Source organism: Belliella filtrata, from assembly GCF_022549775.1.
Taxonomy (GTDB): domain Bacteria; phylum Bacteroidota; class Bacteroidia; order Cytophagales; family Cyclobacteriaceae; genus Belliella; species Belliella filtrata.
This window is the reverse complement of sequence record NZ_JAKZGP010000019.1, coordinates 1-57,671: the sequence shown is the minus strand read 5'-3', so window position 1 is coordinate 57,671 and position 57,671 is coordinate 1. Positions and strand designations below refer to the sequence as shown.

Annotated in this window: 52 protein-coding genes (1 of these 52 running past the window's edge); 29 read left to right on the top strand and 23 right to left on the bottom strand. The window is 38.4% G+C overall.

Features of this window, described 5'->3' with window-relative positions:
* On the bottom strand, nt 1-3,376 hold the 5' portion of the coding sequence (gene ileS, locus MM239_RS09245) for an isoleucine--tRNA ligase (protein ID WP_241347919.1). The gene continues 5 nt to the left of window position 1, outside the view; 3,376 of the gene's 3,381 nt are visible here — the first part of the coding sequence; the start codon lies at nt 3,374-3,376; its stop codon lies beyond the left edge, outside the window.
* Nucleotides 3,377-3,677: 301 nt separating this feature from the next.
* Between ileS and MM239_RS09240 the strand changes: the two genes are divergently transcribed.
* Nucleotides 3,678-4,130 carry a DUF1569 domain-containing protein gene (locus MM239_RS09240; RefSeq protein ID WP_241347918.1) on the top strand — a complete coding sequence of 151 codons (453 nt, stop codon included), beginning with the start codon at nt 3,678-3,680 and terminating at the stop codon, nt 4,128-4,130.
* Between the two features lie 23 nt (nt 4,131-4,153).
* Here MM239_RS09240 and dgt read toward each other — a convergent pair whose 3' ends face one another.
* Nucleotides 4,154-5,431 (bottom strand): dGTP triphosphohydrolase, encoded by a 1,278-nt coding sequence (gene dgt, locus MM239_RS09235; RefSeq protein WP_241347931.1) that lies wholly within the window; start codon nt 5,429-5,431, stop codon nt 4,154-4,156.
* 201 nt (nt 5,432-5,632) lie between these two features.
* On the opposite strand from dgt, the gene MM239_RS09230 reads away from it, so the two are divergent.
* Together MM239_RS09230 and MM239_RS09225 are read left to right on the top strand one after the other, a co-directional pair.
* On the top strand, nt 5,633-6,460 hold the full coding sequence (locus MM239_RS09230; protein WP_241347917.1) for a DUF4382 domain-containing protein: 828 nt from the start codon (nt 5,633-5,635) through the stop codon (nt 6,458-6,460).
* Between the two features lie 225 nt (nt 6,461-6,685).
* Nucleotides 6,686-7,258 carry an LOG family protein gene (locus MM239_RS09225; RefSeq protein WP_241347916.1) on the top strand — a complete coding sequence of 191 codons (573 nt, stop codon included), beginning with the start codon at nt 6,686-6,688 and terminating at the stop codon, nt 7,256-7,258.
* Between the two features lie 124 nt (nt 7,259-7,382).
* Here MM239_RS09225 and MM239_RS09220 read toward each other — a convergent pair whose 3' ends face one another.
* Genes MM239_RS09220 through MM239_RS09210 form a run of 3 tightly spaced genes read right to left on the bottom strand, consistent with a single transcriptional unit; the run spans nt 7,383 to nt 9,698 of the window.
* Nucleotides 7,383-7,865 carry a GAF domain-containing protein gene (locus MM239_RS09220; protein ID WP_241347915.1) on the bottom strand — a complete coding sequence of 161 codons (483 nt, stop codon included), beginning with the start codon at nt 7,863-7,865 and terminating at the stop codon, nt 7,383-7,385.
* Nucleotides 7,866-7,871: 6 nt separating this feature from the next.
* Nucleotides 7,872-8,897 carry a bifunctional diaminohydroxyphosphoribosylaminopyrimidine deaminase/5-amino-6-(5-phosphoribosylamino)uracil reductase RibD gene (ribD, locus tag MM239_RS09215; protein ID WP_241347914.1) on the bottom strand — a complete coding sequence of 342 codons (1,026 nt, stop codon included), beginning with the start codon at nt 8,895-8,897 and terminating at the stop codon, nt 7,872-7,874.
* A gap of 9 nt (nt 8,898-8,906) precedes the next feature.
* Complete coding sequence (locus MM239_RS09210; protein WP_241347913.1) at nt 8,907-9,698, bottom strand: DUF4382 domain-containing protein; 792 nt, start codon at nt 9,696-9,698, stop codon at nt 8,907-8,909.
* Nucleotides 9,699-9,936: 238 nt separating this feature from the next.
* On the opposite strand from MM239_RS09210, the gene MM239_RS09205 reads away from it, so the two are divergent.
* The 3 genes from MM239_RS09205 to MM239_RS09195 all read left to right on the top strand — a co-directional run bounded on the left by MM239_RS09205 (nt 9,937) and on the right by MM239_RS09195 (nt 13,829).
* On the top strand, nt 9,937-10,566 hold the full coding sequence (locus tag MM239_RS09205; protein WP_241347912.1) for a hypothetical protein: 630 nt from the start codon (nt 9,937-9,939) through the stop codon (nt 10,564-10,566).
* A 122-nt stretch (nt 10,567-10,688) separates the two neighbouring features.
* The gene (gene carB, locus MM239_RS09200; RefSeq protein ID WP_241347911.1) at nt 10,689-13,508 is read left to right on the top strand and encodes a carbamoyl-phosphate synthase large subunit; all 2,820 of its coding nucleotides are present in this window, start codon (nt 10,689-10,691) and stop codon (nt 13,506-13,508) included.
* Nucleotides 13,509-13,565: 57 nt separating this feature from the next.
* Nucleotides 13,566-13,829: a DUF4834 family protein gene (locus tag MM239_RS09195; RefSeq protein ID WP_241347910.1), complete on the top strand. Its 264-nt coding sequence runs from the start codon at nt 13,566-13,568 to the stop codon at nt 13,827-13,829.
* Nucleotides 13,830-13,965: 136 nt separating this feature from the next.
* Here the strand turns inward: MM239_RS09195 and MM239_RS09190 are convergent, their stop codons facing one another.
* From MM239_RS09190 to MM239_RS09165, 6 genes are all read right to left on the bottom strand, one after another.
* Nucleotides 13,966-15,354 carry a peptidylprolyl isomerase gene (locus MM239_RS09190; RefSeq protein WP_241347909.1) on the bottom strand — a complete coding sequence of 463 codons (1,389 nt, stop codon included), beginning with the start codon at nt 15,352-15,354 and terminating at the stop codon, nt 13,966-13,968.
* Nucleotides 15,347-16,222: a peptidyl-prolyl cis-trans isomerase gene (locus MM239_RS09185; protein WP_241347908.1), complete on the bottom strand. Its 876-nt coding sequence runs from the start codon at nt 16,220-16,222 to the stop codon at nt 15,347-15,349. Before MM239_RS09185 ends, MM239_RS09190 begins: the two co-directional genes overlap by 8 nt.
* Nucleotides 16,206-18,212: a peptidylprolyl isomerase gene (locus MM239_RS09180; RefSeq protein WP_241347907.1), complete on the bottom strand. Its 2,007-nt coding sequence runs from the start codon at nt 18,210-18,212 to the stop codon at nt 16,206-16,208. The genes MM239_RS09185 and MM239_RS09180 overlap by 17 nt, the downstream gene beginning before the upstream one ends.
* A 91-nt stretch (nt 18,213-18,303) precedes the next feature.
* Nucleotides 18,304-18,720 (bottom strand): ATP-binding protein, encoded by a 417-nt coding sequence (locus MM239_RS09175; RefSeq protein WP_241347930.1) that lies wholly within the window; start codon nt 18,718-18,720, stop codon nt 18,304-18,306.
* Nucleotides 18,721-18,722: 2 nt separating this feature from the next.
* A complete protein-coding gene (locus MM239_RS09170; protein ID WP_241347906.1) occupies nt 18,723-19,055 on the bottom strand; it encodes an STAS domain-containing protein in 333 nt (110 codons plus the stop codon).
* A gap of 22 nt (nt 19,056-19,077) precedes the next feature.
* On the bottom strand, nt 19,078-21,150 hold the full coding sequence (locus MM239_RS09165) for a SpoIIE family protein phosphatase (protein ID WP_241347905.1): 2,073 nt from the start codon (nt 21,148-21,150) through the stop codon (nt 19,078-19,080).
* 100 nt (nt 21,151-21,250) lie between these two features.
* Here MM239_RS09165 and MM239_RS09160 point away from each other — a divergent pair, with 100 nt between their 5' ends.
* Nucleotides 21,251-21,967, top strand: a complete 717-nt coding sequence (locus MM239_RS09160) for a DUF4197 domain-containing protein (RefSeq protein ID WP_241347904.1) — start codon at nt 21,251-21,253, stop codon at nt 21,965-21,967.
* 17 nt (nt 21,968-21,984) lie between these two features.
* Here MM239_RS09160 and MM239_RS09155 read toward each other — a convergent pair whose 3' ends face one another.
* Nucleotides 21,985-22,299, bottom strand: coding sequence for a DUF721 domain-containing protein (locus tag MM239_RS09155; RefSeq protein ID WP_241347903.1), 315 nt, complete (start codon nt 22,297-22,299; stop codon nt 21,985-21,987).
* Nucleotides 22,300-22,324: 25 nt separating this feature from the next.
* Entirely contained in the window at nt 22,325-23,449 is a 1,125-nt protein-coding gene (gene hemW / locus MM239_RS09150; RefSeq protein ID WP_241347902.1) for a radical SAM family heme chaperone HemW, read from the bottom strand.
* A 103-nt stretch (nt 23,450-23,552) separates the two neighbouring features.
* Between hemW and MM239_RS09145 the strand changes: the two genes are divergently transcribed.
* The 8 genes from MM239_RS09145 to porN all read left to right on the top strand — a co-directional run bounded on the left by MM239_RS09145 (nt 23,553) and on the right by porN (nt 32,793).
* Complete coding sequence (locus MM239_RS09145) at nt 23,553-25,274, top strand: BamA/TamA family outer membrane protein (RefSeq protein ID WP_241347901.1); 1,722 nt, start codon at nt 23,553-23,555, stop codon at nt 25,272-25,274.
* A 47-nt stretch (nt 25,275-25,321) separates the two neighbouring features.
* A complete protein-coding gene (locus MM239_RS09140; protein ID WP_241347900.1) occupies nt 25,322-26,395 on the top strand; it encodes a DUF4271 domain-containing protein in 1,074 nt (357 codons plus the stop codon).
* Nucleotides 26,396-26,429: 34 nt separating this feature from the next.
* The gene (locus MM239_RS09135) at nt 26,430-27,203 is read left to right on the top strand and encodes a uroporphyrinogen-III synthase (protein WP_241347899.1); all 774 of its coding nucleotides are present in this window, start codon (nt 26,430-26,432) and stop codon (nt 27,201-27,203) included.
* 76 nt (nt 27,204-27,279) lie between these two features.
* A complete protein-coding gene (locus MM239_RS09130) occupies nt 27,280-28,251 on the top strand; it encodes a PorP/SprF family type IX secretion system membrane protein (RefSeq protein ID WP_241347898.1) in 972 nt (323 codons plus the stop codon).
* A 116-nt stretch (nt 28,252-28,367) separates the two neighbouring features.
* Complete coding sequence (porK, locus tag MM239_RS09125) at nt 28,368-29,462, top strand: T9SS ring complex lipoprotein PorK/GldK (RefSeq protein ID WP_241347897.1); 1,095 nt, start codon at nt 28,368-28,370, stop codon at nt 29,460-29,462.
* 42 nt (nt 29,463-29,504) lie between these two features.
* Nucleotides 29,505-30,308: a type IX secretion system motor protein PorL/GldL gene (gene porL / locus MM239_RS09120; RefSeq protein WP_241347896.1), complete on the top strand. Its 804-nt coding sequence runs from the start codon at nt 29,505-29,507 to the stop codon at nt 30,306-30,308.
* 43 nt (nt 30,309-30,351) lie between these two features.
* Nucleotides 30,352-31,950: a type IX secretion system motor protein PorM/GldM gene (gene porM / locus MM239_RS09115; RefSeq protein WP_241347895.1), complete on the top strand. Its 1,599-nt coding sequence runs from the start codon at nt 30,352-30,354 to the stop codon at nt 31,948-31,950.
* A 63-nt stretch (nt 31,951-32,013) separates the two neighbouring features.
* Complete coding sequence (gene porN, locus MM239_RS09110) at nt 32,014-32,793, top strand: type IX secretion system ring subunit PorN/GldN (RefSeq protein ID WP_394801500.1); 780 nt, start codon at nt 32,014-32,016, stop codon at nt 32,791-32,793.
* A 22-nt stretch (nt 32,794-32,815) separates the two neighbouring features.
* On the opposite strand, the gene uvrC is transcribed toward porN, so the two are convergent.
* From uvrC to porW, 3 genes are all read right to left on the bottom strand, one after another.
* Complete coding sequence (gene uvrC / locus MM239_RS09105; RefSeq protein WP_241347893.1) at nt 32,816-34,621, bottom strand: excinuclease ABC subunit UvrC; 1,806 nt, start codon at nt 34,619-34,621, stop codon at nt 32,816-32,818.
* Nucleotides 34,622-34,889: 268 nt separating this feature from the next.
* Nucleotides 34,890-37,166 (bottom strand): penicillin-binding protein 1A, encoded by a 2,277-nt coding sequence (locus MM239_RS09100; RefSeq protein ID WP_241347892.1) that lies wholly within the window; start codon nt 37,164-37,166, stop codon nt 34,890-34,892.
* 18 nt (nt 37,167-37,184) lie between these two features.
* Nucleotides 37,185-39,809 (bottom strand): type IX secretion system periplasmic lipoprotein PorW/SprE, encoded by a 2,625-nt coding sequence (gene porW / locus MM239_RS09095; protein ID WP_241347891.1) that lies wholly within the window; start codon nt 39,807-39,809, stop codon nt 37,185-37,187.
* A 114-nt stretch (nt 39,810-39,923) separates the two neighbouring features.
* On the opposite strand from porW, the gene MM239_RS09090 reads away from it, so the two are divergent.
* The 10 genes from MM239_RS09090 to atpG all read left to right on the top strand — a co-directional run bounded on the left by MM239_RS09090 (nt 39,924) and on the right by atpG (nt 46,892).
* Nucleotides 39,924-40,793, top strand: a complete 870-nt coding sequence (locus MM239_RS09090; protein WP_241347890.1) for a M23 family metallopeptidase — start codon at nt 39,924-39,926, stop codon at nt 40,791-40,793.
* A gap of 2 nt (nt 40,794-40,795) precedes the next feature.
* Nucleotides 40,796-41,218 (top strand): bactofilin family protein, encoded by a 423-nt coding sequence (locus tag MM239_RS09085; RefSeq protein ID WP_241347889.1) that lies wholly within the window; start codon nt 40,796-40,798, stop codon nt 41,216-41,218.
* Nucleotides 41,181-41,435 (top strand): AtpZ/AtpI family protein, encoded by a 255-nt coding sequence (locus tag MM239_RS09080; RefSeq protein ID WP_241347888.1) that lies wholly within the window; start codon nt 41,181-41,183, stop codon nt 41,433-41,435. The genes MM239_RS09085 and MM239_RS09080 overlap by 38 nt, the downstream gene beginning before the upstream one ends.
* A gap of 24 nt (nt 41,436-41,459) precedes the next feature.
* Nucleotides 41,460-41,846, top strand: coding sequence for a hypothetical protein (locus tag MM239_RS09075; protein WP_241347887.1), 387 nt, complete (start codon nt 41,460-41,462; stop codon nt 41,844-41,846).
* A 19-nt stretch (nt 41,847-41,865) separates the two neighbouring features.
* Nucleotides 41,866-42,885 (top strand): F0F1 ATP synthase subunit A, encoded by a 1,020-nt coding sequence (gene atpB / locus MM239_RS09070; RefSeq protein WP_241347886.1) that lies wholly within the window; start codon nt 41,866-41,868, stop codon nt 42,883-42,885.
* Nucleotides 42,886-42,925: 40 nt separating this feature from the next.
* Nucleotides 42,926-43,186, top strand: coding sequence for an ATP synthase F0 subunit C (atpE, locus tag MM239_RS09065; protein WP_014771320.1), 261 nt, complete (start codon nt 42,926-42,928; stop codon nt 43,184-43,186).
* A gap of 81 nt (nt 43,187-43,267) precedes the next feature.
* Entirely contained in the window at nt 43,268-43,762 is a 495-nt protein-coding gene (locus tag MM239_RS09060) for a F0F1 ATP synthase subunit B (protein WP_241347885.1), read from the top strand.
* Between the two features lies 1 nt (nt 43,763).
* Nucleotides 43,764-44,324: an ATP synthase F1 subunit delta gene (gene atpH / locus MM239_RS09055; protein WP_241295680.1), complete on the top strand. Its 561-nt coding sequence runs from the start codon at nt 43,764-43,766 to the stop codon at nt 44,322-44,324.
* Nucleotides 44,325-44,358: 34 nt separating this feature from the next.
* Nucleotides 44,359-45,936 (top strand): F0F1 ATP synthase subunit alpha, encoded by a 1,578-nt coding sequence (gene atpA / locus MM239_RS09050; protein ID WP_241347884.1) that lies wholly within the window; start codon nt 44,359-44,361, stop codon nt 45,934-45,936.
* 80 nt (nt 45,937-46,016) lie between these two features.
* A complete protein-coding gene (gene atpG, locus MM239_RS09045) occupies nt 46,017-46,892 on the top strand; it encodes an ATP synthase F1 subunit gamma (RefSeq protein WP_241347883.1) in 876 nt (291 codons plus the stop codon).
* Nucleotides 46,893-47,382: 490 nt separating this feature from the next.
* Here the strand turns inward: atpG and MM239_RS09040 are convergent, their stop codons facing one another.
* Nucleotides 47,383-47,973, bottom strand: coding sequence for a YceI family protein (locus tag MM239_RS09040; protein ID WP_241347882.1), 591 nt, complete (start codon nt 47,971-47,973; stop codon nt 47,383-47,385).
* Between the two features lie 121 nt (nt 47,974-48,094).
* On the opposite strand from MM239_RS09040, the gene MM239_RS09035 reads away from it, so the two are divergent.
* Nucleotides 48,095-48,982, top strand: coding sequence for a DUF4886 domain-containing protein (locus MM239_RS09035; RefSeq protein WP_241347881.1), 888 nt, complete (start codon nt 48,095-48,097; stop codon nt 48,980-48,982).
* A gap of 26 nt (nt 48,983-49,008) precedes the next feature.
* Here MM239_RS09035 and mazG read toward each other — a convergent pair whose 3' ends face one another.
* Nucleotides 49,009-49,809: a nucleoside triphosphate pyrophosphohydrolase gene (gene mazG / locus MM239_RS09030; RefSeq protein ID WP_241347880.1), complete on the bottom strand. Its 801-nt coding sequence runs from the start codon at nt 49,807-49,809 to the stop codon at nt 49,009-49,011.
* Nucleotides 49,810-49,879: 70 nt separating this feature from the next.
* Here mazG and MM239_RS09025 point away from each other — a divergent pair, with 70 nt between their 5' ends.
* The 3 genes from MM239_RS09025 (at nt 49,880) to MM239_RS09015 (ending at nt 52,775) form a co-directional block, all read left to right on the top strand.
* A complete protein-coding gene (locus MM239_RS09025) occupies nt 49,880-50,110 on the top strand; it encodes a hypothetical protein (protein WP_076497691.1) in 231 nt (76 codons plus the stop codon).
* 69 nt (nt 50,111-50,179) lie between these two features.
* Nucleotides 50,180-51,568 (top strand): phosphoglucosamine mutase, encoded by a 1,389-nt coding sequence (gene glmM, locus MM239_RS09020; RefSeq protein WP_241347879.1) that lies wholly within the window; start codon nt 50,180-50,182, stop codon nt 51,566-51,568.
* A 64-nt stretch (nt 51,569-51,632) separates the two neighbouring features.
* Entirely contained in the window at nt 51,633-52,775 is a 1,143-nt protein-coding gene (locus MM239_RS09015) for a cysteine desulfurase family protein (RefSeq protein WP_241347878.1), read from the top strand.
* A 129-nt stretch (nt 52,776-52,904) separates the two neighbouring features.
* Here the strand turns inward: MM239_RS09015 and MM239_RS09010 are convergent, their stop codons facing one another.
* The 5 genes from MM239_RS09010 to MM239_RS08990 form a co-directional block, all read right to left on the bottom strand.
* Entirely contained in the window at nt 52,905-53,642 is a 738-nt protein-coding gene (locus MM239_RS09010; protein WP_241347877.1) for an SAM-dependent methyltransferase, read from the bottom strand.
* A gap of 207 nt (nt 53,643-53,849) precedes the next feature.
* Complete coding sequence (locus MM239_RS09005; RefSeq protein WP_241347876.1) at nt 53,850-54,269, bottom strand: outer membrane insertion C- signal; 420 nt, start codon at nt 54,267-54,269, stop codon at nt 53,850-53,852.
* A 67-nt stretch (nt 54,270-54,336) separates the two neighbouring features.
* Nucleotides 54,337-55,365 carry a Gfo/Idh/MocA family oxidoreductase gene (locus MM239_RS09000; protein ID WP_241347875.1) on the bottom strand — a complete coding sequence of 343 codons (1,029 nt, stop codon included), beginning with the start codon at nt 55,363-55,365 and terminating at the stop codon, nt 54,337-54,339.
* A 5-nt stretch (nt 55,366-55,370) separates the two neighbouring features.
* Entirely contained in the window at nt 55,371-55,997 is a 627-nt protein-coding gene (locus tag MM239_RS08995; protein WP_241347874.1) for a response regulator transcription factor, read from the bottom strand.
* A gap of 29 nt (nt 55,998-56,026) precedes the next feature.
* Nucleotides 56,027-56,791: a sensor histidine kinase gene (locus MM239_RS08990; RefSeq protein ID WP_241347873.1), complete on the bottom strand. Its 765-nt coding sequence runs from the start codon at nt 56,789-56,791 to the stop codon at nt 56,027-56,029.
* Nucleotides 56,792-57,671 lie beyond the last annotated feature (880 nt).

Here is a 57,671-nt window from a genome sequence, read left to right as displayed (position 1 = left end):
CCTTGGTCACTTTGACTGATAACTCAAAATCGTCCATGTCTAGCACTGTAGCATCCGCTACTGTTGCCTTCATTATCAACGCTAGTGCTTGTGTTTCTGTTTTGATATAATCTCCAAAATTCTGAAAAGCTGCATTCACAAGGTCTTCCTGCTCGGCTATTTCGATTTGGATTTTATCCTGAACCTCTAGCCCCATATCTTTTCTCAAATTCTGAATCCTATTTACCAAGTCTCTAGCTATCCCCTCTTGCTTCAACTCCTGAGTCAAGGTGACATCTAAAGCTACTGTCAGTCCCTGATCTGTGGCTACTGACCAGCCTGGAATATCTTGTGAACTGATCAACACTTCTTCAAGTAGCAATACCACAGACTCACCTTCCACTGGAACAGTAATCTCACCATTTCGCTCGATTTCTGCAATTTGTTCCTTGCCCCAGGTATTGATAGCGGCTACTACATGCCTCATTTTCGGCCCTAGCTTTTTGCCTAGCAAAGGTAAATTTGGCTTCACACTTTTCACCAATACATCTGATGCATCATCAATATATTCTACCGCTTTGATATTGACCTCTGACTTGATCAACTCTTCGACATGCTCTATTTGAGTCTTCACCTTTTCGTTTAATACAGGTATCAAAATGCGCTGAAGTGGCTGACGCACTTTGATTCCAATCTTTGGATTCTTTCTTAAAGAGTGAACTAGTGAAGAGATACGCTGTGCCATGTCCATACTCGCTTCTAAATCCACATTGATCAAGGCCTGATCAGCCGAAGTCCAATTCGTCAAGTGAACAGACTCAGAGGCGCCATCAACTGATGCTGTTAGGTTCTTGTACATCCAGTCTGCATAGAAAGGTGCAAAAGAAGACATCAACTGCGACAAAGACATCAAGCATTCATAAAGCGTCTCATATGCAGCTTGCTTATCTGCATTCATATCACCTCTCCAGAATCTCTTCCTAGCTAACCTCACATACCAATTGGAAAGCTGATCTACAGTGAAATTCATGATCGCACGAGTAGCCTTAGTCGCATCATAATTATCCATTGCTTGCTCTACTTCGGATATCAAAGTCTGAAGCTTAGATATGATCCACTGGTCTAGTTCAGCCCTTTGAGCTACAGGAACAGCTTTTGATTTATCATAAACGAACGCGTCAAGGTTTGCATATAGCGCAAAGAAATTGTAGGTGTTCTGAAGCGTTCCAAAGAACCTCCTTTGTACTTCTGCAACCCCGTCTAGACTGAATTTAAGGTTATCCCATGGATTGGCATTGCTAAGCATGTACCATCTCAAAGCATCCGGTCCATATTCTTTCAATGTTTTAAATGGATCCACCGCATTGCCTAATCTCTTAGACATCTTATTACCGTTTTTATCCAATACAAGTCCATTGGCAATTACGTTTTTGAAAGAAACCGAATCAAAAAGCATCACTGCAATAGCATGCAAAGTAAAGAACCATCCTCTGGTCTGATCTACTCCTTCTGCAATATAATCTGCTGGATAGTTAGCTTTGAATACAGCTTCATTTTCAAAAGGGAAATGCCACTGTGCATAAGGCATAGCTCCAGAATCAAACCACACATCTATCAAGTCTGGCTCACGATACATCGGAGCACCACTCGCTGACACCAATATTACATCATCCACATATGGTCTATGAAGATCTATGTCTTCCTCATTGATAGGAGAAGATTCCATCAGCCCTGCAGCTATGGCTTTCTTGATCTCTGACTTCAACTCTTCAATTGACCCAATACATATCTCCTCCGAACCATCTTTAGTTCTCCAGATCGGCAAAGGCGTACCCCAGAACCTTGACCTACTCAAATTCCAGTCCACCAGGTTCTCTAGCCAATTGCCAAAACGTCCAGTTCCAGTTGCTTCAGGCTTCCAGTTGATCGTTTTGTTCAATTCTACCATCCTGTCCTTGTAAGCAGTAGTTTTGATAAACCAGCTTTCCAAAGGATAATATAAGATTGGCTTGTCAGTTCTCCAGCAATGAGGATAACTGTGTTCGTATTTCTCTACCTTGAATGCTTTATTTTCATTCTTTAAAATAATGGAAATGATGATATCAGTATTTTTATACTCTTTATCACTTTCATCATCCCCAGTATAGTTCTTCACATAGAAATCATCCACTCCAAATTCTTTATGAGCAGTGATCGCATGTTCTTTCATTTTATTGACCAGGTACGTACCTACGACCGGAAGGAACTTCCCTTGTTTATCTACAACTGGTATCTCATTGCCCTTTTCATCTTGGACAAATACGCCTGGCACATTTTGCTGAACCAAAGTCCTAAAATCATCCGCACCGAAAGCTTTGGCCAAGTGAACCACACCTGTACCATCTTCAGTAGTTACATAATCTCCAGAAATCACAGTGAATGCAGGACTCGGAAGTGCCAGCTCCGCAATTGGAAACAATTGCTCATACTGTAAACCTAAAAGATCGACTCCTTTCATCTCGGCGACAACTTCATATGGGATCAGTTTATCCCCTGGGTTATAGTCAGCAATTGCAATTTCCTTTGCTTTTGGATTAAAATATGCTCCCATCCTAGATTTAGCAAGGATCACATGCTGTGGCTCAAATGTATAGGGATTGAAGGTGTTTACTTTGACATAGTCCAGCTTCTCGCCTATTGCCAAGGCAGAGTTGGAAGGTAATGTCCAAGGCGTAGTGGTCCATGCTAGTATATAAGTATTAGCTTCGCCCTTGAGTTTAAATTGAGCAGTGATAGAAGTATCTTTCACATCTCTGTAGCTACCTGGCTGATTGAGTTCATGAGAGCTCAACCCAGTGCCCGCGGCAGGAGAATATGGCTGAATAGTATAGCCTTTGTAAATTAAATCCTTTTCGTAAAGTTTTTTGAGCAAATACCAAAGTGTCTCTATATACTTGGCATCAAAGGTGATATATGGATCATCCAAATCTACCCAATAGCCAATCTTTTCTGTCAAATCATCCCATTCATTTTTGAATCGCATCACTGTCTCACGACATTTTCTATTATACTCCTCTACAGTTATTTTCTTACCTATATCTTCCTTGGTGATACCAAGCTCCTTCTCTACTTGAAGTTCTACCGGTAGACCGTGCGTGTCCCAACCACCCTTACGCTTTACTTGAAAACCTTGAAGTGTCTTGTATCTACAGAAAATATCCTTCAGCGTACGTGCCATCACGTGGTGAATCCCAGGAGTTCCATTGGCAGAAGGAGGCCCTTCAAAGAATGTGAAAGTTTCAGCACCATCTCTTTGTGACACTGATTTCTCAAAAATCTTATTCTCTTTCCAGTATTGCAATACACTATCCCCTATTCCGGGATAATCTACTTGTTTAAACTCTTGATATTTTTTCACGGTTTTTTAAGGTATTTTTAAGGGAAAAACCCGTATTTTATGGATACATTGTTCGAAGAAGCGACCACTCGTTTCCTATTAAAACAGAAACTTTCCTCAAAAGGAAAGTCTCCACCACTTACAAACAACTTGCTGACAACAAGTGTTAATGAGTAGAATCATTTCAAGGCATATCACTTTTCTTAATGGAATATGTGCACACCTTTCGGAATGAAGTCACAAAGTTAAGATATTTTGCAGGAATAGGGTTAAATTATTATACGATTATATTTAGGAAGATTTTTAACTATGCAATAAGCAAATGGCAAAAACTATCTATACTTCAGGGACTATAGACGCTTTGATTCAAAGGGTAAGTAGGCTATCCAAAGATCAAGAGCCTTATTGGGGCAGCATGAATGCTACAGAAATGCTGCACCATTGTAACCTGGCAAATGATGCTATACTAAATGCGCCAAAAGCTACTTTGAGGCCAACTTTGAAGCAGCGAATGAAGAAGCTGGCATTTTTTCATATCAAAAAAGACTTCCCAAAAGGCGCTAGAGGTGCCAAAAAATTCAACACAAAAGGATTGGTTGATTCAGGAGATTTTGAAAAAGAAAAAGAAAACTTTATAAAAATCCTCAGCAAGTTCAAGACACTTGAGCATGAACTTGGCGGAATTCACCCTGTATTTGGATCACTTGATCATTACTACTGGGGCAGGTTTGTGTGGAAACATATGGATCACCACATGAAGCAATTCGGAGTTTGAGTTTTTTTAATCAAACCCCAAACTCATGCACCTGGAAGGGATATGCCTTTCACCCTTCTGTAAAGATTAAGGGCATATTTGTCCGTCATTCCAGCGATAAAATCCATTAAACAACGCAGCAAAGGATAGGGGTTGATGCTAGAATCCCAACCTTCAAGTGGGAAATCCTCAGGTAATAATCTCAATATGCTTTTATCTTTTCCTGAGTATAGGTCAGTCTGATAGAACTTATGGTTCAGCCCTTTGGAAAAGACTTCCAACAAGCCTTCCAATACTTGATAACCCGCCGCCTCTTTTTCAAGAACTAATTTAGACCTATAAATCTTTCTCACTGACACCTCCGAAATTACATCTAATGCCGTTGAAGAAGGTATTTTGGAGGTCAAAGCTTGATCAAATTCACCGCTTAGCATAGCCTCTTCATTGTCTTCAAAAGCTCGTACAACTTCTTGAATAAGTTGATTGATAGCCATCGCTCTCAAAATTGCAAGTTTCTGTGCTTGCGTAGCGTAGGTTTTCAATTTATCTGAATCAAAGCGCTCTTTCAGTATCGGAGCAATCAACTCAACAACCTCTTCAAGAGAAACTAGCCCCAAAGTGCAACCATCTTCCAAATCGATAATACTATAACAAATATCATCTGCGGCTTCTACCAAAAAAGCTAAAGGATGCCTCAAGTAGCAGCCATTTGGCGCATTTTCTATTCCTAAAACCTGTACCAACTGTCCATAATCTTGTACTTGATCTGAATAGTAACCAAATTTCTTCTGACTTCTTCGATGAGGTTCAGACTCAAAAACATGCGCAAGCCTTGGGTACTTCGTAAACGCCGCCAAAGTTGTATAGGATAGTTTTAGACCATTGTTTTGTGACACAAGCATCCTGAATCCTTGGGCATTTCCTTCAAAGTGAGTTAAATCTTCCCATTGATCAGGGGTAACATACTTTTGCCAGGCTTGGCCATATTCATGAAACCTAAAAAAATCTGATATTGCTGTCTCTCCTGCGTGTCCGAATGGAGGGTTTCCGATATCGTGAGCTAAGGCGGCTGCGGCTACTATCGCACCGATTTCTGCTGCTTGTACATCCTGTTGAGAAAGATCAGGATACTTGCTGAGAAGGTATTCACCTGCTGATTTCCCAAGCGTCCTCCCCACAGAAGAGACCTCTAGACTATGCGTCAATCTGGTATGTACAAAATCATGCTCAGGCAAAGGAAATACCTGCGTCTTGTCTTGAAGATTTCTAAATGGCGCAGAAAAAATGATTCGATCATAATCTCTTTCAGACTCTGTTCGTATCTGAAAACCTGACGATTGATGAGTTTTTTTCGGATCGAATCTTCCAGCTGTGAGTAGTTTTTGTCATTGCATCATGTCCAAAATTACAACCTATTTGACAAAATAAGGTAATTCTTGAAGGCAATTTAGGAAAAATCAGCATACAGCTAATCAATGGCACAATGATTGAAAATTCAAAAATGAATTAAACCAACTATTCATATGAAATATTTACCAAATAAGATTATTTGTGCTTTGTGGGCTGTAGTAGCCACATTCGCTATTTCATGTAGTGTAAATGAAGAAGACTCGAACATTACAGAGGGTATGGCCAAAGTAAATGTTTACCTAATTGATGCCCCAGCTGATTATGATGCCGTATGGGTAGAAGTATTAGGAGTAGAAATCCTGCCTAAAGGTGAGCAAGAAGACAATGGGTCTGCTTGGATCAACCTAGCCAATGAAGCAACTGAGGATCGCATGATTAACCTACTAAACCTGAGTGGTGGAGCTTCTGCAAGATTAGGAGAAGTCGAAGTACCTGCTGGAGAAATTTCCCAAATCAGATTGTTACTTGGTGACAACAATTACCTACTCCAAGATGACAATAGAATCAACCTCACGACACCAAGTGCCCAGCAAAGTGGACTAAAAATCAAAGTCGATAAACCTGTTCAGGCTGGGATCTCCTATGATTTGATCATTGACTTTGATGCTGGTAAATCCATCGTAAGAGCTGGTAACTCTGGTCAATACATCCTCAAGCCAGTATTAAGAGCTGTAGCTGAAGAGTCGGCTACCATTGAAGGGGTAGTTATCCCTCTTGAGGCCTACCCTGTGAATGTAGCAGCAATCATTGGAACTGATACAGCTTCTACATTTGCATCGGAAAATGGAAGGTATGTAATCAGGGGATTAAGAGCTGGAAACTACAGGCTCATCTTCACGCCAAACGAAGCCTTTGAAGCGGTAGAAATAGGTGATGTAAATACCACTTTAGGAGAAGTTACTGAAGTAGAAAATATAGAGCTTACACCTATTGAAGAATAATTTGTATAATACCAATAGCTCACCAAATATATTTATAACCCATAAAATATAAACCTATTTAGATTTCAACTGATTGGTTCAGGAAACAGGCTGATTATTAATAAAACTCTAGATCTCTGTACCATTTAGGTAATAAATAGTAAAACTAAAGGATGAAACATCCTCCAAAAATGCCTCGATATTAGTCGGGGCATTTTTTATATTTGAAAAAAAGAAAATTACAAGATGAAAAAAGTAACTGTCTATTGTGGGTCCAACAAAGGCAAAAACCCGATTTACGCTCAAGCAGCCGAATCACTAGCAGATGAGATGATCAAAAGAAATTTAGGATTGGTGTATGGAGCCGGCAATGTAGGACTCATGGGAGTGATAGCTGACAGGATGCTTGCCGCTGGCCAAAACGTCTATGGAATCATCCCTCAGAAATTAGTAGATATCGAAGTAGCGCATCAAGGCTGCACAGAACTCACTGTAGTAGAAACAATGCGAGACCGCAAATGGCTCATGGCAGAGCGTGGGGATGGTTTTGTGGCCATGCCAGGTGGAATTGGCACTTTTGAGGAACTTTTCGAAATCATGACCTTGAATCAACTTGGATACATTCAAAAACCGCTTGCACTCTATAATGTACAGGGCTATTATGATAAGCTTCTTGACTTTTTGAAGCACAGCACTAATGAAGGATTTCTTCATCAAGCACAGCTTAACCTGCTAATCATCGCTTCAGACCCAATCGAAATGCTTGATAAAATGCAATCCTTCGAGCCAAAATACATTGAAAAGTGGGAGGTGAAATAAAAATCAAAAGCTCGAATCCCAATTACATTTCAAAATGTATATCCAGAGGCCTCTATTGAAATTATCCAAAAAGAGAATTTCGAAGCTATCATTATCTAATCTCAGAATTTTATAAATTTTGCGATTAGATGGTTTTTTCCAATATACTCATCAACTTTTCTAGATAAATCTGATCTGTATCATCGAAGTCTGTCAATTGGTCAGAATCTACATCTAAAACACCTATCACTATACCATTTTTAGAAAATGGAACTACAATCTCAGACTTTGAAGCAGAGCTACAAGCAATGTGACCAGGGAAAGCTTCTACATCTGGGACTAGTTGTGTCTGATTTTCCTTCCAAGCTGTGCCACAAACACCTCTTCCCAGATTTATTCTTGTACAAGCAATAGGACCTTGAAATGGGCCAAGCACCAGTTGATCATCTTTGACGAGGTAAAAACCAACCCAAAAGAAGCCGAAAGTTGTCCTTAGTACTGCAGCAATATTTGCCAAATTTGCTACTAAATCGGCCTCTCCAGATATCAGGGCCTCTATCTGAGGCAGAATAGCCTCATATTTTTTTGCTTTATCAGCATCTGTTGGGATATATAATGTCTCTGCCATGTCTTATTATTTTCTCATCCAAAGTTCAAGGGCATCTCCCATTACATCTAGTCGATCTTTCCTCACACCAATGATTCTAGGAGCTGGTATTCCTTTATTAAAATGAACTTGTCCTGTAAACACTCGTGCCTCATCCCAAAGTTCGGCTTCTATGATTTTATTGAGTAAAAATGTACCTCCTTCAATCAATACAGATTGAATCTTCCTCTCATAAAGCACTTTGAATATGTCTGCAATTTGAAAATCAGGATCAAGTTTGACATACTCCAAATTCTCAAAAACAGCTTCTTCGACAATGTTAAAACAAATTGTAGGTTGTTGTTGATCAAATAGCGCCAAACTTCTATCCAACTGTAGCATCCGATCCACAACGATCCTGATAGGATTTTTCCCATCCCAATCTCGGACATTGAGCTTTGGGTTATCGTACCTTGCGGTATTGGTACCTACCATGATGGCATCCTCTTCAGTTCTCCAGCGATGAACAAGCTGACGACTGTACTGATTGCTGATCCATTTGGAATCGAAGTTCTCTCTAGCCACAAAACCATCGATACTTTGCGCCCACTTGAGCGTAATGTAAGGTCTATTTTGTTCCATAAAGGTAAAAAAGCGACGGTTTTGTTGATGAACATCAGCCTCTAGTATCCCGTGTATCACTTCTATTCCTGCATTTCTCATGATAGCAATACCTTTACCTCCAACTAGAGGATTGGTATCTACAGCGCCTATGACTACTTTTTTCACCCCTTTGTCCACCAGAAGGTTTGCACAAGGTGGGGTTTTGCCAAAATGAGCACATGGCTCTAAAGTCACATAGACTGTAGACTTATTAAGCAACTCAGGGTCATCCACTTTGGCAATAGCGTTAGGCTCAGCATGAGGGCCTCCATAATACTCATGGTATCCTTCAGCTATGATCTGGTCTTCGCATACAATTACACAACCCACCATAGGATTAGGACTTACTGACCCCATGCCAAGTTGTGCAAGATCCATTGCCCGACGCATATAGAAATAATGCTTTTCCATAATCTTCCCTTACTCTCTAGGTCTTAAGGTAATGTTACCCAAATCTGTGGTCTGTTGGCTTTGCACGATGACCGTTCGAATTGTGTCGGCTAAAAATGAATTATCTTTAGGGATCACAAAAACAGTGTAAGTACCTTCTAGCCCTTTGAACCTGAAGCCTCCACTCCCTCTAAAATTGACTCCTGTGGAAATTGAATCTCTTTGTTGAACGGCATATAGGTAGGCATTTTGTCCAGTTGGACGTAAGACACCAGTAATTTCCCCCGTATTAGCCTTAGAAAAAGCCCTCAACTTTGGGCTAAAAGTGAAGTCAGAAGTCCCATTTTGCATCAATGAATTTAATATATCAAAATCAATATAGATATCATGCGAAATACCTGGCCTCAAGGTAAAATCTACATCTATACTTAAGCCTTCTTCTTGCTCCGAATTAAGTGTCAAGTCTGTTCTTACATCATTTTTCATCACATACTTTTCAGCTCCTAGTCTCAAAGTGAGTCTTTGCAGCGTACCAGAATTGACTTCCCCTCTTCCGATAAGTAGCTCCTGATCTCCTACAAGTTGAGCAATATCTACTCGTTTATTTCCAGCCTCGTAGGGGAAATATTGACTTTCGCCATTTGCATTGTCTCCAAAAGCGGCTGTTTGTAAATCCACACCAAGAACTTCAACCCACAAGGCATCAATATCTGCTGGCGCATCTACTAAGAAAACATTCACAAGCGACTTGGTTCTTTCTTGATCAGAAGTACAAGAATTCAGGAATGGTAGTAGCAATAATATTATGCAGTATTTTTTCACGTCCTAAATTTAGGAAAAGATTATAAAACCATCGATGAATCTAATGGAAGGATTGGTGAGCGGCTTTAAAAAATTGAGTATTTGGAACTTTGTAAGTAATTCTTACCACAAGAATCTTAACTTGACATTGATAATGACAGGCATACGATATTCATAGATAACTTGTATTATTCGGTAACCGCTATTTTTTTGAATATTTAGAATGTTGTAATTTAGTCACTAGAAAAATCAATAAAAAATGGCATTTTCAAAAGAATTTAAAGAGGCAATAATCAACCTGCCCATTGCTGAAAAGGATAAATTATTGCTAAGATTACTTCGAAAGGACGAAAAACTAGCCAATCGCCTGTACTTTGAATTAGTCAGTGACTATTCAGTAGAGGAAGAAAGAGAAGCAATCAGAGAAAAGTTAGACAAAAGTATTGAAGAAGCGAGTGACAACTACTACTCCATGGGGTACCTTAGTATGGATGTGAGGACCATGAGTGGTATCATTAACAGGCATGTCGCTACTACAAAAGATAAGATAGGAGAGATCGATCTCAACATTTATTTGATAATCGGAGTAATGAAATCTAATAAATCTAGAATTCTAAATAGTCGATCGCAGAAGGCAAACAGGCTTCTAGTGGCCATAGTGGCAAGAATTTATAAGATTTTGCTCTTGATAAATAAATTACACCCTGACTATAGACTAGAGTTCCACGATCAGCTTCACCAACTCGGAGAAATAGTAGCGGACAACCCTAAACTGATGCATACAGCAATACACAGTGGCCTTGATGTAAACTGGCTGCTCAAAAACGACATTCCTGAAGACATAGAGCATATTTACAAAGAAGTAAAAGCCATGGGTTTCTTAAGGTAAATTTGATGCATGGTTGAATTTCTCATCCTTTTTTTGGATTGATTCGGGGTACTTAAAAATATTTGTCTAAATTTGCACCAATTTAGCCATAAGTATTTACACCTCTTAAACCCTCACTTATAATGCCTAAGGATAGTAGTATCAAGCACGTCCTCATCATCGGTTCAGGCCCTATTGTAATTGGCCAAGCATGTGAATTTGATTATTCTGGTTCTCAAGCGGCCAGATCACTTCGAGAAGAAGGGATCACTGTCACCCTAATCAATTCCAATCCAGCTACGATCATGACAGATCCGGTGACAGCTGACAACGTGTACTTGCTCCCCCTCGAAAAAAAATCAATCATTCAAATCCTAAAAGAGCATCCAACCATAGACTGCGTATTACCAACTATGGGAGGTCAGACAGCACTTAATCTAGCCATAGACTGTGAAGTAGCAGGGATATGGAAAAAATTTGGTGTCAGGATGATCGGTGTTGACATTGATGCGATCGAGACAGCTGAGAATAGGGAAAAGTTTAAGGCATTGATGGAGCAAATTGGCGTAGGTGTTTGTAAAGGAGACACTGCAACTTCTTTCTTACAAGGAAAAGAAATAGCTCAAGAAATTGGTTTCCCTCTTATCATCAGGGCCTCCTATACCTTAGGTGGTGCTGGAGGTGCATTTGTAGAAAAAGAAGAAGACTTCGAAAGGTTGCTCATGGCCGGACTAGAAGCTTCTCCAGTCCATGAAGTGTTGATTGAGCAGAGTATCCTTGGCTGGAAAGAATACGAGCTAGAGGTCATGCGAGACAATATCGGAAACATGATCGTGATCTGTTCCATAGAGAATTTTGACCCTATGGGTGTCCATACTGGAGACTCTATCACTGTGGCTCCAGCTATGACCTTGCCTGATACAGTATACCAAAGAATGAGAAACCATGCCATCACCATGATGAATAGCATTGGTAATTTTGCTGGAGGGTGTAATGTACAGTTTTCTGTCAGTCCTGACAACAAAGACATCATAGGTATAGAAATCAATCCAAGGGTATCAAGATCATCTGCATTGGCGTCCAAAGCTACAGGATATCCGATAGCCAAAGTAGCTGCAAAACTCGCAATAGGATACAACTTAGATGAGTTAACTAACTCCATCACAGGAACCACCTCAGCATTTTTTGAACCATCTATAGACTATGTGATCGTAAAGATACCAAGATGGAATTTTGATAAATTCAAAGGTTCTGACAAAAAACTTGGTCTTTCAATGAAAGCTGTAGGTGAAGTGATGGGCATAGGAGGCAACTTCCAAGAAGCACTTCAAAAAGCCTGTCAATCACTCGAAATTAAGAGAAATGGACTTGGTGCAGACGGCAAAGAGCTTAAAAATCAAGATGAAATTTTATATAGCTTAGCAAACCCAAGTTGGGACAGACTTTTTCATGTATATGATGCATTTAAGCTAGGGATTTCATTCAGAACGATCCATGATCTTACCAAAATCGACAAGTGGTTCTTGAAACAAATCGAGGAACTTATTCACCTAGAGCGAGAGATTGAGAAATATGAGCTTGACACAATTCCTCAAGACCTTATGGCAACGGCCAAGCGCAAAGGCTATGCTGACCGCCAGCTAGCCCATATGCTAGGATGCTTGGAAAGTGAAGTGTTTGACAAGAGGTATTCAGAGATGAATATCAAAAGAGTCTATAAGCTCGTAGATACTTGTGCGGCTGAATTTGAAGCACAGACTCCTTATTACTATTCGACATTTGGTGAAGAAAATGAGTCAGTAGCTACTAAAAAGAAGAAAGTCGTCGTACTAGGATCAGGTCCAAACAGGGTAGGTCAAGGTATAGAGTTTGACTATTCTTGTGTGCATGGTGTACTCGCTGCCAAAGAGTGTGGTTATGAGACCATCATGATTAACTGTAATCCCGAGACTGTCTCCACAGACTTTGACATTTCTGACAAACTTTACTTCGAACCCGTATTCTGGGAGCATATCTATGAGATCATTCTTCAGGAGAAGCCAGAAGGCGTCATCGTACAGCTAGGAGGACAAACTGCGTTGAAACTAGCTGAAAAGCTTGACAAATATGGTATCAAAATCATAGGTACTAGTTTTGAGGCCTTAGATTTGGCTGAAGACAGAGGCAGGTTCTCTACCTTACTCAAAGATAATGATGTTCCTTATCCGGAGTTCGGTACTATTCACAATACTGATGAAGCACTTGAACTTTGCAAGACGATTGGGTTCCCACTTTTGGTAAGACCATCATATGTACTGGGAGGCCAGGGCATGAAAATCGTTATCAATGAGAAAGAGCTTGAAGAGCATGTAGTCAACGTACTGCGAGACATTCCAAACAATGAAATCCTCTTAGACCACTTCCTGGAAGGAGCAATCGAAGCAGAAGCAGATGCAATATGTGACGGTGAAAATGTCTATATCATAGGCATCATGCAACACATTGAGCCAGCGGGAATTCACTCTGGTGATTCTTACGCAGTACTTCCTCCATACAATTTGGGAGACTTGGTGATCAGACAGATCGAAACATATACCAAAAAAATCGCATTGGCTCTTGAGACTAAAGGTCTGATCAACATTCAGTTTGCTATAAAAAATGATAAAGTTTATATCATTGAAGCGAACCCTAGAGCCTCTAGAACCGTTCCTTTTATCTGTAAAGCTTACCAAGAGCCATACGTAAACTATGCGACCAAGGTAATGCTAGGAGAGAAAAAAGTCACGGACTTCAATTTCAATCCAACAAAAAATGGATATGCGATCAAAATTCCAGTATTCTCTTTCCATAAGTTCCCTAATGTAAACAAGCAATTGGGTCCAGAAATGAAGTCTACAGGAGAAGCCATATATTTCATAGAAGATTTAATGGACGACTTTTTCTTGAAAATATATGCAGAAAGAAATCTATATCTAAGTAGATAAAATAAAAACCTTACCCCAGACTAAGATACTTGTCTGGGGTATATAAATGTTGAAGATTTGGTTAAGTTTATTGTAATCACTTTAGGAATTGGCTGGTTGCTTATACAACTCATGAGGTTCTTTTTGAGAACCAAATTGGCTAAGTTTGTGCAGCAAGTAAATCAAGCTGCAAGAGATCAGCAGCAAAGTCACTATCACCAAAACAACACTAAGACTGGTGAAGTGAGGGTAGACCATGTGCCAGATAACTTCAAAAAAAATAAACATAAAGATCAAATTAAAGGCGGCGAGTACGTAGACTTTGAGGAAGTAAAGGATTAATTCCACATTTCTTCAAAGTAATTAGCAAGACACCTTCCTCAAACTCCCGAATAAACGCATAAGCTTTAGCAAAAAAAAGCCGACTGAGGTTTTCAGTCGGCTTTTTTTGTCTTGAATTAATAAAGCTTTCTTAGCTCTAATTGTCTTGAAGGACATTGCAGCGATCATAAGCTGGATCTATATCAATAAAAACATCCTCTTTGGCTGTTAAGAACCACCTGCTCAGTATATCATCCTCCTTCTTCCTTCTCGTAGCTGCTTTGAGCTTTTCAAAATCATCATTGAGATTTGCTCTGTGCGCTGGATACCTGTCTTTGTAGTATAATATCCTCACCTTGGTACCTTCTCTAGGATCTTCAAACCTCATAGGTGTAGTGATTCCTCCTACTTGCATAGAATCAATTGTGAAGTAAAGTACTGGATCCTCAAGTGTTCTTAGCGTCAACCTGTTTGAACCAGACCCTTGATCCGCAAAGAAGCCTCCATTGTCTGAAGTATCCCTATCTTCTGAATACTCTTTGGCAGCCTTAGCAAAGTCGATTTTTTTATCCAAAATCACAGTTCTCAAACTATCCAAATACCTTTCAGTCTTTTTGATATCATCTTCACTCGGCACAGGCTTGATCAAAATGTGTCTAGTATTGAAGGTGTTTCCTCTTCTTTCAAGCAATTGAATCATGTGAAAACCAAATACCGTTTCTACAGGATCTGAGACCTCACCAGGCTTGAGGCCTAGAGAAGTTGCTTCATATTCGGGAGCGAGCTCACCTCTTCTAAAAAAACCAAGCTCACCTCCTTGGATAGCAGAACCAGGGTCTTGGGAATATTCCTTGGCCAAAGTGGCAAAGTCTGAAGTACCGTCCATGATCTGCTTCTTCAAGCCAGAAAGGAAGTTGGCTACTTCTGTTTTTGCTTTTTCGTTCACCTCTGGCTTCCTCACAATCTGACCTACAGTAACTTCTGCGGAGAAAAATGGTAAAGAATCTCTATGGATAGAATTGAAGAACCTTCTCACTTCTGCCGGAGATACAGAAAGCCCTTCTGTAATCTTTCCTTGCATACGCTGCACGATCATTTGCTCTCGAAGAGCATCATTGATTTCAGCTTTTAACTGGTCACTTGTTTTGCCATAGACCTCCACAAGTGTAGACTCATCTCCACCAAACTGCGACATGATCATGCTGAACCTCTGGTCAGCTTGAAGCATTACCTCTGCATCACTTACAGAGACGGAGTCAATTTCAGCTTTGGCCACCATGAGTTTGTTGATCAAAAGGGACTCAAATATATCACACCTCGAAGGTGCTTCAAATCCTTGCTGTGAATTAGATATTGCTTCTAAGTACGTCTTCTGTACATCTGATTCTAGCAATATGTAATTATTGACTTTTGCCACTATCCGGTCTATCACTTGACCAGTAGTAGGTGTAGTAGAGGGCTTCTTTTCTTCTTCCTGTGCATAAAGCACACCTGTAAGCATGATCAGGCATGAGGTGATTGAAAGAAACTTGTTTGCTTTACTCATATATTTTAAACTCATTATTTTCTTCTGCTCTATTATAAATATCCTTTTGAAGCTTTTCAACTAGCTCTAGTCTTTTTTTATTTCTCAATATGGCCGAAATCTCATCCCTGACAAATTCTACAGGTGGGATTTGGTCTTGTAATTTATATTCCAATATCTTGAAATAGTAAGTATAGGTATCATCTTCTACCTTGATCAACTTGTTATTTCTCAAAAGCTGTACTTTGTTATTATTCTCACTCAATGGTGTCCCTACGATGATCTCATCAAACCTCACCCAAGTAGAATCCTCTATATAATAATTGCTAGCGTGATTCAGGGCTATTTGTCTTAGATCGCTGGTATTTTCTCCTTTGCTATTCAGCAATCTTTCCAGATTTCGATTTTGGCTAGAGCTTTTCTCCAGCTTAAAGTAGTTTGTCCTTACTATGATTTCCTTAAGGTTGAAGTTCTCTTTGTGAGCATCATAGTATGCATTGATTTCTTCCGCCTTAATCTCTCCCACACTATTAGACTCAACGAAGGATTTCTCAAATTCATATACCATCAAGGCATATCGATAGTCTAGCAGTTTACGATTGAGTTCAGCTTCATCAAAAGCCATAGACTTCCCAGCTTCTTTGATCATAAGCTGCTTTTTGACCCAACTTTGTATGTATTGCTTGGCTATACTTGCGCTATCTTGTTCATTATTACCCTGAAATGTCAAGAATCGCAATTCTGACCTTTTAAGTTTTTGGTTACCTACCAAGGCTACAATTTGATCACCTGTATCCTCTTCAGTGTCTGACTTGAACTTGAAAAAGTCACAGGCACTTAGCGACAAAGAAATGATCAGTAGGGTTAGGATGTTAATTTTTTGTAACAAGTTCGTACACTCTGTTTTTTTCTTCTTCGTTTACCTTTACGATGTAGCTTGATTTCAAAGTTTCCAGCAAGCTTTGATCAAGATATTCTTGATAATCCTGAATCACCTTTCCTCTTGTCTCTTCAAACTTTTTTCTTCCTGGTGGAATTTTACCCCCCAATAAGACAAAGTAAGTGTTATTATTTGCTTTGATTTCTTGAAACGCCTTATTGGCAATAGCACGACTCAAAACAGGGTGTGACTCCATTTCAAACACATCCTTGTCAACGGTAAATGCCAAAGGGTTATCATTTAGAAAGGTATTTTCTAACCTAGACACCAAGTTCTCTTGATACTTTTTATCCGCTAGAAACCTCTTCACAGAAGAAGTAAAGTCATCTTTGCTCATCTTCACGATAATAGCCTCTACACGCTCTTTCCATTGATACCTATCTGTATGCTCTTCATAAAAGGCAACCTGACCTAAGCTATCTTCCAATGCTTTTTGCCATACATTTTCATTCATCAAGGTAAATAGCAATATGCCGTCTCTATATTCTTTGAGTGTCAATTGATACTCTTTGTTGTTGGATGCAAGATCATTTTCTTCTGCTTGATTGAGCTTTGTTTCTACAAACTTTTCATACCAAGCTGACATCAAGTTTCTATTTCCTACTCGTACTACCTGACCACTAGACTGCATAAAATCAAAAAGATCTTGAACGGTTCTTTCCTCACCACCAGCTGAGAAAATTACTCGATTAGAAAGGTTGGTCTTCTGAATTTTTTCTATTGCTTCATTTCTGGAGCTTTTGTCAAAAAATGCCTCCAGGCTATCCACAAGTGTTTCATTTTCTAAAAACTGATACCTGGCCTTCTGAATCGAGGTCACTTGCGATTGAATCAAAGTAGACCTGCTATCTCTTAGAATTTTTGATTTGATCATGGCTTCCATATCTTCAAATTGAGGAAGTGATCTTTTCTCTTCCAATCGGATGATATGATAACCATAAGGTGTTTTTGCAGGTGGGGAAATTTCACCAATCTCATTCAGGCTGAACGCTACTCTCTCGAATTCCGGTATCACGGAACCAATCCCAATTAATGGGAGAAGTCCGCCTGTATTTTTGGTACCTTGGTCTTCAGAGTATTGGGCACAGATGTCTTCCCATACACTTTCAGGCTTCTGAAGCTCTGCATAGATTTCAGAAACTTTTCTTAGTATCCGCTCCTCTGAAACGGGATCATTGGATTGTGATCTGATCAAAATATGAGATACTCTGATTTCTCCTGGATTAGGCTTTCTATCTTCTAGCTTGATGATGTGATAGCCATAGTCCGTAAGTATAGGTTCTGAAATCTCACCCACTTTAAGACCAAATGCAGCATCTTCGAATTGATGCACCATTTGCAATGCCGTGAAGTAGCCTAGATTTCCTTTATTTTCTCTTGCCGAAGGGTCTTCAGAATGATTGAGCGCCAGCTCATTGAAATCTTCTCCTTCTTCCGCTTGTGTTTTGAGCTTTTGAGCCATTCTGAATACCGCAATAGTATCTTCTCGAGTGGCGTTGTTCGGAAATTGAAGAAGGATATGGCTTGCTTTGACTATTTCTTGCATCCTGTTATATGCTTTCATCAACTCTCCTTCTTGAAGGGAATTTTTGATAAGATATGGTTTGATCAAATCTTCCTTGAACATGGAAAATTCTCTGTCAAACTCCTCCGTCTGATGAAGACCTCTGTTTTCAGCCTCTTTTACTTTAAGTTTGAAATTGACAAATAGGTCAAAATTCTCCTCAAAATCAGCCTTAGAGATAGTTCCTTCTTTTTCCAAAAAAGATCGGTTTTTCGATAATAAATGCAGAAATTCATCAGCATATACTTCTTCATTACCTATAGTCATCAGTGAAACTGGTGTAGCCACCTTATTGTCCTCAGGCTGTATTGTCGTTTTGGGACTACAGGAAAATGCTAATACCAATATGTATAAGTAGAAATATTTGAAATTCATATTAATGGCTTCCCTAAAATACTAATGCAATGTTACAAATTTAAAAGTACAATAATTCGCCTGAACAGCATAAAGAATATGAAATTAACAATTATTTGGATTTTAGATTCTTAAAAAGTCTACAGGTATTTTGAGTTCCTATCTTCTCAAATTCAATCTTGTCCATGATTCTTTTGACCAAGATTATCCCAAGCCCACCCTTCCTCTTTGTAGCTTTTACATGAGAAATTTCTGGTTCTTTGTATTCTATTATATTGAATCCCTCTCCACGATCTACGATTTCAATCTTTAAAATCCCATTTTCCTTTTCGACTTCTACGTTGATAAACTCCCGGGCATTGCACCCGTGTGAATGAATGATTAGGTTAGCGCACACCTCATCCACCGCCAAGGTAACTTGGTGCTGTTCGATATCGGTAAGAGAAGTGTTTTGAAGAATGTTATTCAAAAATTTCCTTAAATCCGCAAGCCTCGTAGTGTCACAATATAGTTTGAGCTCGTGCTTCATTATCATACTCGCAATGCTTCTTCTTTATCGGACTTGATCTGAATCAACTGATCCAAGCCCAATATTCTAAATACTTGATATACTCTTTCATTCAGTCCAAAAATAACTAATGAAATATTTTTTTCTTGAAAATCCTCTATGTAAGACATGAAGACTCCAAGACCTGCCGACGAAATATACTCTAATGCTGAACCATCTACGAGTATTTTCTGCACGCCGCTATCCACTAATCCAGAGATATGCTCGTCAAGTTCTACGGAATTGCTAGCATCAACTTCACCTATCAAATGTAGGGTTGTAAAATTGGAGTCGTGTTTTGTTTCGATCTTAAGCATGTTGTATTATACGCTATTAGGGTTACTGAGGTTTTTGTAAAAATTTAATTACCAAAAGTGAGTAATCGTCATCTGGTAATGATGATGAACCTATAAACTCATACATATCTTCTATAATTTTCTGTTGGATTTGACTTGCTGTCAAAGCATGACCATCGTTTACTGAAAGCTTCAATCTTTCATACCCAAACTCTTCACCTTCCTGATTCTTGGCTTCGATGATTCCATCTGTAAACAGTATCATGATATCTCCTTCTTCATAATGCACGTCTTTTTGATGTACATATTTTTCATACATTTTGTTTCTCAACACTCCCAATCCCATACCATCAATACTCAAGTATTCGGACACATTTTCCTTAGCTTTGAAAAACAAAGTGGGGCAGTGACCTGCCCTGGAGTAGGTGATCACTTGGGAGACTGTGTCAAGGACAAAGTATGAAGTAGTGATAAAGTGATTTTTCTCAAGGCAATGGCTCAATGCTGCATTTGCTTTGATCAAAAATTCGCTAGGGCTAGGGTTTAGCTGAACTAAACTGTGGAAAACCCCCTTCATCTGGGACATATTGAAAGCTGCTGACGTCCCCTTTCCTGACACATCACCGATAATAATAGCAAACTTCCCTTCTCCGAGTTCTTGTGTCTCGTAGTAGTCGCCTCCTACTTCATCTGCCGCTTCTGAAAACCCATGAATTTGAAACGAATCATCATGATGAAGCTTGGAAGGCAACAGGCTTCTCTGCACGCGTTGTGCAATCAGTAGCTCTTCTTTGTAGCGCTCATTCTTAAGCGCTTCATTGAGTAGCCTATAGTTTTCTACAGAAATACAGGCTTGCCCCACAAAAGTTGAAATGATATTTATCATCTCTTTATTAAATCCATCCTTGACCTCTTTGACAAGGTATATCCTCCCCAAGGTTTTCTTGTGAATCACCAAAGGCACTATCATGGCCGATTTATATTTGAAATCAGGTAGCTTACCGATAAGCGTCTTGCTATCATTGGCCCTGTTGTCCCATCGGAAATCAGAAAACGGCTTTGTCTCTTCTATGAGCTTCTGTAGCTCCATGCGCTCCTTGTTACCTACAAATCTTTGATGTATCACATTTTTATTTCCATTGACATCCAATATTTCCAGCCAGGCAGCATCTACATAGGCTGCACTCATACAGGAATCCATCAAAATATCGAGCACCTGATTTTCATTTTGACCAGGCTTTATAGATTGACTAAGTCTTTGAAAATTGATCGCTTCGACAAGCTTTTGTTCAAAAACTGAGGAAGTAGGTAGGTTAAATAAGGTTACTAAAAAGCTGAAAAGGGAATAAATGAATACAAATGCAAAGAGCGACAATAAGAATAAATTGTCAGTCAGGTTAAGATAAGGACTGATGCTCGAACTGTACGAAAGAATTTGAATAAACAAGTATGAAGAAGATATCAATATCACTACCAAGTATAATATTGACTTCCATTTCTCCTTGAATGTAAGGTATGGAATCCACTTTAGATTCACAGAAAGGGATATTCCAAATATTACAAGCACTCCTAACCCAAAGAGAAAACTATAATCCAGAGAGTTTTGATTGAAAAATACAAAAAACATACTGACCAAAAGACCAATTTCAAATCCCTGCCATTGATTGACAATCCTTTTATTTTTCTGATATAAGATAAGATGCTTCCATAGTAAAGTACTGGATACAAGGAAAATGGTGATAAAGCCAAAGTCAATATGATAGAAAATATTCTTCAAAATAGGGTCAGAAGCAAGCCTGCTATCTCCAAGCATGAAATAAAATAAGGAAATCAACAAGGAAACCCCAGTAGCCAAAAGTCCTGTGCTAGCACCTCTCCAAATCAAATCTAAAAAATTACTTTTCTCACTTTTTTGAATTGAATGATGAAAAAAAAGATAGACCATAATGAAAAAAATAATTTGTAGAATGTACGAAACTTCAGGCGCAATTTGGGAATCCAATTGATTGATTTTTCCAAAAAGTCTTGTAATATCAACAAAAAGTAGGGCTAGCCAGGTCATTATCGCGACCAAAAGACTTATCTTGCCGATATTTAAGTTCGGGAGCTTGAACATTTTCTATAGTAGGGTACAATAATAAGCAATACAATGCAATTTTCCTGACAGAAACTCAACGCTTTCGATAAATTTATTTCAAAAATCTATATTTAAATTCATGAAGAAGTTCACAATACGTTTTTCGATCATCGTGCTGATTTTGGCAACATCATGTACCGCAGCAGACATCAATAGAGTCCTTCAATCAACAGGTCAAGGAGGCTTGACCCAAACAGAGGTATCAGCAGGATTAAAGGAAGCTCTGATTCAAGGCATTAGCAAAGGTGCTGATCAAGCTTCAATGGTTGACGGGTTTTTCAAAAATGAATTGATCAAAATCCTACTTCCAGAAGATGCAAGAAGGGTAGAATCTACTTTGAGACAAGTAGGTCTAGGCGCTGAAGTGGACAGGGCGCTTTTGGCTATCAATAGAGGTGCAGAAATGGCAGCAAAAGAGGCTAAGCCGATTTTCATAAGCGCAATCAGACAGCTTACTATACAGGATGCATTCAGTATTTTGAGAGGTGAACCTGATGCCGCTACTCAATTTTTGAGAAGGACTACCGAAAATCAATTGATCGACCTATTCCAACCAAGAATACAAGAGTCCTTAAATGAAGTAGGTGCTACGAAGTACTACGGTGATATCGCAAGTACATACAATGCCATTCCACTCACCAATAGAAAAATAGATCCAGATTTGAATACATACGTCACTGACCGTGCCATTGACGGGCTTTTCAAATTGATCGCTGAGGAAGAGCTAAATATTAGAAAAGACCCTGTTTCTAGAACGACCGCCTTGATGAGAAGGGTGTTTGGAACTCAAGATTAAAAAAACAAAAGGTGTGGTTACAGAAAAACCAACTCCGTAATCACACCTTTTCCAAATTTTTGTTCAATGATCTCGATGATCTTCGACTTATTCATTGACATTTCATTTTTAATAGCTCCAGAAGTGACTTTGACAAAAAGCTTTTTATCTTTGATATACACAGAGGTAGTTCTACTCGCTACTGTCTTGCCCATCATTTCTGGCCAAGCTTGTATCAAAAGCCTTTCATCATACTTGTCCTTCAATCGATAAGTTTTGAGTAATTCCTCAAAGGCTTCTTGTAGTGGAGCCGTCTCCTTTTTTCTCCCCGAATTATCCCTATACTTTTCCATCCTTGTTCAATTTAACCCTTTTAACTTAAATAAATAATGCCGATGCAATACTATCGGCTAAAAGTCTACCCTTTCCTGTAAGTACTATCGACTGGTCTTTCTTTTCAATCATTTGCTCACTTCGTAACTGGTCGATCATAGAAGACTTCATCGCTAATAAGTCAATTTGAAACTCCTGGATTAATAATCCTAAATCAACTCCCCATATTGTCCTAAGACCAGTCATTATAAATTCATTGACAAGGTCTTCTGTACTCATTTCTTCAGTTGTGAATATTGGAGCCCCTGATTTGATTCCTCTTATATAAGCGTGATTACTGGCTACATTTGCGCCACGACTTCTTCCATCAAATGAGTGAGCACTAGGCCCAATACCAAGGTATGGCACTCCCATCCAATAGTTCGTGTTGTGAACAGCAAATTCACCTTCTTTTCCAAAATTGGATATTTCATATTGAATATAACCTGAAGCTGTCAATTTTTCTAGCATCATTTCAAATTGCGTAGCTGCAAAATCATCAGAGGCAGGTTCAAACTTCCCTTTTTCGACCCAACTTCCCAGTGCTGTCTGCGGTTCTACCGTAAGACAATATGAACTAATATGCCCTGGATCTTGGCTTAAGGCTATCGTTAAGTCTTTTTCCCAAATCTCATGATTTTTGCTTGGAAACCCATAGATCAAATCTATAGATAGTTTCTCAAAACCGGCTTCTTTGGCTAATCCAATGGCCTTGATCGACTCCTGAGCATTGTGTGCACGATTGTAAAACTTTAGAATCTCTTCTTGAAAACTCTGTATACCAATACTCAAACGATCAAAGCCAAGTGACTTTAAATCACGAAGTTTATCCCTTTTCAAATCATCTGGATTAGTTTCAACAGTTAGCTCACTGATCTCCAACCGATAATGCTTGGTTATGGTATTCAGTATTGATTCCAATTGTCTTGTAGAAAGTAAAGAGGGAGTTCCTCCACCAAAATAAATGGTATGAATAGGCTGGCTTATTGGCAAATAATCCGCCCTCTGCACTAACTCTGAGTTAATCACGTTCACCATATCATCCATATAAGAGAGATTGGTACTGAAATGAAAATCACAATAGTGACAGGCTTGCTTGCAGAAAGGGATATGAATATAAATACCAGCCAAGGGAAATTCGGTTTTGAATTGATAAAGATAATGGAGATGCTAAGAAGTATCATAAAACTACCTTAATTTTAAAAATCTTTGTCAACTGCCTTCTAGTTACTCCATGAAGCTAAACTCACTCATATTGTTCTATTTTCTTTCGGCTGCACTTTGTCAAGCACAAGGAAAGCTAGCGCATGTCGCATACCAAGTGCATGGTGCAGAAGAACGTGTGGGGATCATAACGCTGAAAAATGAAAGTCTTCCTCAAGCAGAGATCCATAATCTGTTGTCAAGATATCATGCTGACGGCTATCTTGCAGCCACAGTAATTTATGAGCAAGACCATGCTGATACTTTACATATAAAAATAGCGACAGGTGAGAGGTTCAATTGGTTAAAGCTAAAAAAAGGGAACATTCCTGATCAATTTTTGATAAAAGCTGGATATGATCCGCGAACATTTGATACCAAACCTGTGCAATATCAGCATGTAGCAAGCCTCTTCGATCGCTTGATCAAAGAGGCTGAAAACAATGGTTTTCCATTTGCTATTGTGAGACTTGACAGCTTGGAAAGGCAAAACGCATCAATAGGTGGATCATTGAATCTAGCATTGGGGCCAAAAATCACCTTCGACAGTTTACAAATCACTGGCAACTCCAAAACAAAGCAGGGATACTTGGCAAAATATCTTCAAATCATACCTGGAGAGCCATTTTCGCAGCTAAAAGTCAATCAAGCTGTAAAACAAGTCAGAAATCTTCCATACCTGCGATGGTCTGGGGAACCTGAGATCAGTTTCCAGAATGAAGAAGCCACCGTATACTTACCTATCAATGATAGAAAAGTAAATACCATTGATGGTATCATAGGCTTTTTACCAAACGAATTCGAAGAAAACAAACTATTGGTAACTGGTCAGTTTGATTTGAGTCTGTTTAATGTAGGAGGAAAAGGAAGAAACTATCAACTCAACTGGCAACGACTGAGTCAATACACTCAAAACCTAAGGATCTCAGCTATTGAGCCTATGATTCTCGGCTCCAAGATAGATGTAGGTGCTAGCTTTTCTTTACTTAAAGAAGACACCACCTTTTTGAACAGAGACTTTAGGATTGATTTTGGTTACAGAATCTTGAGCGATCACTATTTGAAATTTTTTAGCAGAAGGCAAGCCGGCGACCTATTGGCCACATTTGGCTTGCAAAATTTAGAAACACTACCTGAAATAGCTGACTTCAGGTTCAATAATTATGGACTTCAGTATCAGCTGACGCTACTTGATGATGTTTTTCTCCCTAGAAAAGGATTCTTCGGTGCAATAGAATTTGCTATTGGCAACAAAAATATTCTTGAGAACACCGGCTTACCTTCGAGGGTATATGAAGACATCAACCTTAGAACCATTCAGTTTTATGCAAAAGTGGATTTTGAAAAACATTTCTATTTCAGGCCTCAATGGGGCATGTTGGCCTCGATCTCTACAGGTCTAATGGAAAATGAAAACTTGCTAATCAACGACCTGTACAGGTTAGGTGGGCTTAGAAGTATAAGAGGGTTCAATGAGAATTACTTTTTTGCTAACAATTATATGTATTTCAACATAGAACCAAGATTCTATTTTGATACCTACTCATATTTTATGATTTTTGTCGACGGAGGAAGATTAGAAAATCGCACACAAGGATTAGCTGTTGATTATCCATTTGCAACTGGGCTAGGGTTTAGCTTAGAGACAGGAAATGGCATTTTCAATTTCATCTATGCCATTGGAAGGGCGAATGCCCAAGATTTTGCACTGAATTTATCCAAGATACATTTTGGTTATACAGGAAGGTTTTAAAAATAAGTATGAAGCAATATTTTCGAATATCATTGTTGGTAGTTTTCATGATTTCCATAGGATTTGTGGTTGAAGGACAAGTTTTAGAAAACTATAACAATAAATTAAATTTTGACAGGCAGTCAGGCTGGTTCAGTTCTTCTGAAGTAATTAGGGTCAATCTAGACACCGATCAATTTCCTGCTTCAAGTTTTCAATTTTGCTTACCAAAAGGTGCGACCCTGTTTGTAGGGGAAGTGTTATGGTTTCATGCAGAAGAGGATACTTCTTTTATCATTCCGTTAGCGACTATGAAAGAAAAGTTTCATTTAGAATCCAATGCCAACTTTTCAATTCTTAAAAAAGGCATAAAAATAGAAGATGTGGTGATCAAGAAAGGATTTTTCAATAGCTCTACGCCACAAAACACCCTTGTAAATATAGATTATGCCCCAGAAGAGCGCGAAGTGAATTCCTTTTATGATTTTTTCTTTTCTGCTTTGGTTATTATCCTATTATTGGTCGCCATGTATAAGTTCATTTATCCTCTTGTTTTATCTTATATTGTTGATCCTCAATCCCTGTTTACAGCAGAAGATTTCTCTGAAAGCAACGCATTACAAAAATTCTTTACACTAGACATTATATTTTTTATACTTATAATCAACTTACTTATGGCACTTATCGCGATGGTAGGGATAAAAGAAACAGGTTGGGGCTCACAGCTATCTACCGTAGTGCAAGGAAGTCTTAACGAGCTATTTTTTTATTGGTTGGTCATTACATTGGCATTGTTTATAGGTACTATTTTCAAGTTTTTATTCATCAAATTCATCACATTCATTTATGATTTAGGAAAGAAAGAGTTCTCTCATTTTTTTTATTTGTTGAGAATTGTATCGATTTTATTAATGGTTTTGACATTAATCATAACTATAGTAGCATTAAACTCACCTGAAAGCCTGACTTCTGTCCTGCAATATTCATTTTATCTTGTTTTCTGGGCATATATAATAGGAGTATTCTTTTTGATGCTCATTATGATGAATAAGGTATCATTTAATAATTATCATTTATTTGCTTACATTTGCACCGCGGAATTAGTGCCTTTTTTGATAATCTCAAAATTTATCATAGGGTAGCGTGTTCAAAATAGATTTAAAAGAAAAAGCAAAAATGAGTAAATCTACCAAAGACAGATTCAATCCAGTAAAAAGCATATTAGTCTCCCAACCGAAGCCAAGTGACGAGCGATCTCCTTACTTTATGCTGGCAGAAAAATACAATCTCAAAATAGACTTTAGGCCTTTTATCCAGGTGGAGCCTGTTTCTATTAAAGATTTCAGGAAGCAGAAGATAGAGATTTTGAAGCACACAGCCGTTATTTTTACAAGTAGAAATGCTATTGATCATTTCTTCACTATCTGTAAGGAGCTTAAAATAGAGATGCCGGCTGATATGAAATATTTCTGTATATCAGACCAAACAGCGCACTACTTACAAAAGTACATTGTCATCAGAAAGCGTAAATTATTTGTTGGTTCCAAAACTGCATCAGACCTTTTTGACTACTTTAAGAAGCACAAATCTGAAAAATATCTTTTCCCATGTTCTGACATTAGAAAAGATGAGATTCCAGCATATTTATCCAAGAGTAACATAGAATACACAGAAGCAATCATATACCATACTGTAGCAGCTGACTTGTCAGATTTGAAGGATATCAAGTATGATATACTCGCATTCTTCAGCCCTTCAGGAATCAAATCTCTCATGACTAATTTTCCTGATTTCAAGCAAAATAACACAAGAATCGCTGCCTTTGGGCCGACTACAGCAGAAGCTGTAAGAGAGCAAGATTTGATTTTGGATATAGAGGCACCTATGCCAAATGCTCCGAGTATGACGGGAGCTTTGGAGCTATATATCAAGAAGGCAAATAATTTATGATTTCTTTTCAATCATTTGTGGTGTTTTTCAGTTTAAATGTGTAGAATAGATTCTGAAAAAGAAAATCTTATAATACATGGGTAAGCAGAAAAACATCACACTTAGATTTTTACCATTTTTCGCGATGGTTGCTTTTTATAGCTCATCATTATTTGCACAGCAAGATGCGCAATTTACGCAATACATGTACAATGGACTTTTTTATAATCCAGCTTTTGCAGGAAAAGAAAAAGGATATCAGTTCTCAGCCCTTCATCGGACACAGTGGGCTAACTACTCAGGTGCTAATGGACCTGCACCGATCACTCAACTGTTGACCGCATCAGGATCTTTGGCAAATACAAACTTAGGCTATGGCCTCAGTTTTGTAAACGATAATATTGGAGCTACAAATAATCAAGAGGTAAATCTCTCGTTAGGCTATCACATCAGGTTAAGAAGAGGGACATTGAGCATTGGAGCATCTGGTGGAATGTTTTCAAGTACATTGAAATATGACGAATTGAATTTGGTAAACCCTGATCCTTCCGTACCAGCAGGAGGCAGGGAAACTCAGATGAACATAAACTTTGGAGGTGGAGCTATTTACGATCAAGGGAAATTCTATGTTGGAGTAAGTACTCGGCATGTCAACGAGCCAAGCTTTGATTTTGGAGATGGAGCCATTGCCAACCCATTATTAAATCATAGCTACCTCAATGCCGGCTATAGAATAAAGACTTATGCGTTTTGGACCTTTGAGCCAAGTTTTCTTTTAAAAACAGTATCGTTCAATAATTTTTCATACGACCTGAGCGTTATAGCCACACACAATCAAAAAGTTAGTGCAGGATTGGCATATAGAGGGGAAGAAGCAGTTTCACTTTTGGTGGGTTACAGTTTATTAAGAGACAATTCTCTAAAAATTGGTTATGCATTTGATTTGGTGTTTGGAGGACTTGAGGCAAAGTCACCAACCAGTCATGAGTTCATGTTGAGGTACAATCTACCTCAAGTATCTAGAGATTTTCAGCGTGTCATTCAAAGGACGCCGCGCTACAGGTTTTAAACAAAAAGTTGAAAATTTGATTAAGGATTAGTGTTTTTGTCAAATTTTCGTTTAAATTTCGCTTTCGTTGTGATAAAAAATAAGCAGTTATTTATATAACTTAATTACTGTCATTTATGTGTAAAAAAATGATTTCAAGGTTTTTTCCAGTGGTTACGGTGGTCTTAGTCGCCTCGTGCTTACAGGGTTGTGGCCTCTTTGGTAAAAAAGGGTCCGCAAGTGAAAAAGATAACAGGCGTGGGGAAGTTACTGGAGTAGCCAAAAGAGTTGGCTGGCAACAAAACCTTCCTATAGACATGGTAGCTGTGAAGGCAGGAACATTTTGGATGGGTCAAGCTGATGAAGATATTGCCATAACCCAATCCGCTTTCAACAAACAGATTACAATCTCCGAATTTTACATGGATAAATATGAAGTGTCTAATAATAAGTACAGGCAATTCGTTGAGGCTGTAAGGTTAGGCGAATATTCTTATTCCACACCTACCACCCTCAAAGATCCACCTCAATTCAATTTAAATGAAGTACTTCCAGATACAACGGTATGGAATACAAGTTTTTCCTATCATTATGGAGATCCTTTGATGGAGTTTTATTTCGATCACCCTGCATTTGACAATTATCCAGTAGTAGGAGTAAGTTGGGAACAAGCCAATATGTACTGTCAATGGAGAACCTATCACATGAATGCCAACGATAAATCCAACTTTGAAATGCCTCCATTTAGACTTCCTTCAGAAGCAGAATGGGAATACGCAGCCAAAGGTGGAAAAGATGTAGCAAAATACCCTTGGGGTGGACCATACTTGAAAAACAAAAGAGGTTGCCTTATGGCCAACTTCAAACCAGGTAGAGGTAACTATATAGACGATGGATTCTCTTATACAGCACCAGTTGATGTATATGCGCCAAATGGATTTGGTCTATATAACATGGCAGGAAATGTATCTGAATGGGTACTGGATGATTATAGTGAAGTAGGATCTGCGTTGACCTGGGATTTGGACCCTGTATATAAAAAAGAGGGAGAATCTAGAAAAGTGGTAAGAGGTGGTTCTTGGAAAGACATCGCTCACTATCTAGAGACAAGTACCAGAACTTATGAATATCAAGACGTAAAAACGGCACATATTGGATTCAGAACGACCATGACATTCATCGGAAGATCAGGCTCAATGGAAGTAAATAACAACAGAAGAAGACAACGATAAAACAGCTAAAACTTAATCCCTTACATTTCACTTTTAACAAAAATGGAAAAGAACAAACAATCATTCAAGTATAAGTTTTATGGCACAATCATGCCAAAAATCTATGGTATAGGTGCAGCAGTAGTAATCTTGGGAGCAATGTTCAAAATCTTAGATTGGCCATTTGCCAGTTTGATGATTGGAGTTGGGCTTTCTACGGAGGCAGCTATATTTTTCTTATCAGCTTTTGAGCCTCAGCATGAAGAATTAGATTGGTCCAAAGTATATCCAGAATTAGCCGGAGCCGAGCCAGTAGAAAGAAGACCAGCAGCCAGAGTAGCTACTGGACCAAGCGCTACACAACAGCTTGATGAAATGCTTGAAAAGGCTAAAATTGGACCAGAATTGATAGAAAGTCTAGGGAAAGGGATGCAAAATTTAGCAAGCTCAGCAGAAAAAATGGGGAAGTTGTCAGACGCTGCTGTTGCTACCAACGAATATGCAGAAAACGTGAAGTCAGCTTCAAAGACGTTAGTAGATATCAACCAATCATATGGTAAAACTGCTGCTGCACTGACCGAAATGTCAAATGCTTCAACTGATGCAAAAGAATACCACGCTCAAGTAGTCACAGTTACCAAAAACCTTGCTGCACTAAACAATGTGTACGAGATGGAATTACAAGATGCAAACTCTCACGTAAAGACATTGAACAAATTCTATGCAAATATGACCTCGGCATTAGAAGGTCTTAATGAAGCTGGGAAAGAAACCGAAGCCTTTAAAAATGAGTTGGCAAAACTTAACTCGAACGTAAGTTCACTAAACAAAATCTATGGTGGTATGCTATCAGCCATGAAAGGTTAAGCCCCGTTTTGAATAAAAATGTTTAATCTTTTAGAAAAATAATATGGCCGGAGGCAAAGAGACACCTAGACAGCGGATGATCGGGATGATGTATCTCGTGTTGACTGCATTGTTGGCACTACAGGTATCTAATCAAATCCTACAGAAGTTTGTATTGATCAATGATGGTTTGGAGAGAACCTCAAGAAATTACATCCAAAAAAATGAGTTTGCTGTACAGTCTATCGCTGGGACAGTAGAACAGCAAGGTAACAATGAAAAAGATGTTCCAAAAGTTAAAGTAGCTCAGGAGATCAGAAAGAAGTCATCTGAGATATTCACTTACTTGGAATCTATGAAGCAAGAATTGATCACGCAATCAAACGCAAAAGATGATCAGGGACAATTCAAAACTTCAGCATTGAAAAATGTGGACATCCCAGGAAATATATTTAACAACAACAGAAAGGGTTATGAGATGCAGGACGCGCTCAATAAATACCCAGAAGAAGTATCTGCATTGTTGAGAGAAGTTGGTATAGATATAAGTTTTCAGCCAATTGCTAAAGACGCTAGTGAGATCGATCTCTTCAAAAATGATCCTGATGTAAGGTCCAAAGATTTTGTAAATTTGACTTTCGTCAAATCACCAATAGGTGCAGTTTTGACATTGATATCACAATTTCAAAATGAAGTTCTCAATGTAGAAAGTGAAGCACTAAGTGCAATTACCAACACCATTGGATCGTTCTTTTACAAAGCTGATATCGTACAGGCAAGAATTTCTGCGCTTTCTAATGTAGTAGCCGCTGGGACAAAGTTTGAAGCTGACATGTTTATCGCTTCCAGCTCATCAGCAGATGCTCCTCGCATGTTGCTAGATGGCAAAGATGTACCAGTAGCAGAAGGATTTGGTAAAATTGAATTTACTGCTACTCCTGGTCAATACGATGATAGAGGATTGTCACGCAGAGTGCTTAAAGGGGAAATCATTACCAATGTAGGTGGAGAAGATCAGATACTTCCTATAGAGTATGAATACTTTGTAGCACAACCTGTAATTAGAGTAACGTCAGAAGTTGTCAATCAGCTATATGCAGATTGTGCTAATGACCTGATGATAGATGTACCCGCATTGGGTAATAGCTATGCACCGACATTTGCCGTTCAAAATGGTCAAGCTATCCAAGGTACAAAACCTGGACAAGTGACAATTATCCCTGGTTCATCAGGTAAAACTGTAATCGGTGTGACAAGTGGTGGAAATAAAATCGGTGATGTATCCTATGATATCAAGCCAGTACCTATGCCTACCATCGTTCCTGCGACAAGTTCAGGGCCTATTGACTTGAGTCAAGGAATAGCACCTATACAAAGTATCTTAATCAGAGCAGAAGCAGAGCCAACGTTTGCTAGAACAATGGCGAGAGATGCTAAATTCGAAGTGACTGGTGGTGAAGTGACCTTGGTAAGAAGTGAAGTTCCTAGAGGATCTGTAAACATAGCTGGTGAGACGGTAGGTATAAGAAATCTAGCAGAACAAGCCAGGGGTGGAGACCAACTCATCGTCAGGGTGACAGAAGTGACTAGAACAAATTTCCAAGGAAGAAAAGTGAAGATGCCAATGTCATCTCCACAAATCATAAGGATAGCAATCAAGTAATCATGCGCTTAGGCGCTAAATTGTAAGCATATGAAAAAGCATGCTAAATTATTAGGACTATTTATGCTTTTAGGCTTGTTCACGCAAGTCGAAGTGATGGCACAAGTGCCCACGAGCATGAATCCATCTGGAACTGGTGATAGGCAGTTCAAGCAGGATACAGTATACTCCATCAGACCGATTAGAGAAGATGATAAAATGTATCAGATTGCTGTCTGGAGAAGAATAGACTTAAGAGAGAAGTTCAACCAACCTCTATATGGAGCAGGTGATTCCAAGTCCAATGGAATCATGGCAAATATCTACAAAGCTATAGTTGAAGAGAATGCACTTGAGGTTTTTGAGGATGAGGAGTTCAAAAAGCCATTGTCCATCGCAGAATTCCAAAACAAATTTTGGATGGCGGCAAATGGTGATAGTATTTTCATGAAGAACCTATACTACTTGGATTTTAGAGAGGATTTCTTATTTGACAAGCATCATTCTCAAACCAAGTTTGATATAAAATACTTAGAAATCGTAATGCCTTCAGAAACCAACGCCAATGCAGGTCAGAAAACTGTAGCATTTATCAGATTCAAAGACTTCTACAATCACTTCCAAGATCATCCGGAGGCTAAATGGATCAATTTTCAAAACGCCTCAAAAGATTTAGGATATGATCAAGCATTTGACTTGAGGTTATTCAGGTCTGTGGTAAGAAAATATGCAAATAAAGACAATGCGCTTATTGTAGATATGGTTGATCTAAATCATCCGAATCCAGAACTTCAAGCTTTCTTAGATGCTTTAGAATTTGAATACAAACTACTCGATTGGGAAAATGCCCTTTGGGAGTGGTAAAAAAAAAGCAGCGGTTGATAATTCAATCGCTGCTTTTTTCATTTAAAGCTTGATATACTTTTTCTGCTCTATGCTTACCAACTACGACTTCAATGTCTTCTAGTCTGGCCTGTTGGATTTTCTTAACAGACTTAAAATGTTTCAAAAGCTTGTCCGCTGTTTCGTTTCCGATACCTTCTATGGCCGTCAATTGAGTACCGATAGCATTTTTGCTTCTGATGTCTCGGTGAAAAGTAATCGCAAACCTATGTGCTTCATCTCTGACCCTTTGTAAAAGTCTAAGCGCTTCAGATTTCTTATCGATGTGAATTGGATAAGAGTCCTCTGGGAAATAGATTTCTTCAAGTCGCTTAGCAATACCTATGATCGGTACTTTTCCATAAATCCCAATTTCTTTTAAAGCTTCTACAGCAGACGACAATTGCCCCTTACCACCATCGATCACGATCAGCTTAGGAAGAGGCTTATTTTCTTCTAATATCCGTTTATAGCGCCTTCCTACTACTTCGGTCATTGACGCAAAGTCATTGGGCCCTTCTACGGTTTTAATATGGTAGTGTCTATACTCTTTTACTGCTGGTTTACCATTTAGAAAACAAACCATTGACGCCACTGGATGTGTCCCTTGGATATTAGAGTTATCAAAGCATTCGATATGATCTGGAAGCTCTTGCAAAGAAAGGTCTGCTTGAAGCTGCTTGAGAACCCTTGACTTTTTATCTTGCACTTCACCTAGTGCCAATGCTTTTTCCTTTTTATAGAATTTGGCGTTTTTCAATGAGAGATCTATCAGGTGCTTTTTGTCACCGATTTTAGGGGTTGCTATATTCAAACCTTCGATTTCCTCTTCTAGCTCAAGATTGATCAGTATCTCTGGCGACTCACTTTGAAATTGATCCCTAAGTCTTATAATAGCGGTAATGAGCATCTCTTCTTCCGACTCATCCAGACGCTTTTTAAGCTCAACTGTTTTGGTAAGATGAATACTGCCATTCTTGATTTTAAGATAATTTACAAAGGCAAGCTTTTCATCTGTCACAATCGTGAATACATCAAGGTCCTTGATACTTGGATTCACTACCATCGATTTGGCCTGATACTTCTCTAATAGATCATATTTATCCTTAAACCGCTGAGCCAACTCAAATTCGTAACGCTCTGCTGCCTCTTGCATCCTGGTTTTAAAAAAGCCTTTGGGTATTCCCAAATTTCCTTTCAATATTTGTTTCGCTTGTTCAATATCACGCAGATATGCAGGCTCTCCTTGCAGTCCCTCGCAAGGGCCAAGACAATTTCCTATATGGAACTCTAAACAAACTTTATATTTCTGCTCTGCTATTTTGTAGGGGCTTAGATCTAGTTTGCAGGTACGAATAGTGAAAAGATTACGGATAAGATCCAAAACATTGTTCATTGCCTTGACACTCGCGAAGGGTCCAAAATAAGTCCCTCTACCCTTGATCATCTTTCTAGTAGGAAAAATCCTAGGAAAATTCTCATGGGTCAACAATAAGTATGGATATGTTTTATCATCACGAAGGAGAATATTATACTTTGGGTGAGCTTTTTTAATGAGGTTGTTTTCCAAAAGTAGTGCATCAAGCTCAGAGTTGACCAGGGTAATCTCAATCTTTCGAATCTCCTTTACCATTCGTCTAGTCTTATAATTGACACCAGAATTCTTGACAAAATAGCTAGCCACACGCTTCTTGAGACTCTTTGCCTTACCTACATAAATTAATTCTTGATCTTCATTGTAGTATTTGTAGACACCTGGGGCGTCTGGCAATTGTGAATAAGTTTCTGGTGAATAAAAGGATGCTTCCATGTACTTACAAATATAAAAAATGAGATCATGAAGATTGTAAATTTGGCTAAGGATTATCTAGATTTTAGGAAAAGAAGACTATTGACAGAAAAATCACCAACTAGGGTTGAATCCTTAATAAACACCTGATACAATAAGAATCCCTGCTAGCTCATTTTTGAAATGAAGTAGCAGGGATTAAAACATCTGTAACTCGTCAAATTAGAATTTCTTTAACTTAACGGTATACATACTAAAATTTGATTTCAAAAGACTAAAGATTAATTTACTAAAAATCATTTCTTCTTGCATCATAATCAAAGTCACTGTATCTATTACTCTGTGTTTCATACTCATCACAATTTATCTCTATGCTTAGTGGCCTTTCAGGCCTTGGAAAAGGCCCTTTAGTAATCCCTAAAGATGGATCTGCATAAACTTTTTCCATAAACTTGACCCAAATCGGCCGTGCTGTTCGGCCACCTTGCCCGTTGGCCCAATTCCTAAAGTGAATAGCCCTATCATCTCCACCTACCCATACACCTGACACTAAATCCTTGCTAATCCCCATATACCAGCCATCAGAAGCATTCTGTGTAGTCCCAGTCTTTCCTCCAAGTTCATTCCCTCCATCTCTTAGTGCGTAGGGAACACCTTGAGAGGTACCCCCACCTTCTTCAAATCCACCTCTAAGCATATACACCATCAAATAAGCATGCTCCTCTGAGATAGCAGGTCTTTTCTTTGGGGTAAACTGATACAATAAGTTCCCATTCTTATCCTCTATTCTATCAATATAGAAAGGAGTAATGTGCTCACCTTTGTTGACAAAAGTACCAAATGCACCTACCATTTCATAGATAGTCACATCTGTAGTACCAAGTGCCAAGGCAGGAACTTCCTCTAGTTCACTCGTGATGCCTAACCTTTTTGCAGTTTCGACTACTACTTTGGGGCTCAACTTTTTCATCATATAGGCAGTCACGGAATTTATAGATTGTCCCATAGCTTTTCTAATGGTCATTTTTTCATAAGAAAACTTGCTATTTGCATTTTTTGGACTCCAAGTAGGCTGACCAGGGATATTGATTTCTACTGGCTGATCTATTACGGTATAACAAGGGCTGTAGCCATTTTCTATGGCAGCAGCATACACAAAGGGCTTAAATGTAGACCCTGGCTGTCTTTTACCTTTCTTGACGTGATCGTATTTGAAATATTTTTGATTTACACCACCAACCCAAGCTTTGACATGTCCAGTCATAGGATCCATCGATACAAAACCCGTCTGAAGATGCTTTTTATAATACCTCAAAGAATCCATAGTGCTAAACAACGTATCGATCTCTCCTTTGTCCCAAGAAAATACCCTCATTTTCTTTTTCTCGTTTAGCTTGATGTCAATAGAGTCAGCATTGTTACCATACCTTTTGACCAGATTGCGATAAGCCTCTGTCCTTTTTACTTGAGTTTCTAGAAAATTAGGAATCACCCTACCATTAGAATCTATCCATGGATCTCTGCTCCCCATTTCTTGCTCAAAACGCTTCTGAAGATCTCTCATATGCTCATCTACAGCTTCCTCTGCAAAGCGCTGCATACGGCTGTCTATTGTGGTAAATACTTTTAGACCATCACCGTAGAGGTCATAGCTCGTTCCATCTGTTTTTAGGTTCTCTTTTGTCCATTTTATCAAGTCCTCTTTGATAACTTCCCTGAAGTATTGCGCCTGACCTTGATTGTGACTTTGAACCCTATAGTCGAGCTCTATAGGCAAAGCCTTTAATGAATCTAATTCGGTTTTTGATAAGTAGTCATACTTATACATTTGGGCAAGTACTGTATTTCGTCTTCTTAGTGAATTCTCTGGATTGAAGACTGGACTATAGTATGTTGGGGCTTTGAATAAACCAACCAAAACTGCTGATTCTTGCACATTCAAATCATTCGGGGTCTTATCAAAAAAGGTTTTTGCCGCTGTTTTGATACCATATGCATTACTTCCAAACTCAGAAGTATTCAAGTATAATGTCAAGATCTCGTTTTTGGTGTAAGCTTTCTCAAGCTTCGCTGCTACTATCCATTCCTTGGTTTTTATAATAAGCATGCGAAGACCAGGTATCCTACTCAACAATCCTTGAGATTCTTGATTTCTAGTCTTAAAAAGGTTTTTTGCCGTCTGTTGAGACAAAGTACTCCCACCTCCAGCACCTTGGCGAAGAATCAAGGATTTGAACAGCACCCTTCCCATACTTTGAAAATCAATCCCAGAGTGCTCTTTGAATCGAATATCTTCAGTAGCTATCAATGCATTGACAACATTTGGGGAAAGGTCATTGTAAGTGACTGGGCTCCTATTTTCTCTGAAATAAGTACCAAGCAATACACCATCAGAAGAGTAAAGCTCAGAAGCTAATTCACTTTGAGGATTTTCCAACGCTTTGAAATCAGGTAACTCACCATACAATCCAAGGAAGTTTACACTTACGGACCATAGGAAGATGATAAAACCAAAAAATCCAGCTAGGAAGATAATCCAGATATACTTTATTAATTTTTGGGTCATTTTTATGATTGAGATATATTATTTGTACGTTTTTTTGTAGAAGTTTCTGTATTCTTCTATGTCTTTCAACTTATTCAACTCTTGGAAATTCTCAATTGAAATGAGTAAAGTGTTGTTTTTATCTTGCTCTGATAGTGAAGAATATTCAAAAGCCTCCATGAATTTCTTTCTATAATCGGTAGCCTTTTCTCCATTGTTAAATGGACTCACTATGTAAATAGCATTCTCTCTGTTTAGGTTCATGTTCCCCGTTCTCAGACGAGCATTTGCGAAATTTGCCTTATGAAAAGTTTCAAGATCAGCCAATAATCCTTTAGCTTCTTTCGCCTTCTCAGCATCCAACACAATCACAAAGATATGAGTTTGATTAGGATTTTCTTTGTACGGTGATACCGAAGCTTCCTCTGATTCATCTTTAGCTACACTTTCATTCTCATCACCAACATTTTCATCTTGATTTTCAGTAGCTTCTTCTTTTGGGATTTCACCAGTGAGAGCAATCAACATATTCCTTGCCATTTTTGTAAGGTCAGCATCTTCGGTGCTTTGTATATAGTTTTCCAACCTACTCTGATATCGCTCTCGGTCATCAATCTTTCCAGATATCATCACGTCAAGTAACATGATTTTATCTGTATTCCTAGTAAGAGGATATTCCTCAAGGGTATTTCTTAGCAGCCCTCTTGCTTTAGTATAGTCTCGAGCTTGATACAACTCGTAGGCCTTTTTATAATTATTGGAAGATGCTAAATACGCTTGATTACCTGAGATCTTGGTTGGGTTATTGACAGAATATGTAAAAGGAGATTCTGGAAATTCTCTATTCAACCTTTGACTGTAAAGTTCAAAATTCCCTCCACGCTCCTTCTGCGCCAAATGCAAGATGTAATAGGCTTCTGGCTTTTTATTGGTATTAGGAAAAGTTGTGATTAGTGTCTCCAAATTTTCTATAGAAAACTCTGGTTCTTTGAAATCAAAGAAAAGCAATTTCCCTAATTCAAAATAAGCAACCTCTAGTTCTCCATTCAATCTATTGATATCTTCATCTGACTTTGGGATGGCACTTAAGAGTTCTTCTTTTGATGGGATTTGGGAAAACTGGCTTTCCTCATCATTCTCCTCTTCTTCATAAGCAAGTTCTTCTTCTGTTTGATTCATAGAGGAAGTAGAAAAGCTCTGTGAACTCAGTCTCCAGTTATCTTCTAAAGGTCTATTGCCCCAGTTTCTCGCGAAGTCAATTGTGCCTTGCTGCATTGCAGCTGGGTTATCAAAGTAAAAACTCTCACCTGAACCAGATGATCTACCACTAAAAGCAAGAAGATTATCAAACATTTTATTATTACTCTTCGCTTTTTCCTTTGCCGCTGCCAATTGAATTAACCTATCCTCTTCAGCTTTGATGAAGTTTTGTGCAACTAGCTCCTGCTGCTCAGGGCTGAGCTTGGAAAGGCTAATCAAACTGTCATTTGTTGTAATCGTTTCAAAATGGGTAACGTATTCATCTAAGATTCCTTTCTGTCTATTGATCTGATCATAAGCAGGGTCTATTGGACGAAAACTCATCAAAGCACTATCTAGATAATACTTTGCCATTCTATAATTTTTATCATCCTCTAAGCTGATTTCTGCAAGCTTTTTATAGATATAACCTTTCTGGATCGGGTTACTACCTTCTTCTTTTGCAGCTCTTTTCAAAAGATTGACTCCCTCTTCCCTTTCATCTTGCTTGAGTTCAAACAACGCTTTCTCATAGAGAATTACATCCCTTAAATCTTTATTTTTACTGTTTTTATACAAATCATCATAGTAAGCTCTAACTTTCTTTATGTCTTTTGACTTGTCCAACTCAGCTACTTGCTGAGAATACAACTGTGCATAAAAGCTCCTCTCATAAGGAGGATTACCTTTAAGGGATTCTTGGTAAAAATTGTAAGCCAAAGCGTCCAATCCTTCACCTTGATAAAGTTGAGCCAAAATAAAATTTATTCTAGACTTTTCTTTCTTGTCCTTTGCATACCCTGCAGCCCTGTCAAGTGCTCCGATTTTCCCCTCGACATCGCCTTGTAAATGATAATAATGTCCCAGGGTCTGAAATAATAAAAACCTATTCTCAGAACTAATCTTCTGTTCTTTTGACAAATAATCAATCACATAGACCACATCATCATGCTGCTTGAGGTCAATAAAAATCCTCATCAATTGAATCAAGCTCCTATGTCTCAAATTACGATCTTTACTATTGACATTTAGATATTTGAAAGTATTAATAGCATCATCAAAATCCGCTTTGTAAAACTCCACCATACCTATCAAAAAGTAATTATCATCTACCCATTTACTAATGCGATGCCAGTCTATGGCTTTGGAAGAAAACGCTCTAGCCTCCTTGAGCAATTCTTCATTTTCTTCTATCACTGCACTATCTATAGGATAAAAAATAGGAAGTACTTGGCTATAATCTTCTTTATGGCTTTTCTTGATGGACTGTTCAAGTTCCTGAATCTTTAAATTGGATAAATAATAAGCATTGTACCTAGAAGTGGTATTGTGATACATTCTATTGGTAAAAGTGTTCTTTTCAGAGGAACAGGCTGAAAAAAACAGCAAGAAAAATAAGAAGAAGCCGTAATAATGCGTTTTCATTGCTGAGATCAATAGTAATAAGTATCCAAAGTAAAGGAATTGAATCAATTTATTAAACGGTTTGGATTAATATTATATTTTTGAGAATCAGAAAATCATTCAAAATAAAAAAAATTGGGTTTACGAGAAAAATCAAAGAGTTGGCTAAAGACAAAGTTTCTATTTGTCATAAGAAAAGAAGAAGACTTTTCGGTCATCACTTCAATAAGTATTACTAAACTCAAGTTAGGATTGATTCTTATACTATTTATTTTTATAAGCGTCGGATTTTCGTTGATTGCTTCAAGGACTTTTCTCAAAGCATGGTTTGATCCGGAATACTTAGAATCAGAAAATACAGCCAGGATTATAGAGCTGGCAGATATTGTTGACTCCCTTTTGGTAGAGGTAAAGCAAAGGGATCAATATGTCAAAAATATCCAAAGAGTCATATCAGGTAATGAAATGGAAGCTGTAATGGGTGAAGATTCACTACCCGTTCAAGCACGAAACAGCGGAAAAGAAATCAATTTATTCGAAAAAAGTGAAGCTACAAAATCCATAGAAAGTGAGTTCAAAGGAGTCACTATGGACTTCAACAATCCAACAACAATCGTATCATCCTCTTTTACTGAAACTTACTTATTCCCTCCACTAAGAGGCGTAGTAGTATCAGTTTATGAACCAAATATGGGACATTTTGGTGTTGATATTGTGGCATCGGAAAATGAGCCAGTCAAAGCGATAGCTGCAGGAACAGTTGTAATGGCATCGTGGACTTTGGAAACAGGTTATGTGATAGGAATTCAACATGCCAATGAATTGGTTTCATTTTACAAACATAATTCCGTATTATTGAAGTCTGTAGGTGATGTGATCCGAGGTGGAGAGATCATCTCAATCATCGGGAATACAGGCGAATTAACCACAGGCCAACACCTGCACTTCGAATTGTGGTTCAAAGGCAACTCACTCAATCCCCAAGAATTTATAACATTTAATTAGACATGTTCAAGAAGCAAGACGACAAATCTGTGGTTGAAATGGTCAATTCCAGTAATGTGATTTCCAAAGAGACCGTCATCAAAGGAGACATCAAAGCTCAAGGAAATATAAGAGTAGAAGGAAAAGTAGAAGGAATTTTAGATTCCAGAAATAAAATTGTAATCGGAGAATCAGCTTTGGTGATTGGAAATGTACTTTCAGTAGAAGCTGAAATCGCAGGCATAGTTCGAGGTGAAATTCATTGTAAAGGTATATTATACCTTAAAAAGACTGCTCAAATCAATGGCGACATCTATACACAGAAGCTCGTCATAGAGAATGGCGCATCTTTCAATGGAAAATGCCAAATGGGAGAAATAACACAACCATCAAATCAAAACCTAAAAATTGGAGCACCTAAAGAAAAAGTCCTCATCGAACAATGATCAGGGTTTTATAAGATACATTGGATTATCCTTTCAACTATGTGCAGTCATAGGACTTGGAACATGGTTGGGCTGGGTAATTCAAAAAAAAAGCGAGCTAGATTTCCCTATCTGGCTCCTACTTTTTTGCTTTTTATCTATTGGTATTGCCTTCTATCAACTTTTTCAATCACTTAAAAATGAAAATAAGATAGAAGATAAGAGAAAAAAGCCTTAATTTTGCGCCTTCATTCAGAGAGGCATGTCTAACATCAAAATATTCACAGTAAGGATTCTCGCTTTAACATTAGTTTTGGCGGGTGTAATATATATCCTTCAGAATTACATTCAGCCGAGATGGGTACATGATGCTATCTGGAAGATATTATCATTTTTTGCTTTGCTGACTTGGGTTACTGGTGCATTTGTTCATTACCTTATGAGGATTAGCAAAGAAAACTCCTCAAATATCCTATTAGGCGCTACTGCCATACGATTTATGGCAAGCTTAGGATTCATTGTGATATTCTTGTTTTTGGATGTCGAAAATATAATTCTGTTTGTAGTTAATTTCTTTGTAATTTATTTGTTCTACTTAATATTTGATATATACGGGTTAATAGCTAATTTGCGCCCGCATTCAAAATAGGTCATAAAAATACGATTTGATGTTCCGTAAGTTTCTTTGCTTAAGCGTTTTATTCTCAGCCTTTTTGCTGACATTCTCCACCCCAACATTCGCTTCGGGTGACGAAGAAGATAAAACTGGTTTTATCATGCACCACATAAAGGATTCCTATGAGTGGCATTTCACCACTTTAGGCCATACGCATGTAACACTACCTCTACCTGTAATATTATATTCATCAGACAGGGGGTTAGAGTTTTTTATGTCATTTGATTTTCAAGATCAGGAAACGCACAAATTTGGCGAGGCACATGGTCAGGGAGTTTATTACATAGATGCTCATGAGCATTTACACAGAGCAGATGGAGGATCTTTTGTAGATCTATCTATCACCAAAAACGTGGCCATGCTGTTTTTAGTAGTGATCGTAATGGGATTCCTAGTAATGTCGGCCTCCTCTCACTACAAGAAAAACGGTGTGAAAGCACCTAAAGGTGTAGCTTCTTTCTTAGAGCCGATCGTAATATTCGTAAGAGATGAAATCGCTTACAAATCTATCGGACCGAAATACAAGAAGTTCGTTCCATATTTGTTGACATTATTTTTCTTCATTTGGATAGGCAACTTGATGGGATTACTCCCAGGTGCAGCCAACTTAACAGGTAACATCGCTGTGACTGCTACCCTTGCCGTTTTGACATTTATTATTGTCAATGTGAATGGAAATAAAGAATACTGGAAGCACGTATTCATGACTCCAGGTGTACCTGTTCCATTATTGTTGGTAATCGTACCTGTAGAAATCATCGGTTTATTTACTAAGCCATTCGCATTGATGGTCCGTCTATTTGTAGCGATCACTGCGGGCCACATTGTGATATTAGCTTTTATCGCATTGGTTTTCATCTTTGAATCTTATGCAATAGGAGTAGTGAGTACTTTGATGGTAACATTCTTGAATGTAATCGAGCTCTTGGTAGCCACTATTCAAGCTTATGTATTTACGCTATTCACTGCCATGTATATTGGTGGGGCTGTGGCTGAGCATGAGCATCATTAATTAAAAATTTCTTTGTTCAATTTATAAATAATACACACGTATGTTAACTTCATTATTATTGTCTGCTGGATTAGCACTTATGGGTGCAGGTATCGGTGCTGGAATTGTAGCGATTGGCGCAGGTCTAGGTATCGGTAGAATTGGTGGTCAGGCTATGGAATCTATTGCTCGTCAGCCAGAGGCTGCTGGTAAAGTTCAGACTGCCATGTTGATCATTGCAGCTCTTATTGAGGTAGTATCCCTGTTTGCGGTAGTAGTTTGTCTACTTATTGCATTGAACGCAGGTGGTCTTACTTTCTAAGAACAAAAGAAAAGAGGGATTGGCGATTGGCCAATCCCTTCTCTTGATTTGAACAAATCCGAAATTATAACAAAAACATAAATGGATCTTATACTACCTAGTTCTGGACTTATCATTTGGCAATTGATTGGATTCCTTGCCCTACTATTCATCTTAGTAAAGTTTGCTTGGAAACCAATATTGAGTGCTCTTGAAGAAAGAGAGACTAGCATTGAGACTGCCCTCAAAGCAGCTGAACAAGCTAAAGCTGAAATGGCAAACCTTAAGGCTGAAAACGAGAAACTACTTCAAGAAGCAAGAATTGAAAGAGATAACATCTTGAAAACAGCCAATGATGCTGCTGCAAAAATGATAGAAGAAGCAAAACAAGCAGCAGCCACTGAAGGTGCAAAAATGATCGAATCAGCAAAAGCTGTAATCGAGAATGAAAAGAAAGCTGCCCTCAATGAAGTGAAAAATCAAGTAGCCCAGCTTACTTTAGAAGTAACAGAGAAACTATTAAGAAAAAATCTTGCTACCGACGCTGCTCAGAAAGCTTTGGTAGACGATATGGTAAAAGATATAAACCTGAACTAAGATGTCTGAATTCAGAGTTTCCTCCAGATACGCCAAGTCTCTAGTAGAGCTTGCCATTGAAAAAAACGCCTTAGATGAGGTGCTAGCTGATATGAATCAGTTAGTCAAAATGGCAAGTGACAACAGAGAGCTGGCTCTTTGCTTGAATAGTCCCATTGTGACTTTTGATAAAAAATTGAAGGTATTGAAAGCGCTTTTTGAAAAGTCAGGTAATGCTTTGACATTAGCTTTTTTCGACATCGTAACTCGAAAAAACAGAGCAAATCTTTTGCTGGATATCGCTAGAGAATTTCAAAAGCAGTATAACCTACACAATGGAATTCAAGTAGCTGAATTGACTACAACTTTCCCTATAACAGAGGAGTTGAGAGAAAAATTCATCGCTACAGTCAAAGAAATCTCTGGATTGGAGAAAGTAACATTAAACGAAAAAATCAACAGTGATTTGATCGGGGGATTTGTACTAAAAGTCAATGATAGACAACTAGACGAATCACTGAGCAGCAAACTAAAAGCTTTGAAGCTTGAGTTTTCTCAAAATCACTACGAAAGTAAAATTTAAAAATCATAGCAATAACATTTAATCATATTCAATAATGGCAGAAGTAAGACCTGATGAAGTTTCGGCGATATTGAGAGAACAACTCTCTGGAGCTAGAACTGAGGCTGAACTGGAAGAAGTGGGTACCGTCCTTCAAGTAGGTGATGGTGTAGCCCGTATCTATGGACTTTCCAAAGCTCAAGCTGGTGAATTGCTTGCGTTCGAAAACGGACTAAAAGCGATGGTACTTAACCTTGAAGAAGACAATGTGGGTGCCGTATTGTTCGGTGACTCTAAGCAAGTAAAAGAAGGTGACACTGTAAAAAGAACCAAGCAAATCGCATCAATCAAAGTAGGTGAAGGTATGCTAGGTAGAGTAGTGGATACCTTAGGTAACCCAATCGACGGTAAGGGCCCTCTAGCAGGAGAACTTTATGATATGCCATTGGAAAGAAAAGCTCCAGGTGTGATCTACAGACAGCCTGTGAATGAGCCACTTCAGACTGGTATTAAGTCTATTGACTCTATGATTCCAATCGGAAGAGGCCAGCGTGAATTGGTAATCGGTGACCGTCAGACTGGTAAGACAGCTGTTGTAATCGATACCATAATCAACCAAAAAGAATTTTACGATAAAGGTGAGCCTGTATTCTGTATCTATGTAGCCGTAGGACAGAAAGCTTCTACAGTAGCGGGTGTGGTAGCAGCTTTGGAAAAAGGTGGTGCTCTTCCTTATACTGTTGTAGTATCTGCTGCAGCATCTGATCCTGCTCCTATGCAATTCTTTGCACCATTTACAGGTGCAGCTATTGGTGAGTTCTTCCGTGATACCGGACGTCCAGCATTGGTAGTATATGATGATTTGTCTAAGCAAGCAGTAGCTTACCGTGAAGTATCTCTACTATTGAGAAGACCTCCAGGACGTGAAGCGTACCCAGGTGATGTATTCTATCTTCACTCAAGATTGCTTGAAAGAGCTGCAAAAATCAATGCTTCTGACAAGATCGCTAGTGAAATGAACGACCTTCCTGAATCTATCAAGCATTTGGTAAAAGGTGGAGGATCATTGACTGCTCTTCCAATCATTGAAACACAGGCCTCTGACGTTTCTGCATATATCCCGACTAACGTGATCTCAATTACTGATGGTCAGATTTTCTTGGAAACAAACCTTTTCAACTCAGGTATCAGACCTGCGATCAACGTAGGTATCTCTGTATCTAGAGTAGGTGGATCTGCTCAGATCAAGTCTATGAAAAAAGTAGCGGGTACATTGAAGCTTGACCAAGCGCAATTCCGTGAATTGGAAGCTTTCTCTAAATTCGGTTCTGATCTAGATGCATCTACGAAAAGAACTATCGAAAGAGGTAGAAGAAACCAAGAAATCTTGAAGCAAGCTCAATATGCTCCTGTAGCTGTAGAAAACCAAGTAGCAATCATTTATGCTTCTACCAAAGGTTTGATGGATACAGTTCCAGTAGAGAGAGCTAGAGAATTTGAAAAGGAATTCTACAACTTGCTAGCAGCTAGCTATCCTGAAGCGCTTACTGCGATCAAAAAGGGTGATCTAGATACTGCTGGTAAATTACTAGAATCAGCAGCTAAGGAATTAGCTCCTAAATACGCAAAATAATTATAGATCATATCAACCTTGGAGTCTAAGGTCTCCGAGGTTGTTTATATAAAAAATACCCCTCCATATCAATCTAAAGTATGGCTAACTTAAAGGAAGTAAAGGAAAGAATCAATTCAGTAGTCTCTACTCAGCAGATCACCAAAGCGATGAAAATGGTTGCTGCTGCGAAGCTAAGGAGAGCGCAGGATAAGATCACACAAATGCGACCATATTCGCAGAAGTTGACGAATATTCTGAACAATGTATCTGCCGCCAGTGAAGGACAGGCTGATATCGCCTATGCTGAAAAACGTGAAGTCAGAAATGTATTAATCATACCTGTGACTTCTGATAAGGGTCTTTGTGGTGCCTTCAATGCCAATGTATTGAAAGCAACTAACCTCACTATCCTTCAGGATTATGCCGCAGCTCAAGTGACTGTGCTACCTTTAGGCAAGAAAGCTTACGAATTTTTCAAGAAGAGAGAATTGAATGTTATTGCTGACTATTATCAAGTATTCTCTGACGTAAGTTTTGACAACGTAAAGTTCGCCGCTGAATATGCTATGGAAGCTTTCACTGAAGGAAAATACGATAAAGTGGTATTGGTGTACAATCATTTCAAAAATGTAGCTACCCAAGAAGTAATCACGGAGCAGTTTTTACCGATGTCTTCTGAAGAATTAGAATCAGACGTAAAAAAATCAGAAACTGATTATATCCTTGAACCTTCTAGAACTTATATCATAGAAGAGCTAGTACCTACTTCATTGAAAATACAATTCTACAAAGCCATTCTGGAATCTAATGCATCTGAGCATGGCGCTCGTATGACTGCCATGGATAAAGCTACTGAAAACGCTGGTGAACTCCTGAAAGACCTGAGGCTGATGTATAACAGATCTCGTCAAGCAGCTATTACCAACGAAATCCTAGAGATCGTAGCTGGTGCCAATGCACTTGGAGGGAAGTAAATTCAGATTTAAGTCCCGATTGCAATCGGGAAAATTTACAGATATAAAAAAACCACGAGCTGCGAAGTTCGTGGTTTTTTTTTGACTTACTCATAAATGTCTTTTCTAGTCAATACAATTGTATACTTAGGCATCTTTTGTTTTTCTACTTTTCAAGTACTCAGAAAACAAAAGACGTTCACCTGTATCTTTATTTTTCGCCTTATCATAAAGTTTAAATCTTCCAATTCTTCTAACTCTTCCAAAAGAGCATTGAATTCATTGATAGGCAGTACGACAGAAACTTTCTTCCCTTTGCTGTCAGTAATACATTATGGATTTACAATAAGCATCGTTTATATCTTTTGAAAAAAATAAAATTAAAAGAAAAAGCAATTCAATCACAGCAAGGTTTCAAAAATCAACAGCTATTAGTTTAGAAGTTCTAAACAAAAATAAAAGCTGACGCTCAGGGTCAGCTTTTATTTTTTCACCATTTGTATGTAATAACCTACTTCACCCCTACCAATCTCACATCTAAAGTCACCTCATCATAGATCACTTTATCTGCAAGATTCTCGAAGTAGTTGCCAGACCTGTATTTGATATCATACATAGTTCTATCAAACTTGATCGTACCTGATGCAATTACTCTATTGCCTTCTTCGCTTACTTTGACAGGAAAAACCACAGGGTGGGATATTCCTTTGATCGTCAAATCGCCCTTGATTTCATAGTCTTTGCCATTGCTTGACTTGGCTTCCGTAATCTTCAAGGTTGACTTTTTATGCTTTTCTACGGAGAAAAAATCATCCGACTTCAAATGATCCAATAGGCGCTTATTGGAGTTGGCATCTTTGATGTCTTCCACGGTAATGGTGGTCATGTCAATCTCAAAGCTTCCTCCTAGAATCTTTCCGTTTTCATAATCTAGCTTTGCATCAGCAATGCTAACTTTACCGTAATGCTCACCAGTGACCTTTGCAGCCTTCCAGTCCACTGTACTTTCTGATTTGTTTACAGTCAAATCTTCAATGGGATTTGACAAAAATAATGAGCCCATTATTCCAATGGCAAGGCTTAATGTAGTGAATAATTTCATATTTTGTGATTGGTTATAAATTAATGGTATTTAGACAGGTAATCCCATAGAAGGTTTAGCCCAAATCCTGACGAATTTATGTATTTTAAAGTAATTATCATTACTATCTAATAAACTCAAAATGAAAAAGCTTCATCAATTTTCACTAATTGCAATAATACTGTTTCTTGCCTTTCCAAGTACGAGTTTTATCTCCCTTGAGAAAAAGGTCACTGTTATAAAAATCCTAGCTATTGGAAACAGTTTTTCAGAAGATGCCATAGAAAACTATCTATATGATTTAGCTGCATCTGAAAATATTGAACTCATTATAGGAAATCTATACATAGGTGGAGCTTCTCTTGATTTGCATTGGCAAAATGCGCAAGAGAACAAGGCCGCTTATGAATACCGCAAAGTAACTACGCAAGGAAAGGTAGTTTTGAAAGATACAAATATTGAAACTGCAATATTGGATGAAGACTGGGATTACATCAGCTTTCAGCAGGTCAGCAATAATTCTGGTAAGTATGAAACATACATAGAGCCTTTGTCCAATTTGCTAGCATACACAAAAAATTTAGCTACAAATTCAGAAGCAAAATATTGGTTACACCAAACTTGGGCATATGCAGAGAACTCCACACATGATGGGTTTTCTAACTATAACAATGATCAGGAGACAATGTATACAGCAATAACAGAAACTGCAAGAAAAGTGAGTATTTCTTTAGGGCTAGATTATGTCGTCCCTTCTGGAACAGCGATTCAAAATGCTAGAAATACCTTGCTAGGCGACAATTTCACAAGAGATGGTTATCATCTAAACTATACAATAGGAAGATATACTGCAGCTTCTACTTGGTTTGAAGCTTTGACTGGAATAAGTGCAGTTGGAAATAGTTTTGGCCCAAGCGATATGGATGAAACAGCCTTGAAAATCGCTCAACTGGCAGCTCATAGCGCTATTCAAAATCCAGATGAAGTTACTTTTCTGGAGGAGTATTTGTCTGAAATAGTTGTCGATTAAAATCTCTCCAGAAATCCGGAAAAAGCTTAAAGCCTTTTCGCTTCTTCCCAATACACATCCATTTCTGCTAGGGTCATGTCTTCGATTTTCTTGCCAGAGGCTTTCGCCGCTTGCTCTAAGTATTGGAAGCGTTTGATAAATTTTAAGTTTGTCTTCTCCAATGCTTCCTCTGGATTGATATCAATAAACCTGGCGTAATTGATCAAAGAAAAAAGTAAATCTCCAAACTCTCCTGTAGCCCTTTCTCTATCAATCTCCTGCCCTTCTACCGCATTAAACTCCGCTTTGAATTCTTGCATTTCCTCTTCTACCTTTTCCCAAACTTGAGCTTTCTCTTGCCAATCGAACCCTACGCCCCTTGCTTTTTCTTGGATTCGCATGGCTTTGATCAGTGCTGGAAGAGATCGAGGAACTCCTCCAAGGACAGATGTATTGCCTTTTTCCTTCAATTTGATTTTTTCCCAATTCTGCTTGACCGCTTCTTCGTCATCCGCTATGGTATCTCCATAGATATGTGGATGCCTCCTGATGAGTTTTTCACAAAGGCTATTGATAACCGTACTGATGTCAAAAGCATCTTTTTCCGAACCTATTTTCGCATAAAAAACAATATGCAACAGAATATCTCCAAGCTCCTTTTTGATCTCCTCAAGATTATCATCTAGAATAGCGTCAGAGAGCTCAAATGTCTCTTCGATAGTCAAATGCCTGAGACTTTGGATGGTTTGCTTTCTATCCCAAGGACACTGCTCGCGAAGCTCATCCATAATGGTCAGTAAACGATCAAATGCTTCTAATTGGGCTTTTCTTGAAGATATTTGAGACATGGCAGGGAAACTAATTCGAATGTGTGGACGTTTGGAAAGTAATCTGTAAATTTGTGCAAATTAATTTGATATGGCAACTTTGTATTTAACTTTGGGATTCATAGCATTATTCTTCATCATGATGTCTGTGAGACTTATATTTCTCAAAAATGGGGAGTTCAAGGGCACTTGTGCTTCACAGAATCCTTACCTCAATAAAGATGGAGGTACTTGTACCTACTGTGGAAAGACTGTAGATGCTAATAGCAGCTGCGGTAATCCAGACAATGAGGTGGACAAAGTCTTAGCGAAATTCAAATAAACTTTAAGCTTGGTTTTTCAACCCCGAGTATTTCGGGAATTTATACTTTAACTTTAAAAATTCACCCTTGTGACTTTAATCAAATCAATTTCTGGTATTCGTGGTACCATAGGAGGGAAACCTGGAGAAGGCTTGACGCCATTGGATGTAGTGAAATTTACCTCTGCTTATGGGGCATGGGTCCTTCAAAAGACTGGTAACGCAAAGGTAGTCATCGGTAGAGACGCACGTATTTCTGGAGAAATGATCAACAAGCTGGTATCAGCAACGCTCCAAGGATTGGGAATTGATGTCATAGATCTCGGTCTAAGCACTACACCTACAGTGGAACTGGCAGTTCCTTTAGAAAAAGCTGGTGGTGGCATTATTTTGACGGCAAGCCACAACCCTATACAATGGAATGCATTAAAGCTCTTGAATGATAAAGGAGAGTTTATCTCTGATGCAGAGGGTAAAGATATCCTGGCTAAAGCTGAACAAGATGACTTCAAGTTTGCTGAAGTAAAAAAACTAGGGTCGTATACCATAATAGATGATTACATAGACAGGCATGTGGCGCATGTTTTGGACCTTAAGCAAGTAGACAAAGAAGCTATAGCTGCAAGAAATTTCAAAGTAGTAATCGACTGTGTCAATTCCACGGGAGGTATTGCCTTACCGAAGTTATTGAAAGCATTGGGTGTGGAGCATGTGGAAGAAATGTATTGTACACCAGATGGACACTTTCCACACAATCCAGAGCCTCTACCTGAAAACCTTCGAGATATTTCAGAAAAATTGAAAAAAGGAAAGTTTGATTTGGGAATTGTAGTAGATCCAGATGTAGATAGACTTTGCTTTATCAATGAAGATGGTTCTCCATTTGGTGAAGAATACACGCTAGTAGCAGTAGCCGATTACGTGCTATCTCAGACTCCTGGCAATACCGTGTCCAACATGAGCTCAACCAGAGCACTTAGGGATGTCACTGAAAAAAGAAAAGGACAATATCAAGCCGCTGCAGTAGGAGAAGTCAATGTCGTGAACAAGATGAAGGAGACCAATGCTGTAATCGGAGGAGAAGGAAATGGTGGAGTAATCTACCCAGAGTCTCATTATGGAAGAGATGCCTTGGTAGGTATTGGGTTGTTCCTAACCCACCTTGCGAAATTTGGAAAATCGATCTCGATGCTTAGAGCTAGTTATCCAAATTACCATATTTCAAAAAACAAAATCGAACTTACCCCTGACATCAATGTAGATCAGGTACTCGAAGCGATCAAGAAGAAATATGCCAAACATCCTATCAATGATATCGACGGTGTCAAGATAGAGTTTGACAAAGAATGGGTTCATTTGAGAAAATCTAATACAGAGCCTATAATCAGAATTTATTCTGAATCTGAAAGCTTAGCAACTGCTGAGCACCTAGCAAATAAAATAATATCAGATATCAAAGAAGTAGTTACTGCTTCTTAAAGATTGGGCTTGGTATCTTCCAGGCCCAATTCATATTTTATACCCAGCCCAAATATTACATATTATGAGAGTATACTTCGACAATGCTGCTACTACAGCTATGGATGAGAGGGTGATAGATGCCATGATCCCTTATATGAGGGAACATTATGGAAATCCTTCTTCTGTGCATAGTCATGGAAGAGAAGTCAGAACAGCCATAGAGCGATCTAGAAAAAAAGTAGCAGAACTACTGAATGCCAGCCCTTCTGAGATTTTCTTTACATCAGGCGGTACCGAAGCTGACAACACAGCATTGGTCTGTGGCATACATACTCATGGTATACAGCACGCCATTACATCACCTATGGAGCATCATGCTGTTTTGCATACTTTAGAAGAATGTGCAAAGAAAGGTATGATCAAATTAAGCTTGCTAGAAGTGAATAATCGTGGAGAGATCAATATGGATCACCTACAAGACTTGCTCAAAGCAAACCCTAGAAGCATGGTCTCTGTAATGCATGCAAATAATGAAATTGGAAATATCAATGATCTTCAGACCATAGGAAACTTGGCCAAAGAGTATGATACATTTTTCCACTCTGACACTGTTCAGACTATGGGGCATTATGTACACGACTTGAAAAACCTGCCTGTAGACGCTATAGTAGCAGGAGGACACAAGTTTCACGGACCAAAAGGATCAGGATTTTTATTTGTCAGAAAAGAAAAGAAAATCTCCCCATTTATTTTTGGTGGTGCACAAGAGCGGAATATGCGAGGAGGTACAGAAAATGTCATCGGCATTGTCGGTATTGCCAAAGCACTAGAATTAGCATATGAAGACATGTCTGGCCACCGCAAGCATGTCGAAGCCCTAAAGCAAAGATTTATTGATCAACTCAATGCAAGCATTCCTGGCGTGGAATACAATGGGCTTTCAGCCGATATGGACAGAAGCTTGTACACGGTATTGAATGTAAGCTTTCCTCCTTCAGAAGAAAATAGTGGCATGTTGCTTTTCAGCCTTGATCTTAATGGTATTTCAGCTTCTGGCGGGTCTGCTTGTAGTAGCGGGGCTACTGTGGGGTCTCATGTTTTGAGAGCTTTAGGAGCTAAAGCAGATAGGGATTCGGTAAGGTTTTCTTTTAGTCGGTTCAGCACAGTAGATGAAGTGGATTACACTGTCGCAAAACTAAAGGAACTTTATAGCGTCATTGCTTGATAATACATGGACAAGTTGATAGCATATCAATAGACCTGACATGTTTGAGAATCAGAAAATCTTAAAGATTCTGAACTTCTCAAACATGTCAGGTTTCGATTCTTAAAAATTAACAATTAATAGGCAGTCCTAATTTCCAGCATAGATAACAAAAACAGTTGGGACTTTGTGTAGGTCAAGGTTTGTCTTTTTCCATTGCTGTACTGTTTTTGTTTGGATAATCTCGTCCGAACCAGTCAAATTTTTAGCAATACAAAGTCGGGTATTCGGGTGCAGAGTGTTTTTCAAATCATCAAAAAGGGGATTATTCCTAAAAGGAGTCTCCATAAAGACTTGTGTTCGATTACTCTTGACAGAATCTGCCTCTAGGGTCTTTATAGAAGCAATTCTACTTTTTTTATCGATTGGAAGATACCCGTGAAAAGCAAAGGATTGACCATTAAATCCAGAGCCCATCAAAGCTAAAAACATTGAACTTGGTCCAGAGATCGGAACCACTTGAATACCTTTTTCATGAGCCCAAGCTACCGCAATAGCTCCAGGATCTGCAATACCCGGGCATCCAGCCTCTGAAATTATTCCCATATCCTTTCCATCCAGTATAGGCTTCATCAATTCTTGAAGCTGTGGTATGCGTGTCTTCTTATTCAGGATCTCAAAATGTAAATCTTCTATAATCACACCTAACTTCAGACTACTGATGTATCTCCTTGCTGTACGTAATTCTTCTACGAGAAAATATCGGGTATTTTTTACCACTTCTTTGACCTGAGGAGACATGATATGCTGAGATGTATCCTCAGCCAGACTAGAAGGTATAAGATAAAGCTTGCCTTTCATTCCACAAAGATGCTGATAAATGCTCATTGATCAAATATTGATCTCTCAACTTAAAGTCTCTTGAAAACCTTACCTTCCAAAAATTGCTAATTGAAAAACCTTCTATAGTCACTTTTAATGTAAAAAAATTGGCATCGAGGTATCTTAGCTATAATTTTTCAGATACCATAGCTAAGATACCCCAACACCAAATTGGAGATAATAAAACAATCTTAATGTATTGGTATAATCAAATTACCTGAAAGTATATTTCATTCCTATACCTGCCCTGAAGTAATTACCGTATTCTGTCGGGAAAATGGGAGAAGCTTCAAGCAAAAACCCAAAGTTTCTTGTGTTAGAAAAGGGCTTTACAAGTACTCCCAATGGAACACCTAAGTATACACCGTCTCTGTTGCCTTCAGTACCTAAATGAAAGCCACTGTAGAAATTGACCTCATCTTTCTGTACAAAGTTATACCCAAAAGTACCTTCAATCCCTATTCTACCGCCTGTAGAGACTCTAGCTTCTCCAAACATTTTGTTGTCTGGATCAGTACCGATAGATGCAAAAGTAGCTGAACTCAATTGTTGTACACCAGCGCTAATTTGAGCTTTAGACTCTGATACTACCGCAAAGAACAGTAGCATAGAAAAGAACATTAATTTTTTCATTGTGTTTGAATAATTGGTTTGAACGATTTCTTTTCAAACACTTTGCCAAAAATGAGCTTATTTCAATTTAGAGATCTATTTTTTGGCCATTTTTACTACTTTCAAATGCAGACTCTATGATTTTGAGTACGTTAATAGCTTCATCAATTTTCACCATTAATTTCTCTTCCCCCATGATTGCCTTAGCCAGATTTAAATAAAAATCCCTGTAATCCCCTCTTTCTGTCTGAATAGATTTTGTATTATCTGCAAAGTAAATTTTACCCCATCCACTCGGATCCTCAACTCCCCAATCATCTCCTTCTGGTGCTATGCCTGCCTTCAATGCTTTTTCTTGTACATCAAGACCATACTTTATGTAGGAACCCTTATACCCTTGGAGCAAAAATTTAGGCATCGGAGCATTACTCAAAACAGATGCTGTCAACCTGACATAAGGCGTGTCATAACCCAATATGATATCAAAAAAATCATCTGCTATGGCGTTTTCTCTTTGTACCTTGATTTCAGCTTTTACCCACTTCGGCATTCCAAAAAGACACACAGCCTGATCGATTAAATGAGTACCCAAGTCATAGGTTATCCCATTGCCTAGATTATCTTTTTCTCTCCAGTTTTCACTTATTTGAGGTCTAAATCTATCAAAATGAGACTCAAAATGAACTAGCTTCCCCAATTTTTCTTCATCGATAAGCTTCTGGACTGTCTTGAAATCCCCATCGAGCCGCCTGTTCTGAAACACAGACAAGACCCGCTCATTCTCTTCAGAGATGCGTTTCAAAATTATAGCCTCTTCGCTTGAAATGGTGACAGGCTTATCCACCAAGACATGCTTGCCTTTTTCCAAACACAATTTTGCTTGCTCAAAATGGAGATCATTAGGTGTCACGACAACAATCAAGTCAGCCGCATCTGCCTCCAAAAGGGCTTCAAGGCTTCTATACACTTCCACATGAGGATATTTTACTTTAGATTTTTGCTGAGAGCGCTCCACTACAGCACAAAGTTCTAAATAAGGACATGCTTGAATTAAAGGAGCATGCGTTTTTTCTCCAACATTACCAAAGCCAACCAAGGCTGTTTTAATAGGATTCATAAAAATCAAATTACCATATCTGAAACTTTATTCAACAATTCCACTACAGAGTTGACTTTCAGTTTACTATAAATTTTTTTCCTGTGAGACTCAATAGTCAATTGGCTTAAATGAAGACTTTCAGCCATGTCTTTATTGGTCATTCCACTTTTGATGAGCTTTAAGATTTGCACTTCACGCTTTGTAAGTTCATAGCGCATCTTGAAAAGATCATCTACCGGATCTTCGAGGTTTTGCTTAATCGCCTTCTGAAAATTCATCACGTGGGAATTTTCATAAACCTCACGTATGGTATACTTCAACTCATCCGGGTCTGCATCTTTGAGTACATAAGCGTCTGCACCTGCCTTTTGACACATTTTGAAGATCGGCTCTTCATCATACATGGACAGTACGATTACTTTGGTAAGTGGATAATCCTCTTTGATCGATTTGATCACATCCTCACCATTCATTACTGGCATATTCATATCTGTGATGACCACATCAACTCTTCTGGTTTTCAGGAAATCCATGAGTTCTTGTCCATTTGAAAACACTTCTAGTACATCAAAGTCTTCCTCATCATATAGGATACTTTCTATACCTTTGGCAAACATTTTATGGTCATCTGCTAAAGCTATTCTAATCATTGGGTGATGAATTTATTCCAAAAGATAACTCATAAGCTCGAATTTGGCAATTTAAGTTTGATTTGAGTACCTTTTTTTAATTCAGAGGTAATATCAATTGTTCCTCCAATCATCTCCATTCTTTTGCCCAAGTTGAGTAAACCAGATCCATCGGATCCAGCATAGATATCAAATCCTACTCCATCATCAGCAATCAAGATTTGAAGCTGATCAGCAAAGTAATGGATTTTAAGAATGATTAATGTAGGCTTTGCGTGCTTAACTGCATTGTTGAGACACTCCTGAATCACCCGGATCAGTACAAGTTTTTTGGAGTTATCAAGATCAAAAAGCTCACCAGTCTTTTCAAACACCACTTTGCAAAAACCTAGGGATTCAAGCTTATCTAGTTCCTTTCGAATAAATTCATCAATGCTGACATGGCTCACCCAGTCTAGGTTAAGAGATTTTGACAATCCTCGTACTTCCTTGATCACTTGATTGAGCAATGATTTAGCTTCTAATGATTTCTCGGGCTTATTGCTACTTAGTGTCAACTTAGTCAGAGAAAGCAATTGACCAATATTATCGTGAAGTTCGCGCCCTACATGAGTTAATGTTTCCTCTTGGATCTCCTTTTCTACATGAAGGATTGTTTTGTCAAATTCTGACTGCAATGCATCTAGTTTTTGGATGTGTTCTAGTTGCCGTTTTCGATGAAGCAATGCCATCACCACTATAAACGAACCCATTAGCAGCGTAAGGGCAAACCCCAAAAGAATGATAAGAAATATACTTGGTGTTTCTTCTGTCATGATTGGTAATAAAGCTTCGGGTAAAAATACCTATTTTTTGCTTTGCCAGCAATCTCACTTTGGTAAAGAGTTGTTTATCACTCTCTTTGACAGAAATGGAAGGTAAAATACAAGCCCCATCCCCAAATACATTGTAATTGACATGAATTGCACTAAACGGGTTAAAATATAGCTGAAAGATCTATCAAATTTTATCACAATAAAAATAGATGAAAAATAAAGAAACGTAGTGGTATAAAATAAGAAGATCAACACCATAAGCCAAAATATAGGGTTGAATGAAAGCGTCTCTGAACTATGAGTACCTAAAATTGAAAGCCTCAAAAAATAGTAAATAGAAAACAAAATGATTGTATAACTTCCAATAGAAAACGATAATGAATGAAATGTATAAACACTCTCGAAAAAAGTAGTATATATAATCCCCCAACTAGCAAAAACTAACATAGCTAGCTTGATCAATAGTTTTTCTCTCTTAGAATCAAAAACGCATAAGAAAAGTAAAAGAATCAAAAGTGTCTCCAAATAGACAAAGAAAACAGTATATAAATACTGATTGTCAATTTTTCTTTTCCCTAAGTAGGTACCCGCCGTTTCTAAAGAAATTGCTAAGCAAAGTACTATAAAAATTAACCGATGCTCCTTTACATAGTTATGCTTCCAAAAAAAATGAGGGATACTCAATAGCAAGCCCAAAAGAATTAATCCCAAATACCAATCAATTATTACCATTTTCATTTGGTCTTTTCTAAGTTAACCCACATTGCAGCTAACCGCTCAGAAGTAGCTGTTTTTTAGTGGTTTCAATTTTTTCAGTTTCCGGTTTGTGTACTACGGATTTTCTTTTGGTAAATGGCTGGTATTTGGTTTGGAGGATATC

What these genes read in the sequence shown, in the direction of transcription:
- MM239_RS09240 (WP_241347918.1), top strand. Translation starts at nt 3,678, where the DNA reads ATGGCAAAAACTATCTATACTTCAGGGACTATAGACGCTTTGATTCAA.
- MM239_RS09230 (WP_241347917.1), top strand. Translation starts at nt 5,633, where the DNA reads ATGAAATATTTACCAAATAAGATTATTTGTGCTTTGTGGGCTGTAGTA.
- MM239_RS09225 (WP_241347916.1), top strand. Translation starts at nt 6,686, where the DNA reads ATGAAAAAAGTAACTGTCTATTGTGGGTCCAACAAAGGCAAAAACCCG.
- MM239_RS09220 (WP_241347915.1), bottom strand. Translation starts at nt 7,865, where the DNA reads ATGGCAGAGACATTATATATCCCAACAGATGCTGATAAAGCAAAAAAA.
- ribD (WP_241347914.1), bottom strand. Translation starts at nt 8,897, where the DNA reads ATGGAAAAGCATTATTTCTATATGCGTCGGGCAATGGATCTTGCACAA.
- MM239_RS09205 (WP_241347912.1), top strand. Translation starts at nt 9,937, where the DNA reads ATGGCATTTTCAAAAGAATTTAAAGAGGCAATAATCAACCTGCCCATT.
- carB (WP_241347911.1), top strand. Translation starts at nt 10,689, where the DNA reads ATGCCTAAGGATAGTAGTATCAAGCACGTCCTCATCATCGGTTCAGGC.
- MM239_RS09190 (WP_241347909.1), bottom strand. Translation starts at nt 15,354, where the DNA reads ATGAGTAAAGCAAACAAGTTTCTTTCAATCACCTCATGCCTGATCATG.
- MM239_RS09180 (WP_241347907.1), bottom strand. Translation starts at nt 18,212, where the DNA reads ATGAATTTCAAATATTTCTACTTATACATATTGGTATTAGCATTTTCC.
- MM239_RS09175 (WP_241347930.1), bottom strand. Translation starts at nt 18,720, where the DNA reads ATGAAGCACGAGCTCAAACTATATTGTGACACTACGAGGCTTGCGGAT.
- MM239_RS09170 (WP_241347906.1), bottom strand. Translation starts at nt 19,055, where the DNA reads ATGCTTAAGATCGAAACAAAACACGACTCCAATTTTACAACCCTACAT.
- MM239_RS09165 (WP_241347905.1), bottom strand. Translation starts at nt 21,150, where the DNA reads ATGTTCAAGCTCCCGAACTTAAATATCGGCAAGATAAGTCTTTTGGTC.
- MM239_RS09160 (WP_241347904.1), top strand. Translation starts at nt 21,251, where the DNA reads ATGAAGAAGTTCACAATACGTTTTTCGATCATCGTGCTGATTTTGGCA.
- MM239_RS09155 (WP_241347903.1), bottom strand. Translation starts at nt 22,299, where the DNA reads ATGGAAAAGTATAGGGATAATTCGGGGAGAAAAAAGGAGACGGCTCCA.
- MM239_RS09145 (WP_241347901.1), top strand. Translation starts at nt 23,553, where the DNA reads ATGAAGCTAAACTCACTCATATTGTTCTATTTTCTTTCGGCTGCACTT.
- MM239_RS09140 (WP_241347900.1), top strand. Translation starts at nt 25,322, where the DNA reads ATGATTTCCATAGGATTTGTGGTTGAAGGACAAGTTTTAGAAAACTAT.
- MM239_RS09135 (WP_241347899.1), top strand. Translation starts at nt 26,430, where the DNA reads ATGAGTAAATCTACCAAAGACAGATTCAATCCAGTAAAAAGCATATTA.
- MM239_RS09130 (WP_241347898.1), top strand. Translation starts at nt 27,280, where the DNA reads ATGGGTAAGCAGAAAAACATCACACTTAGATTTTTACCATTTTTCGCG.
- porK (WP_241347897.1), top strand. Translation starts at nt 28,368, where the DNA reads ATGTGTAAAAAAATGATTTCAAGGTTTTTTCCAGTGGTTACGGTGGTC.
- porL (WP_241347896.1), top strand. Translation starts at nt 29,505, where the DNA reads ATGGAAAAGAACAAACAATCATTCAAGTATAAGTTTTATGGCACAATC.
- porM (WP_241347895.1), top strand. Translation starts at nt 30,352, where the DNA reads ATGGCCGGAGGCAAAGAGACACCTAGACAGCGGATGATCGGGATGATG.
- porN (WP_394801500.1), top strand. Translation starts at nt 32,014, where the DNA reads ATGCTTTTAGGCTTGTTCACGCAAGTCGAAGTGATGGCACAAGTGCCC.
- uvrC (WP_241347893.1), bottom strand. Translation starts at nt 34,621, where the DNA reads ATGGAAGCATCCTTTTATTCACCAGAAACTTATTCACAATTGCCAGAC.
- MM239_RS09100 (WP_241347892.1), bottom strand. Translation starts at nt 37,166, where the DNA reads ATGACCCAAAAATTAATAAAGTATATCTGGATTATCTTCCTAGCTGGA.
- porW (WP_241347891.1), bottom strand. Translation starts at nt 39,809, where the DNA reads ATGAAAACGCATTATTACGGCTTCTTCTTATTTTTCTTGCTGTTTTTT.
- MM239_RS09085 (WP_241347889.1), top strand. Translation starts at nt 40,796, where the DNA reads ATGTTCAAGAAGCAAGACGACAAATCTGTGGTTGAAATGGTCAATTCC.
- MM239_RS09075 (WP_241347887.1), top strand. Translation starts at nt 41,460, where the DNA reads ATGTCTAACATCAAAATATTCACAGTAAGGATTCTCGCTTTAACATTA.
- atpB (WP_241347886.1), top strand. Translation starts at nt 41,866, where the DNA reads ATGTTCCGTAAGTTTCTTTGCTTAAGCGTTTTATTCTCAGCCTTTTTG.
- atpE (WP_014771320.1), top strand. Translation starts at nt 42,926, where the DNA reads ATGTTAACTTCATTATTATTGTCTGCTGGATTAGCACTTATGGGTGCA.
- MM239_RS09060 (WP_241347885.1), top strand. Translation starts at nt 43,268, where the DNA reads ATGGATCTTATACTACCTAGTTCTGGACTTATCATTTGGCAATTGATT.
- atpH (WP_241295680.1), top strand. Translation starts at nt 43,764, where the DNA reads ATGTCTGAATTCAGAGTTTCCTCCAGATACGCCAAGTCTCTAGTAGAG.
- atpA (WP_241347884.1), top strand. Translation starts at nt 44,359, where the DNA reads ATGGCAGAAGTAAGACCTGATGAAGTTTCGGCGATATTGAGAGAACAA.
- atpG (WP_241347883.1), top strand. Translation starts at nt 46,017, where the DNA reads ATGGCTAACTTAAAGGAAGTAAAGGAAAGAATCAATTCAGTAGTCTCT.
- MM239_RS09040 (WP_241347882.1), bottom strand. Translation starts at nt 47,973, where the DNA reads ATGAAATTATTCACTACATTAAGCCTTGCCATTGGAATAATGGGCTCA.
- MM239_RS09035 (WP_241347881.1), top strand. Translation starts at nt 48,095, where the DNA reads ATGAAAAAGCTTCATCAATTTTCACTAATTGCAATAATACTGTTTCTT.
- mazG (WP_241347880.1), bottom strand. Translation starts at nt 49,809, where the DNA reads ATGTCTCAAATATCTTCAAGAAAAGCCCAATTAGAAGCATTTGATCGT.
- MM239_RS09025 (WP_076497691.1), top strand. Translation starts at nt 49,880, where the DNA reads ATGGCAACTTTGTATTTAACTTTGGGATTCATAGCATTATTCTTCATC.
- MM239_RS09015 (WP_241347878.1), top strand. Translation starts at nt 51,633, where the DNA reads ATGAGAGTATACTTCGACAATGCTGCTACTACAGCTATGGATGAGAGG.
- MM239_RS09010 (WP_241347877.1), bottom strand. Translation starts at nt 53,642, where the DNA reads ATGAGCATTTATCAGCATCTTTGTGGAATGAAAGGCAAGCTTTATCTT.
- MM239_RS09005 (WP_241347876.1), bottom strand. Translation starts at nt 54,269, where the DNA reads ATGAAAAAATTAATGTTCTTTTCTATGCTACTGTTCTTTGCGGTAGTA.
- MM239_RS09000 (WP_241347875.1), bottom strand. Translation starts at nt 55,365, where the DNA reads ATGAATCCTATTAAAACAGCCTTGGTTGGCTTTGGTAATGTTGGAGAA.
- MM239_RS08995 (WP_241347874.1), bottom strand. Translation starts at nt 55,997, where the DNA reads ATGATTAGAATAGCTTTAGCAGATGACCATAAAATGTTTGCCAAAGGT.
- MM239_RS08990 (WP_241347873.1), bottom strand. Translation starts at nt 56,791, where the DNA reads ATGACAGAAGAAACACCAAGTATATTTCTTATCATTCTTTTGGGGTTT.